The following is a 57671-nucleotide window of genomic DNA, read 5'->3' on the forward strand; positions in this document are numbered from 1 at the left end:
CACAAGGTTGCACTGAGCGAGAGCAAGGAATCGGCGGCGTGGCGCCTGAAATATCCTTCTGCCCCGGCCAATCAGCCGCCCGTCGTCACCCGCTGCGACACGCTGGCGGGCAACACCTGGTTCTCCGGTACGCGGTTGAGCGAGCGCGCCGAGGTCTGGACCAAGTTGCTCACCGACGACAAAGGTGAATACTGCACCACCCAACAGGAAGACAACTCGACCTACGAAGCGCTGTTACGCGCCAGCCGCGAAGGCCTGGTCGATGTGCAGCGCCTCGCCGTGGTGCGTGCCGGTTCCGACTTCGACCGCCCTGAGCCGGGCGGCAGCGAAGTGGACAATCTGCTCAGGTACGCCGATCAGGGTGGCTTCGTCCCGGCGCTGGAGAATCTCTATCGTGCAGGCAATCCATTGGTGCAGGACATCCTGAAAAACTGGTCAGCCTGGGAAAACGGCGTCCCTGCTTCTTAAGACCAACATAGATTCCTGTGGGAGCTGGCTTGCCAGCGATGACGGCGGAACAGGGGAGGAAGAAGTAACCTGAACTGACGCTATCGCTGGCAAGCCAGCTCCCACAGGTTGCTGGGTGTCAATGAGATTCAAGGTGTATCAGGGAATGAGAATGACCTTGTCACCGCTGCCCTGGTTTACATCGGCGTAGCGCGCAAGTCCCTCGGCCAACGGTGCCTCGACCAAACCTTGCGGCAACGGCAACAAACCCTCATCGAAGAAGCGCCCGAACTGCTCGAGCATCGCCGCGCAGGCTGCCACGCCGTACAACAACGAGTTGATCCCGACCACCGAGCCGCCCTTGCGATACAACGCCAGCGCCGGCAATTGCACATGGCCGTCGACCGGCGCGGCAATAATCGCGATGCGGCCGAACGTGGCCAGCGCCGCCACCGAGGCCGGCAGCCAGAAACCGGTGGTGTCGAAGATCACGTCGGCGCCGCCGCGATACACCGCATCAACCTGCGCGCCGAGGTCTTCGGGTTTATCCAGCTGAATGGTCTGGTAACCCTGCGCCTGCAAGTCCTTGACCTGCTCCGGACGCCGCGCCGCCGCCAGGATTTGCGCGCCGCGCACTTTGGCCAATGCCAGTGCCGCCGTGGCCACCGCTCCGCCGCCGATCACCAGCAGACGGGTGTCAGCCGTCACCAGACTGCGCTCCAGCGCATCCCACGCCGTGGTGTACGGCACGCCGAGGCTGGCAGCCTGGGTAAAACTCAGGTGCGACGGTTTGTGCGCGACGCCGTTGGCCGGCAATTTAACGAACTGTGCGTGGGAGCCATCGGCAAAAAAGCCCAACTCACGGCCAGTGCCCCAGACTTCCTGGCCGATCAGCGCTTGCGGCCCCTCGACCACCACACCCGCGAAATCGCGCCCGGGAATCCGTGGCAGCGTGGTGTAAGGGAATCGGCCGAGGACGTTTTTCACGTCGCTGGGGTTCAGGCCTGCAGCCTTGATCTGCACCAGCACTTCTTCCGCGCCGGGCACCGGGGTCGGAACATCGACGAAATGCAGAGAGGATAGGTCGCCGGTTTTATCGAATTGCAGTGCTTTCATGGATTGATTCACCGAAGAAGAAAAGGAAATTCAGGACATCCAACCGGCGACCAGTTGCCGGCCCATCGGCCACAACTGTTCACCGGCGAGCATGCCGAGCAAACCGACCAGCGCGATGGCCGGCGGTGCGGGGGAACGGAAATCCAGCGCGCCGTACAACAGGCCGACGCCCAGACCGATGGCCAGCGAAATCAGGTAGTTCATGGAGAGAACTCTGCCGTTTGAAGGGAATGGGCAGAGTCTAGGGAATCGGCGGGGATGGCATCGGCCAAGGACTTCTGAATTTCGGACAAGTATCGGATGCACACCACAGAACCCTGTGGGAGCTGGCTTGCCAGCGATGAGGCCTGTACATCCGACATTTGTCATCGACTGACACATCGCTATCGCTGGCAAGCCAGCTCCCACAAAGTTCTGTGCAGGTTCAGGATAAAGTGTCGTTACAGAGTGAACTGTGACGGAGCGACACCCAACTCCCGGCGGAACATGTCGCTGAAACTGCTCGGTGAATACCCCAACTCCCGGGCAATCGCACTCACCGCCACCCCCTGAATCAATTCCGCCACCGCCGTTGCCAGCTGCACTTGCCGCCGCCATTCGGCGAAGCCCATGCCGAGGCTGTCCTTGAACAACCGCGCCAACGTGCGCACGCTGGCGCCGGCATTTTCCGCGTGCTGCTCGAACGAAATCTCCAGCGACGGCGCCGCCATGACCGCCTGACACAAATTCATCAAACGTCGATCGGAGTCGTCCGGCAACGGAATCTTCAGCTGCGAACGCCTGGCGCGTTTCAGCTCCAGCAACGCCAGCCCGACCAGCGCCTCGTAGTACTGCGGATCACCACTGTCGCCCTGCTCCACCAACCCGACGATCAATTCGCGCAGCAGACCACCGACTTCGATCACCTGCACTGTCTGATCCAGCGTCGTCGCCAGCGCCGGGCGCAGGTAGATATTGCGCATCTGCAAATCCGACACCACGCGAATCCCGTGCGGTACACCGGGCGGCAACCACACCGCGCGCTGCGGCGGCACCACCAGCGCTTCATGGGGAGTTTCGACCCACATCACCCCGCTCATCGCATACAACAACTGGCCCCAGACATGCTCATGCGGCTCGATGAACAAGCCACGCGGATAGGTGCGCGCGACACGTTGCACGGGCACATCGGTGTCACTGAGATCAGGGGGCGCGGCGAGGGCCATGTCGAGTATTCATTGGGGTTGGTGGAGGCGCCATGGTAACCAGTGCATCCGCACGTCGCCAACGATAGATACCGTCGGACAATCCGAGTGAATTTTCCCGGTGCGCCGCGATCCTTCTATTACCACAGGGAGGATTACGGGCTTTATGAACAACGCAAAACTCTACGTCATCGAATACACCCTTCACGGCGCACCCAAGTCGTTCATTATCCGCTCGGACAAAATGGACAATGCCGAAGCTTGGCACTGGGCTAGCTGCGATGCCGGTGTCGGTCGGATCCCGCGATTTGGCCGGGAAAAGGTGCAGAAGACCAGTAAACCGATGGCAGAAAAATTCGGCGTGGAAAACGTCGTGTGGCGACCGACCAGCTAAGCTCAGCCTGGCCATCGGTATTATTCGGGGGAATCATCATGAGCAACATCGTCAGCCCGGCGCATCTGGACTACGGCCTCGACACGCTGTTTGGGCGAATCATCAAGAGCGTGGACTGTCGCGTCGGTCTGGAAGCCGTGGAAGATGATCCCTATCGCTTTGCCCTGAAAGTGCCCGCGCCTTTACCGCAAGATCTCGACCAGGCCAAAACCGTGGTTGTTCGGGTTGAGGGCCGGCGGTTACAGGGTACGGTGCGGCATACCGAGCGCATGGATGATGCGAGTTTGAAACTGGAAGTGGAGCCTGATTAGGCTCCACTTTTTTATGCGCGCGGTTATTTCGGATGGGCGCAATGGCAGCCTTTGCTTGAGCATTCTTCGCCACTTTTGTGGTGGTGGGCGCAGGCTTCGCAGCAGTAGTGTTTGCCGTGGACGGCGTAGGCATGATCGCCTTCCTTGATGGTGCATTTGCAGCCGGGGCAGTCGCATTTTCTATCGGGCATGGGACAGACTCCTTTTTGGGTGGTTGTCTGAGGCTTGAGGGCAAGCCTTGATAACCAGTGTAGGAGGTGCCGCGGGTTGCGATCTTTTGATTTTGTTTGGGGTTTGGGATTGGGAGTGGGATTGGGGGCATATACGTTGCTTCGGCTGGCGCTGCTGGCGGTTTCGCTCTTACAGCGAGTCACCTTTTCCAAACGCCGAAAAGGTAACCGAAAAAGCTTGCCCCCGGCGTACGGCACTTCGCTGAGGCTCAGTGTTCCCTCGCTACGGTGTCCATCAGGGGGCATCGCCTACGGTTTGCTTCGCTGCACCTCCTCTCGATGAATGCGGCTGCGCCGCACGGTCGCTGCGCTCCCACCCCCTGATGAACACCTTCGCTCGGCCTGCCGAAGGGGTTGAAGATCAAGGTCAAGATCAAAAGCAACGGCGTTTTTCAAGGTAGTTGTCGCGTCTACCGTTTCGCTACGCGACTTTTACCACTACGGTTAGCTCCCTTTCAGGGTTCAGATACACCGTGCCGATCGGATTCCAGTTACGTGTTTGACCCGACCTGCAGTGGTCAACTAATTCCGGACACCTCGATAGGTGGTTTTGACGCCATCGCCCGCTCATAGACGGTCGGTGGCAGATATCCCAGTTTCGAGTGAAGCCGTTCGTTGTTGTAATACCCAACGATGTACTCGGTGATGTCGCGGATCGCTTCGGTATGATTGGCATAGTCACGTCGCCATACCCGCTCCATTTTCAAGCTCAGGAAGAAGCGTTCCATCACCGCATTGTCCCAGCAATTACCTTTACGGCTCATGCTCTGCTGCATGTCGTTTCTTGCCAGTAAATCTCTGTAAGTTGCACTCGCGTATTGGCTGCCACGATCCGAGTGGGCAATCAGGCCTGGCGGCGGTTGGCGCTGTGCGATGGCCAGTTGCATCGCAGTGCACACCAGCTCTGCCGGCATGTTCGGAGCCATCGACCAGCCCACGATCTTGCGTGAAAACAAGTCCAACACCACGGCCAGATACAGCCAGCCACTGCGGGTGCGGATGTAGGTGATGTCTGCCACCCAAGCCTTGTTTGGCGCCGCCGGATCAAATTTTCGGCTCAGTACATTTTCGGCAATCGGCAGATCATGATTGCTATCGGTCGTGTGCACAAACTTGCGCTTCCAAGCCGAACGTAGCCCATTGGCACGCATCAAACGGCGGATTTTATACAGTCCAACAGACAGGCCTTTGCCGCGCAAAGCGTCGCGCAAGGGCCGGCTGCCGTAGCAGCCACCACTCTCGGCAAAAGACGCCTTGAGTTGCACAACGACAGGACAACTCTGCCGGACGGGCGCATCAGCACGCTTTTGCGACTCATAGAAGCCCGAGCGACTGATGCTCAGTAACCGACAGACATGTGTCACTGAATAGGCCTTCTGTTGCAGCTGCCGAACCAGTCGATACCTTACTTCAGCTCGCGGGCAAAGAAGGCCGTAGCCTTTTTTAAGATGTCGTTATCCATCTTGAGCTGGCGATTTTCCTGTTCCAATTGCCGGATGCGCTGTTGCTCTGCCGTCAATGGCTTGCCGATTCCGGCCTGCCCCAGTTGCTCTGCCTCGTACTGTTGAACCCAGCGTCGAACGGCTGTCTCACCAATGTTCAGATCTTGGCAAACCTGCATAACGGTTAGCCCCTGATCCTTGATCATCTTCACGACTTGCAGCTTGAAGCTGTCGTCGAATGCTCTGCGTTTTTTGGTCATGAATAACTCCTCGATAGATGTATTTTCCACCTATCGGGGTGTCCGGGGAAATTAGACCACTGCAACCATCGCTCCGGCTTTCTTTCACGTGCAAGCCCATAAACCCTGTCTCGACGTGCCAGGATTTCCTTATCTTTTCCGTCATGGCGTTGAGCCGGTGTCACGAAGCGGATCCGGCTATGACGGTGCACGGTGTTGTACCAGGTCATAAAATTCCTCACCCAGATACGCGCGTCATCCAGACTGGCAAACCCATCTTGCGGCCACTGCGGGCAGTATTTCAGCGTCCTGAACAGAGATTCCGAGTACGGGTTATCGTTGCTGACTCGTGGTCTACCGCGAGACGGCGTGATGCCCAAGTCGTACATCTTGGTCAGTAGAGTCACCGATTTCATCGGCGCGCCGTTGTCCGAGTGAAGCACCAGCGGCTGGCGCCAGCACTTCTCCTGAGTCACGCTTCGTTGCAGCAACGCTGCTGCCTTCTCACCGCTCTCTGCTTCATAAACTTCCCAGCCCACAGCCTTGCGGCTATAGATATCCTCGATCAAATAGAGGTAGTAAAACTTCCCCCGAACCGGCGATGGCAGGTAGGTGATGTCCCATGACCACACCTGATTGGCCGATGTTGCTGCGTAAGTGGTTGGCGCCTCATGGCGATGCGGCCGCTTGGCTCGGGAGCGGTGATGCTGCTGACCTGCGGCATGCAAGACACGGTAAAAAGTTGCCTCCGAGGCCACATAACGCCCTTCGTCGGCCAACTGCGGCACGATCTGGCACGGCGGCAGATGCGCATAGATTTTGCTGTTGCACAGCGTAACGATGGCTTGTCGCTCAAGCTCACTGAGCGCGTTGCTTGGTATCGGCCTCAGCGTCGTTGTACGCCCATCTGCCAGGATTTCTTCCGGCAAGTTCCATCGCTGCAGCGTTCTCAGTGAAATGCCTACCTCCTGACAAGCAGGCGCCCTGCGGGCGCCCGCCAAGATGGCTTCATTGAGCCACCCAACGAGTAAATACCGTTCTGGCAACAAGGTCAGTTGTCCTCGTCGTCGCTCCCCCAGTAGGCATTGAGCTTTTTTCGCAGTACCAACAAAGCCGCGGTTTCAGCCAAAGCGGCATCCTTGCGGCGCAGCTCACGCTCCAGTTCTCGGATGCGATTTTTATCGTCTCGAGACTGACCGGCGTTTACATTTTTAACAGCCGATTGCTTGGAGCTGTTGGCGATAAACGCGTTACGCCAATCAGTAATCTGCTCAGGAAAAATGCCTTTTCGCCGGCAATATTCTCCGATTTCCAGCTCCGATAAAGCTGAGGTTTCTATGATGATCGACAGCTTCGATTCGGCGGACCAACTCTCTGCTGGTTGCTTGGCGTCGGACAATTGAGTGCCTCTGGCAGCAGCTTGCTTGCGCCAATAAAAGAGAGACATGTCGCTGCAGCCTTCACGACGTGCGACCTCCGCCGCTGAGAGATTCAGGGGCGGAAGCATCATTTTAAGCAGTGCAGCTTTACGTTCAGGTGAATAGAAAGGCATGACCATACTCTTGCCGCCCCCGGAACGCTTTTTAAAAAACCGGAGACACGACAACTACCCTGACACCGGGGGGGCAGAGCAAAAGTTCGCAGACTTCGGCAGCGCCTACAGAAGATTGTGCAAGACGGCAGAATTGGTCGGCTGTCAGGCCGCTATCGCCAGCAGGGCTAGCTCCCACAATTAGACCGAGTGCAATCAGTTGGAGAATGGTCGGCTGGAAGGCCGCCATCGCCAGCAGGGCTAGCTCCCACAGGTTGATTGGATGCATTCAGTGAGAGATTGGTCGGCTGTCAGGCCGCCATCGCTGGCAAGCCAGCTCCCACAAGTATTGAATTCAAATTCAGATACTCGTATCGCTTCGGCTTCTCACCACTCAAAACAATGAGCGTTAGCTCGAGTACCGCTTTTGATCTGTAAGGCGACGTCGGAAGGCTGAGTGGAGGGATTGATCCGGGGGTGGGAGCGCAGCGACCGTTTGGCGCAGCCAAACACAGCGAGAGGAGGTGCAGCGAAGCAAACCGGAGGCGCTGCCCCCGGATCGATCCCGCAGCGAAGGAACCCCGAGCCCCAGCGAGCGGGCCGAACGTAGGAGCAAGCCTTTTTGGGTACTTTTTTCTGGGCCGGCATTCCGGGCGTCTGGAAAAAGTGCCTCGCCGTAAGGGCGAAACCCTAAGCCGCCGTTACCGCAGCAACGGATATGTACTCAAAATCAAATCAAATCAAATCAAATCACCCTGCCTGACGCGAACTCCGATACATAAACACCAAAGCCAACGCCAAACAAACCATCGCCAGAATCCGCGACCCAGAAAGCTCAATCGCCGGGTTGCCGAGCCAACCGAAATTATCGATCAACATCCCCATCCCCAACTGCCCGACAATCACCGCCACCGTCGCCACCGCCGTACCAACCCGCGGCACCGCGCCGACCATGACAATCATGTACACCACCCCAAACAGCGCCCCGCTCAGCTGCCACTTCGGCACATCAAGCAACCCCACCGAATGCGCCGGCTCGAAAAACAAAATCAACAACCCGGTCACCACCGCCCCAACGGCAAACGTCAGCAGACTGCTGCGCAACACCCCAACGGATTCACCCAAACGCCCATTGATCGCCGCTTGAACACTCAAAACCGCACCTGCCGCGACGACCACGGCCAACAAAATAATCAGACTCATCATCAACCCCGAGCAATCAGAACAAGTGCCGCCACAATCAACCCCAACGCCAGCCAGCGCTCAGCGTTGACCTTCTTGCGCGCCGCGCCGAACCAGCCGAAATGGTCGATCAGCACACTCTTGCCGACCTGCCCGGAGAGGATCGCGATCATCGTCATGGCAATGCCGATGTGCGGCGTGGCCAGCGTCAGTACCACCACGTAGATCGGCCCGAGAAGGCCGCCGATCAACTGCCAGCGCGGCAACGTATTCAGCGCCGGGCCTTTCTGCGGGCCGGCGAATAGAAGCAGCAAAAACAGAATCGCCGAGCCCACGCCAAAAATGCTCAGGGTCGCCCACAGGTGCCCGACCTGCACACCCAACGGCCCGAGCAACCCCGCCTCCACCGACAAGCCCATGCCCGCCAGGATCACCAGCGGCAGCAGCAACAAGCGCAACCATGACCTCGCCACCGGCGCTTCAACAGCCACTTCATCCAACGTTTGCATAACCAACTTCCACAGATTAACGATGGCGTGGATTATCGGCTGGTGTCGCTGTGCGATAAATGAGAGGATCCGGACAACACCTTTGCGCAACACGCACAGCAGGACAAACCATGCACGGGCTCAACGAACTCGGATTCAAGGCACTACGACTGTTTGTCGCCGTACTCGACCACGGCAGTTTTTCCGAAGTCGCACGCCGCGAAGGCGTGGCGCCCTCGTCGATCTCGCGGCAGATTCAGTTGATGGAACAGGCGCTCAATCAGCAATTGCTCTACCGCCACACCCGCGCCGTCACGCCGACCGAGGCTGGGCGCATGCTCGGCCATCATGCGCGGCTGGTGCTGGTGCAATTGGAGGAAGCCGAACAGGCGTTGCAGGAACAGCAAAGCGAACCCACAGGCCTGGTGCGCATCAACGCCCCCGTGGTATTCGGCCAACGCCACCTGACCCCATGGCTTGGCCAGTTGTGCGCGCGCTATCCGAAACTGCAACTGGATATCCAGCAGACTGATCACTACGTCGACCCGTTGCAGGAAGGCGCGGACTTGCTGTTTCGCATCGGCGCGCTGCACGACTCAAGCATGCAGGCGCGGATTCTGGCGCCGCACCGCTTTCAGGTCGCCGCCAGCCCGGCGTATCTCAAGCGCCACGGCACACCGCAACATCCCGACGACCTCGCCCAGCACCAGTGCCTGGCCTACAAAGGCGCGGCCGGTCTGCAGCGCTGGTTTTTCCGTCGCGAAGGCGAGGACTGGACGCCGTATTCGGTGAAAGGCCCGATCACCGGCAACCACGCCGACACCCTCACCCAGGCCGCCGAACAGGGTTTGGGGCTGGTGATGTTTCCATCGTGGTTGATTGGTGAAGCGGTGCGTGAAGGCACGCTGGTGCCGGTGCTGGGGGACTATCAGGTGTCGAACAGTCTGGAGCCGCAGCAGATTGCAGTGCTGTGGCCGGGGAGTCGCAGGCTGTCCGTGAAGGTGCGAACGGTGATTGATTTCTTCATCGAATGCTTCGGCGAAGTGCCCTATTGGGACAGACCGAAGTAGATCAAACACCACATTCCCTGTGGGAGCTGGCTTGCCAGCGATGAGGCCGGAACGTCCGACATTGATGTCGACTGACCGGACGCCATCGCTGGCAAGCCAGCTCCCACAAAGATTTATGTGGATTTGAACAGCGCCTCAGATGCGGAACTGGCCCACAAGTTTGCCCAAGCGCTGACCTAGCTCAGCCAGACTCCGCGAGGTCTGCGCGCCCAACTGCGTTTCATCGGCGACGTTATCCACCGCCACCGCAATCTGATGCACGCTGCGGTTGATCTCTTCGGCCACCGCCGTCTGCTCTTCCGCCGCGCTGGCGATCTGCGCGTTCATCGAGTTGATCGTCGCAATCAACGAGGCCATCGCATCCAGCGAAGCGCCGGCCTGATTGGCCTGCTGCGAAGTGCCGTCACCGGCCTCGCTGGAGCGGCGCATCGCCTCGACCGCTTGCTGCGTGCCCGCCTGCAACCGATCGATCATGCCTTGAATTTCCTGGGTGCTGATCTGTGTGCGACTGGCCAACGCCCGCACCTCGTCCGCGACCACCGCAAATCCACGCCCGGCTTCTCCGGCGCGCGCTGCTTCGATTGCGGCGTTCAGCGCCAGCAGGTTGGTCTGCTCGGCAATCGAACGAATCACCGCGAGCACGCCGACAATCGAACTCACGTCCTGCTGCAGACTGTCGAGCGATACACCACTGCTGCGGATGTCATCGACCAGCGCATGAATCTGTTTGATGCTGCCGGCCACCACACGCTTGGCGCTCTGGCCTTCTTCATCGGTCTGCTGGGCGGCGACGGCGGCGTTCTGTGCGCTCTTGGCGACTTCCTGCGCGGCGGCGGACATTTCATTGATCGCCGTGGCGACCTGATCGGTCTCGTGGCGCTGACGCTCCATCGCTTGATCCGAGCGCTGCGCCTGATCTGAAACCTGCGTCACCAGCCCGGTGAGTTGCGTGGTCATCTCGGTGATCTGCCGCACCAGGCCGTGGATCTTGTCGACGAAACGGTTAAACGAGCCGGCCAGTTCGCCGAGTTCGTCCTGGCTGGTGATGTTCAGGCGGCGGGTCAGATCGCCCTCACCTGCGGCGATGTCGTCGAGGTTGGCTTTCATCAGGGTCAGCGGACGCAGAATGGTATTGGCCAGCAGCATCCCCGCCGCCGCGATCACCAACAGCACCACCACCGCCACGCCGACGATGCTCAGCACCACACCTTGCATGCGCTCCTGCACCTGCGCTTCGACCAACGCCACTTGCGCTTCGATGCCGTCGAGGTTGACCGAGGTGCCGACCGCCATGTCCCACTTCGCCAGGTATTCGGTGTAACCGAGTTTCGGCACCAGCACCTGCGCGTTACCCGGCAGCGGCGAGCTGTATTGCAGATAGTGGGTGCCGTCCTTCGCGACTTTCACCAGCCCCTGGTTGACGTAGACGCCGTTGGGGTCGCGGTTGTCCTTGAAACTTTTGCCCACGCCGTCCGGATCGTTGGCCTTGAACAGGCGCACGGTCTCAGAGTCGTAGCCGAAGAAGTAGCCGTCCTTGCCGTAGCGAATGCCGGAGAGCAATTTGATCGCCTGCGCGCGTGCCTCGTTGTCACCCGGGGCGGCAGCGTCGTACAGCGGTTTGATCGTGGTCATGGCCACCGCGACGTAACTTTGCAGGGTGGCTTTGGCGTCGCTGAGCAGGCGCTCGCGGGTCTGTTCGACCTCTTTGTGCGCTTGTTCCTGGAGGATGAACAGCGTGGTCAGACTGATGACCAGCGCAAAGAGCAACACCGGAAGAACGGCGAGGGACAGGACTTTAGCCTTGAGGCTCAGGCGCATTGTAGGGGCTCACTCTTTTGATTTTATTGGCGTGGTTAAAGGCTTTAACGGCACGCAAAAGCAAAAGTTGAGGCTCGGGTTCACCCCCATTCCCCTGTGGGAGCCAGCCCTGCTGGCGATGGCGGTGTTTCAGTCACCCGATGGGCTGACTGGACTGACGCTATCGCTAGCAGGGCTAGCGCCCACAGAGGATCGATGGGGTTCAGAGAACCATCGCGGCCACCCAGCCGAATGCCAGCAGCGGCAGGTTGTAGTGAAGGAAGGTCGGCACCACGGTGTCCCAGATGTGGTGATGCTGGCCGTCGATGTTCAGGCCGGAGGTCGGGCCGAGGGTCGAATCCGAGGCCGGCGAACCGGCGTCGCCTAAAGCGCCAGCGGTGCCAACGATGCACACGATGGCAATCGGGCTGAACCCCAGTTGCACGCACAGCGGCACAAAAATCGCCGCCAGAATCGGCACGGTGGAGAACGACGAACCGATGCCCATGGTCACCAGCAAACCGACCAGCAACATCAACAGTGCGCCAACGGCCTTGCTGTGATTGATCCACGACGCCGACGATTCGACGAGGGTCTGCACTTCACCGGTGGCCTTCATCACTTCAGCGAAACCGGAGGCGGCGATCATGATGAAGCCGATCATCGCCATCATTTTCATGCCTTCGGTGAACAGGTCATCGGTCTCGCGCCACTTGACGATGCCGGATACCGAGAAGATCAGGAAACCCACCAACGCCCCGATAATCATCGAATCCAGCAGCAGTTGCACGATGAATGCTGCGGCAATCGCCACGAGGGCAATCATCAGGCTCAACGGGTTGTACTGCACCGCCACTTGCTCGACCTGCTCGATTTTCGCCAAGTCGTACACGCGCTTCTTGCGGTAGCTGACAAATGCCATTGCCAGTCCGAAGACCATGCCCAGCGCCGGAATGCCCATGGCGTGGGTGACATTGATGCCGCTGATGTCGACGCCACTGCGCGCCACATTCGCCAACAGAATTTCGTTGAGAAAAATGTTACCGAAGCCTACCGGGAGGAACATGTACGGCGTGATCAGGCCGAACGTCATCACGCAGGCGATCAGGCGGCGGTCGAGTTGCAGCTTGGTCAGTACATAGAGAAGCGGCGGCACCAGCAGCGGAATGAACGCAATGTGGATCGGCAGGATGTTCTGCGAGGCAATCGCCACGACCCACAGCAGGCCGATCAGCAGCCATTTGACGCTGTTGCCGCCGGTCGCGTGTTGACGGTCGACCATCGCCAGCGCCTTGTCGGCCAGGGCATGGGCCAGGCCGGACTTGGCAATTGCCACGGCGAACGCGCCGAGCAACGCGTAGGACAACGCCACCGTCGCGCCACCGCCCAAGCCACTGTTGAAGGCCTTGAGCGTGGCGTCGATGCCCAGACCACCGGTCAGACCGCCGACCAGCGCGCCGACGATCAAAGCGATCACGACGTGCACGCGGGACAGGCTGAGCACCAGCATGACGCCAACCGCCGCTATGACTGCATTCATTTCACTACCTCGAAAAACACTGCGGTGGAAACCGACCGCCAGACAGAATGAGTCCGCCAAAGCTTAACCGGCGGATTTGCAAAGAGGGTCTTATTAGAAGGGCGCGCACTGTGCCGCAGAGTGGCCGCAGTGTCAAAGCTACGGTGTGATTGATCGTCCCCACGCTCTGCGTGGGAATGCCTCAATGGACGCTCTGCGTCCGCTTTGTGACGCGGAGCGTCCATTGAGGCATTCCCACGCAGAGCGTGGGAACGATCACGAGCTTTTGCGTTTTTTCGCTTGCAGCTTGCGGCTCGAAGCTCAAGAAAGCTGCTCTTGGGCCGTTACAGTGCAAAGTCTCAGATATTTATCGAATAAGGACGTCTCCATGTCGCTCAGACAACTTTCCATCCAATGGAAAATCACCTTGCTCGCCGGGCTCTGCCTGGCCGGTATCGTGACCCTGTTGGTCGGTCTATCGCTGTACCGCATGGAGCACAGTTCTGAACTGGTGAAAGCGTCCAGTATGGAAATGCTCACCGAATCCGCTCAGGCGCGCATCGAATCCCAGGGTGAAGTGCAAGCCGCCGGCATTCGCCAGCAGTTCATGGACGCCTATCAGTACGGCCACGGTTTCTCGCGGCAGGTGCTGTTCCTGCGCGAACAGGCCGAGAAGCGTTTCCTCGATGCATTCGACCTGCGCGAAGACATGACCCGCCAAGTCAAATCGGCGCTGCAAGCCAACCCGGATCTGCTCGGCCTGTCGCTGGTGTTCGAAGCCAACGCGCTGGACGGCAAGGACGAACTGTTTGCCGGCCAAGCGGAGCTCGGCAGCAACGACAAGGGCCGTTTCGCCCTGTACTGGTCGCAACCGACACCGGGCAAAGTCACCTCGATGGCCCTGCCGGAAAGCGACATGGCCGACACCAGCACCGGCCCCAGCGGTCAGGCGGCCAACGCTTGGTTCACCTGCCCGCGCGCCACGCGCAAGCCGTGCGTGATCGAACCGTACTTCTATGTCATCGACGGCCACAACGTGCTGATGACCAGCATCGTCTTCCCGCTGATGGTTGACGGCAAAGTCATCGCTTCGCTGTCGGTGGATATCAACCTCAACAGCCTGCAAGCGATCAGCCAGGGCGCGAGCAAAAAGCTCTATGAAGGCCAGACCGCCGTGAGCATCATCAGCCCCGCCGGCCTGCTTGCCGGTTACAGCCCGGACGCCGGCAAACTCAGTCAGCGTCTGGATACCGTGGATAAAACCAGCGGCGCCGAACTGCTGAGCAAACTCGCCTCCAGCACCAGCGTCAGCAGCCTGCACAGCAACGGCCAGTTGAAAGTGCTGTCGCCGTTCCCGCCGATTCCGGGCGGCCCGTCATGGGGCGTGTTGCTCGATGTACCGGAAAAAGTTCTGGTCAGCCGTGCCGAAGCGCTCAAGCAACAACTGGACGCCAGCAATAACTCAGGCACGTTGATCGAGTTGAGCCTCGGCGTACTGGCTGCGCTAATCGGCCTGTTGCTGGTGTGGCTGATGGCACGCAGCGTGACCAAACCGATCCTCGGCGTGGCCCATATGCTTGAAGACATCGCCAGCGGCGAAGGCGATCTGACTCGCCGTCTGGCTTACGACAAGAAGGACGAACTCGGGCAACTGGCCGGCTGGTTCAACCGTTTCCTCGACAAGTTGCAGCCAATCATCGCCGAGGTGAAACGCTCGGTGCAGGACGCGCGCAACACCGCCGACCAGTCTTCGGCCATCGCCACCCAGACCAGCGCCGGCATGGAGCAGCAATACCGTCAGGTCGATCAGGTCGCCACCGCCTCCCACGAAATGAGCGCCACCGCGCAAGACGTCGCGCGCAGCGCCGCCCAGGCTGCCGAAGCCGCCAAGGATGCCGATCGCGCTACCCGCCAAGGCCTGACCGTGATCGACCGCACCACCTCCAGCATCGACACCCTCGCCGCCGACATGAGCGCGGCGATGGTGCAAGTCGAAGGTCTTGCGGCCAACAGCGAGAAGATCGGCGCCGTGCTGGAAACCATCCGCGCCATCGCCGAGCAGACCAACCTGTTGGCGCTCAACGCCGCGATCGAAGCAGCGCGTGCCGGCGAGGCTGGCCGTGGTTTTGCCGTAGTCGCCGATGAAGTACGCAACCTCGCCCGCCGCACCCAGGAGTCGGTGGAAGAAACGCGCCAAGTCATCGAACAATTGCAGAGCGGTACTCAGGATGTGGTCGGCTCGATGGGCAACAGCCATCGTCAGGCGCAAGGCAGCGTTGAACAGGTGGGCCAGGCTGTGACCGCACTGCGGCAGATCGGCGATGCGGTAACGGTGATCAGCGACATGAACCTGCAGATCGCCAGCGCAGCAGAAGAACAGAGTGCGGTAGCCGAGGAGATCAATAACAACGTGGCGACGATCCGTGATGTCACCGAATCGTTGTCCGGGCAGGCGAATGAGTCAGCGCGGGTGAGTCAGTCGCTCAATAGCCTGGCCAATCAACAGCAGAGTTTGATGGATCAGTTCCGCGTCTAAAGCCCACCGTCCCCCCTGTGGGACCTAGCCCTGCTAGCGATGACGGCGTCACATTCAACCTCCGTGTGACTGAACGACCGCTATCGCTAGCAGGGCTAGCTCCCACAAGGGAGGGTGGCGTATTCAAGATCAGCGTTTGGGCAGGCGAATCAACAGCAAAGCCTTATGGATCAGTTCCGCGTCTACAGCCCACCGCAACCCCCCTGTGGGAGCTAGCCCTGCTAGCGATGACGGCGTCACATTCAACCTCCGTGTGACTGAATGACCGCTATCGCTAGCAGGGCTAGCTCCCACAAGGGAGGGTGGCGTATTCAAGATCAGCGTTTAGGCAGGCGAATCAGCAGCAAAGCCTTATGGATCAGTTCCGCGTCTAAAGCCCACCGCAAACCCCCTTGTGGGAGATAGCCCTGCTAGCGATGTGCAGTGGTCAACTAATTCCGGACACCTCGATAGGTGGTTTTGACGCCATCGCCCGCTCATAGACGGTCGGTGGCAGATATCCCAGTTTCGAGTGAAGCCGTTCGTTGTTGTAATACCCAACGATGTACTCGGTGATGTCGCGGATCGCTTCGGTATGATTGGCATAGTCACGTCGCCATACCCGCTCCATTTTCAAGCTCAGGAAGAAGCGTTCCATCACCGCATTGTCCCAGCAATTACCTTTACGGCTCATGCTCTGCTGCATGTCGTTTCTTGCCAGTAAATCTCTGTAAGTTGCACTCGCGTATTGGCTGCCACGATCCGAGTGGGCAATCAGGCCTGGCGGCGGTTGGCGCTGTGCGATGGCCAGTTGCATCGCAGTGCACACCAGCTCTGCCGGCATGTTCGGAGCCATCGACCAGCCCACGATCTTGCGTGAAAACAAGTCCAACACCACGGCCAGATACAGCCAGCCACTGCGGGTGCGGATGTAGGTGATGTCTGCCACCCAAGCCTTGTTTGGCGCCGCCGGATCAAATTTTCGGCTCAGTACATTTTCGGCAATCGGCAGATCATGATTGCTATCGGTCGTGTGCACAAACTTGCGCTTCCAAGCCGAACGTAGCCCATTGGCACGCATCAAACGGCGGATTTTATACAGTCCAACAGACAGGCCTTTGCCGCGCAAAGCGTCGCGCAAGGGCCGGCTGCCGTAGCAGCCACCACTCTCGGCAAAAGACGCCTTGAGTTGCACAACGACAGGACAACTCTGCCGGACGGGCGCATCAGCACGCTTTTGCGACTCATAGAAGCCCGAGCGACTGATGCTCAGTAACCGACAGACATGTGTCACTGAATAGGCCTTCTGTTGCAGCTGCCGAACCAGTCGATACCTTACTTCAGCTCGCGGGCAAAGAAGGCCGTAGCCTTTTTTAAGATGTCGTTATCCATCTTGAGCTGGCGATTTTCCTGTTCCAATTGCCGGATGCGCTGTTGCTCTGCCGTCAATGGCTTGCCGATTCCGGCCTGCCCCAGTTGCTCTGCCTCGTACTGTTGAACCCAGCGTCGAACGGCTGTCTCACCAATGTTCAGATCTTGGCAAACCTGCATAACGGTTAGCCCCTGATCCTTGATCATCTTCACGACTTGCAGCTTGAAGCTGTCGTCGAATGCTCTGCGTTTTTTGGTCATGAATAACTCCTCGATAGATGTATTTTCCACCTATCGGGGTGTCCGGGGAAATTAGACCACTGCAATGACGGCGTCACATTCAACCTCCGTGTGACTGAATGACCGCTATCGCTAGCAGGGCTAGCTCCCACAAGGGAGGGTGGCGTATTCAAGATCAGCGTCTAGGCAGGCGAATCAACAGCAAAGCCTTATGGATCAGTTCCGCGTCTAAAGCCCACCGCAAATCCCCTGTGGGAGCTAGCCCTGCTAGCGATGACGGCGTCACATTCAACCTCCGTGTGACTGAATGACCGCTATCGCTAGCAGGGCTAGCTCCCACAAGGGAGGGTGGCGTATTCAAGATCAGCGTTTGGGCAGGCGAATCAGCAGCAAAGCCTTATGGATCAGTTCCGCGTCTAAAGCCCACCGCCCCTGTGGGAGCTAGCCCTGCTAGCGATGACGGCGTCACATTCAACCTCCGTGTGACTGAATGACCGCTATCGCTAGCAGGGCTAGCTCCCACTAGGGAGGGTGGCGTATTCAAGATCAGCGTTTGGGCAACTCGATTACCACCTTCAACCCGCCCCACTCGCTCTCGCCCAACACCAGCAACCCGCCCCAGGTGTCGACGATGTCGCGGACAATCCCCAGCCCCAGGCCATGCCCGTGGGTCTGCTCGTCCAACCGCGTCCCGCGGCTAAACACCTGGGCGCGCTGCTCTTGAGGAATCCCCGGGCCATCATCTTCCACGCTCAGGGCAAAGCCATCCGTACGCTCGACCACGCTCAAGCGCACTTCGGCATCCGCCCACTTGCACGCGTTATCCAACAGATTGCCGAGCAATTCGAGCAAATCCTCACGATCCCACGGCAGTTGCAATCCCGCCGGTGCGACGTAACTCAACGCCAGATGCTCGCCATGAATCATGTTCAACGTCGCCAGCAATCCCGGTAGTTCCGCATCGCAATCGAACAACGCCCCCGGCAGCGCATCCCCGGATAACCGCGCTCGATTGAGCTCACGGTTTAGCCGTTGCTGCACCTGTTCCAGTTGTTCGGTGAGAACCTTGCGCAACTCGGGATGGGCATCCAGCTTCTCGCTCGATGCCAGGCTCAACAGCACCGCCAACGGCGTTTTCAAGGCATGGCCGAGATTGCCCAAGGCATTGCGCGAACGCTTGAGGCTGTCTTCGGTGTGCGCAAGCAAATGGTTGATCTGCGCCACCAGCGGCTCCAGTTCCACCGGCACCTGATCATCGAGTTGCGAGCGCTGGCCCTGCTGCAATTGCGCGATCTGCTCGCGCGCCCTTTCCAAAGGCTTCAAGGCGCGGCGCACGGTCAGCCGCTGCAAGAACAGAATCAGCAACAATGCCGCCAGGCCCAAGCCGAGGCCGATCTGGCGCATGCGTTGAAAGCTCTCGCGCACCGGCGTGTAATCCTGCGCAACGCTGATCGAAATCGACTGGCCCAAGCGCCGGTAGTCCGAGCGCAGCACCAGCAGTTGCTGCCCGTCCGGGCCCAATTGCAGATTGCTGTGCAGACCGACGTGTTCGAGCAGCGGCAGGTCCTGATCCCACAACGAGCGCGAGCGCCAATGACTGTCGGCAAAATCGATGCGGAAATAGTGCCCGGAAAACGGCCGCTGGTAGGCCGGTGAAAGATGACGTTCGTCCAGTTGCAAACCTTGCGGGCCGCGCACCAGCGCCACCAGCAGGCTTTCACTGTCGTTGCGCAGGCCGGCTTCGAGGTAGCGCTGCAAACCCACTTCGAACAACCACAGACTGGTTTGCGCCAGCACCACGCCGACGATGACCATCACGCTGATCAAACCCAGGCTCAAGCGGCGCTGGATTGACCTCACGAAGCTTGCCCGCCGAACAGGTAGCCCTGGCCGCGACGGGTTTCGATGACGCTTTTGCCGAGCTTGCGGCGCAGGTGATTGACGTGCACTTCGAGGACGTTGGAGTCACGCTCGGTTTCACCGTCGTACAGGTGTTCGGCGAGGTGACTCTTGGAGAGGATCTGTTCGGGGTGGAGCATGAAATAGCGCAGTAGGCGGAATTCGGCAGCGGTCAGTTGAATATCGGCGCCGTCACGCACCACGCACTGGCGCCCCTCGTCCAGATGCAGGCCGGCAGCCTTGAGCGTCGGCTGATTGGCCTGGCCTTTGGAGCGACGCAGCAGCGACTGAATGCGCAAGTACAACTCTTCGGGATGGAACGGTTTGGTCAGGTAATCGTCGGCGCCGGCCTTCAATCCCTCAATGCGTTCAGCCCAGGAATCGCGCGCGGTCAGGATCAACACTGGAATCGCCAGACCGCCAGCGCGCCACTGCGTCAACACCTCGAGCCCCGGAACGCCGGGCAGGCCGAGGTCGAGAATGATCAGGTCATACGGCTCACTGCTGCCCTGATACAGCGCATCGCGACCGTCCGCCAACCAATCCACCGCATAGCCTTGGCGCTGCAGACCGGCGAGCAATTCGTCGGCCAGCGGTACGTGGTCTTCCACCAATAGCAAACGCATCGATCAATCTTCCTTGTCTTTCACAAGTTCGCCGGTAGCGGCTTTCAGGTGCAGCTCGCGAGCCACGCCTTCGGCGGTCAGCAACTCGACTTCATAAATATAGATGTCATGTTTTTCTTCCAGCTCGACTTCCAGCAGTTTCGCGCCGGGATAGCGATCCATCGCCTGCTGCAGCACTTGCTCCAGCGGCAGGATCACCCCCTGCTTGCGCAGATTGAGGGCTTCGTCCGGACCGAGGTCGCGGGCCATCGCCGTCGAGCAAAACAACACCAGCACCCACGCCGTGCGGCGGGTGGCGCGAACATTAACCTTCATTACGTATCCTGATGATCCTTGAGAACCTGCCCGGTCACCGCGTCTAATTCCAGATCCCATTCCAGCCCCTCTGGGTCACGCATTTCGATCTGGTAAATGTACTTGCCGTACTGCTCTTCCAGCTCGGTATCGGTGATCGTCGAGCCCGGATGTTTGCTCAGCGCGGTGGCATTGAGCTTCTCGAAGGAGACGATAGTACCAGCGTCACGCAGACGCAGGGCTTCATCGGGGCCCAGATCGCGGGCGTGGGCGAGGCTGGCAGTGAAACCGAGGATCGAGGCAATGGACAGGGCAGTCAGGGTTTTCATGGTGTCTCCGTATTTTTTATGTGCAGCTTTACGGTGGGCACCTTAGCGATTTGAACTTAACTGAAACTGAATTGCCATCATTGCTCCTCCCCAGAATATTTCCCGTAGGAGCTGCCGAAGGCTGCGATCTGTTGATCTTGTTTTTAAAAGACAGGATCAAAAGATCGCAGCCTTCGGCAGCTCCTACAGGATTCTGTAACATGTGCTTATAATTGTTCGCTTGCTAACGATCGAGACCGGTATGACCGCCATCCACATCAAATTCCCCGCCCTCACCCTCAAGGCCGGCCCGCGTGCTATGGCGCGGATTCGCGCGCAGGGCTTGAACGCTGCCGATGTCGGCACCCTGCCCGGCGCCGCCGGTGGGCCAAAGGCGTTGGGGATTCAAGGACTGGATCTGGCGCTGTTCGGCGAATGGTTGCCCAGCGCGCCGCGTGAGCGCTCGCTGATCGGCGCCTCGGTGGGTTCCTGGCGCTTCGCCAGCGCTTGCCTGCCGGACGCCGCCGAAGGCATTCGCCGTCTCGGTCATCTGTACGCCGAGCAGAACTTCAACAAAGGCGTGACCATGGCCGAGATCAGTCAGAGCTCGCAGCGCATGCTCAATGACCTGCTCGACGGCCGCGACGCGAGCATCCTCGACAATGCCCACTACCGCTTGAACATCATGGTGGTGAAAAGTCAGGGGCGGCTGGCCGATGATCATCGCGGTCGCCTCGGGCTGGCGCTGGGCTCGGTGATTGCCGACAACCTGCGCGGTCGCGCACGGCTGTCGCGGCACTTCGAACGGCTGATCATCCACGATCCGCGCCTGGCGCCACCGGTCAATGCGCTTAGCGATTTCCCCTCGCGCTTCGTCGCGCTGAACGCCGGCAATCTGCGCCAAGCCTTGTTGGCCTCGGGTTCGATCCCGATGGTCATGGAAGGCGTGCGTGATCTGCCGGGCGCCGGTGCCGGAACCTTCCGCGATGGTGGCTTGCTCGACTACCACCTCGACTTGCCCTACAGCGGCGACGGCATCGTGCTCTATCCGCACTTCACCGACCGGGTGATTCCCGGTTGGTTTGACAAGACCTTACCGTGGCGCAAGGCCTCGGTGGAGCGCTTGCAGGACGTGCTGTTGCTCGCGCCGTCGAAGGAATATCTGGCGCGCCTGCCCTACGGTAAACTGCCCGACCGTAACGACTTCAAACGCTTCATGGGCGATGCGCCGAGCCGGCAAAAATACTGGCACGCGGCGATGGACGAGAGCCGCCGCCTGGGCGATGAGTTCCTCGAACTGACTGCCAATGGTCGCCTCGCCGAGCGCTTGCTGACCCTTTAGTCAGCACGGCCAAACACAAGCTGGTAAACTCGCCGCCTGCCCGAATCGCTGCGGCGAACGTCATCTGAACAGAGCTGAAAATACCGTGGAAATCTTCAAAGAGTTTACCTTCGAATCCGCCCACCGCCTGCCGCACGTCCCGGACGGCCACAAGTGCGGACGTCTGCACGGTCACTCGTTCAAAGTGGCGCTTCACCTGAGTGGCGACCTCGATCCGCACACCGGCTGGATTCGCGATTTCTCCGAAATCAAGGCGATCTTCAAGCCGCTGTACGAGCGTCTGGATCACAACTACCTGAACGACATTCCTGGCCTGGAAAACCCGACCAGCGAAGTGCTGGCGAAATTCATCTGGAATGAAATGAAGCCATTGCTGCCGGAACTGAGCGCGATCCGTATTCACGAAACGTGCACCAGCGGTTGCATCTATCGCGGCGAGTAATCCCAGACACCCCAATCTCACTGTGGGAGCCAGCCCTGCTAGCGATGGCGGACGGTCAGTCGATCCTTTTATTGACTGAACCACCGCAATCGCCAGCAGAGCTGGCTCCCACAGGGGATGGGTGTTTAGTCCGGGAAATAGAGAACAGCCTTCACGGCTGTTTTTTTACGCCTATGCTTTTTGGCTTCCCACCCGCCAAGAGGACAGGCCGATGACAGCCATCGTCGCCGCCCTGATTCGCTTTCTCTGACAAGCCCCAAATGCCCCTCACACTGATCGTTCCCACGCTCTGCGTTCGGCTTTGGAGTGGGACGCGCAGCGTCCCGGGCTGCATTCCCACCCGGAGCGTGGGAACGAGCAAAAGATCGTCCGAACGCGGCCCAAGCCTTCGGCAGCCCCTACATTGGGCTTCGGGGTGTTGGGGTGCACTGTTTTCGCGCCGTCCGACGCGCCTCGTCTATACATAACCCGCGCCACCCGGCATTTGGCACGACCACTGCAACCCTTCCCCGCGTCTCTCCCTTTCCAGCAAGGACCGCCCCATGACGCAGCACGCTCCCGGCAACGATTACCCCCTCAGCGAAGTCCCCATGCACGCGCGCAAAGGCCTGGCCTCGACGGCGATGGTGTTACTGGGCTTCACGTTTTTCACCGCGACCATGTTCGCCGGCGGCAAGCTTGGCGTAGCGTTCGGTTTCGCCGAGATGATGGCGGTGATCATCGTCGGCAACTTGCTGCTCGGCCTCTACGCGGCGGGCCTGGGCTACATCGCTTTCAAAAGCGGCCTCAATTCTGTGTTGATGGGCCGCTTCTGCTTCGGTGAAGTGGGCAGCAAGCTCAGCGACCTGATCCTCGGTTTCACCCAGATCGGCTGGTACGCCTGGGGCACGGCGACCGCTGCGGTGGTGATCGGCAAATACTTTGATTTGAACGAAGGCACGGTGCTTGGCCTGATGGTGTTGTTCGGTCTGATGTTCTGCGCCACCGCTTACGTCGGTTATCGCGGGCTGGAGATTCTCTCGTACATCGCGGTGCCGGCGATGATGTTGCTGCTGTTGCTGTCGATGTGGGTGGCCACGGTGAAAGTCGGCGGCTTCGAAGGCTTGCTCAGCGTCGTCCCGAGCGGTTCGCTGGACTGGTCGACGGCGATCACGCTGGTCTTTGGCACCTTCGTCAGTGGCGCCACGCAGGCAACCAACTGGACACGTTTTTCGCGCTCGGCAAAAGTCGCGGTGCTGGCCAGCCTGATCGGTTTCTTCATCGGCAACGGCCTGATGGTGCTGATCGGCGCGTACGGCGCCATCGTTTATCAACAGCCGGACGTGGTTGAAGTGCTGCTGTTGCAAGGTTTCGCCATGGCCGCGATGGCCATGCTGTTGCTGAACATCTGGAGCACCCAGGACAACACCATCTACAACTTCGCCGTCGCCGGTTGCAACCTGCTGCGCACCGGTCGGCGCAAGACCGTGACCCTCGCCGGCGCAGTGATCGGCACCCTGCTCGCCCTGCTCGGTATGTACGACATGCTGGTGCCGTATCTGATTCTGCTCGGCACGGTGATTCCGCCGATTGGCGGGGTGATCATGGCTGACTTTTTCTACCGCTGGCGCGGGCACTATCCGCGCTTGGCCGACGCACGGTTACCGGCGTTCAACTGGCCGGGGCTCGGGGCCTACGCCGTTGGCACCGTCGCCGCGTTCAGCTCGCCATGGGTCGCGCCGCTGGTAGGGATCGCCGCTGCCGCGCTAACGTATGTCATCGTCACCGGTCTGCTCGGCGCCCGCAGCGCCAGCGCGCCACTACAAGACTTATAAAAAAGGATTCGCCTGATGCACATCATCAACGCCCGACTGCGCAACCAGGAAGGTTTGCACGAACTGCACCTTGAAGACGGGCTGATCCGCAGCATCGCCCGCCAGACCGAAGCGCCGACGCTGGGCCCGGAAGACCTCGACGCCGGCGGCAATCTGGTGGTGCCGCCCTTCGTCGAGCCGCACATTCACCTCGACGCCACCCTCACCGCCGGCGAGCCGCGCTGGAACATGAGCGGCACGCTGTTCGAAGGCATCGAATGCTGGGGCGAGCGCAAGGTCACCATCACCGAAGAAGACACCAAGACCCGCGCCAGGAAAACCATTCAGGCGCTGGCGGCTCACGGCATTCAGCATGTGCGCACCCACGTCGACGTCACCGACCCGCAACTCACCGCGCTCAAAGCCATGCTCGAAGTGCGCGAGGAAAGCCGTCACCTCATCGACCTGCAGATCGTCGCGTTCCCGCAGGAAGGCATCGAGTCGTTCCGCAACGGCCGCGAGCTGATGGAGGAGTCGATCCGCATGGGCGCCGATGTGGTCGGTGGCATTCCGCATTTCGAGTACACCCGTGATCAGGGCGTCAGTTCGGTGAAATTCCTGATGGACCTGGCCGAGCGCACCGGTTGCCTGGTCGATGTGCATTGCGACGAAACCGACGACCCGCATTCACGCTTCCTTGAAGTGCTCGCCGAAGAAGCACGCAGCCGCGACATGGGCGCCCTCGTCACCGCCAGCCACACCACGGCGATGGGTTCTTACGACAACGCCTACTGCGCGAAACTGTTCCGCTTGCTCGGGCATTCCGGGATCAGTTTTGTCTCCTGCCCGACCGAAAGCATTCACCTGCAGGGGCGCTTCGACAATTTCCCGAAACGCCGTGGCGTCACCCGTGTGAACGAGTTGCTCGAAGCCGGGATGAACGTGTGTTTCGGCCAGGATTCCATCGTCGATCCGTGGTATCCGCTGGGCAACGGCAACATCCTGCGCGTGCTCGAAGCCGGGCTGCACATCTGCCACATGCTCGGCTATCGCAACCTGCAAAGTGCCCTGGATCTAGTCACCGACAACAGCGCCAAAGCCATGCACTTGGGTGAGCGTTATGGCCTGGAACAGGGGCGCCCGGCGAACCTGCTGATCCTCTCGGCGGACAACGATTACGAGGTGATCCGCAGTCAGGGCTTGCCGCTGTATTCGATTCGCGGCGGCAAGGTGTTGATGAAGCGGACGATGCCGACGGTCGAGTTCAGTACCGCGCTGAGCTGAAATCCTGCTTGGGGCTGAATGCCCCATCGCTGGCAAGCCAGGCTCCCACAGGGTTTTTTGTTGAACACCTCATTTGTGTGCGCCACTGCCCCCCTGTAGGAGTGAGCCTGCTCGCGATCGCGGTAGATCAGGCAACATCTGTATTGAATGCCAGTCTGCTATCGCGAGCAGGCTCACTCCTACATTGGACAGTGGCTGTATTCAGTAACTGCGCTCCGCACAGAACCCTGTGGGAGCCTGGCTTGCCAGCGATGGCGGCATTGAATTCAGTCCATCAACCGCGCCGTGCCGAACAGTCTGACCCGCATCAATTCCCCGTCCACTTCTTCGAGCAAAATCGGAGCGGTTCCGCCGGGCATGACCACTTGCACTTCCCCGGCTGTCACCCAACCCACCCGCCATGCCGCAGACGCCACCGCACTGGCACTGGTGCCGGATGAGGCTGTCGGTCCTTCTCCACGTTCGAAGACCCGGGCGACGATTCGCTGCGCAGATTCACGTGCCGCCCATTGCAGATTGACGCCCGCCGGGCAGGGTTCTCCCGCACCGGTCGGTACGGCGTAGGCGATTCGGGTCAGGCCTTCATTCAGTGGCGATTCGCGCATCTGTTCGTTGCTTGGCAATGCGGCCTTGTCGCTGAGTAACGTCACGCAATGCGGATTGCCAATTCGCACAAACTGGCTGTGTGACCATGCCGGATCGAGTGTCGCCAGCGGCTTCACCTGACTCACGCCACGCCCGTTGAAATCGACGTTGTCCACGTTCTGCGCAGCCACCGCACGAGGCCCGAAACCGGGTTGGCCGAGATCGAGCCAGAAGCCTTGAGCGCCTTCGACTTCCGCCGGTTTCACCGAGGTTTCCACCGCCTCACCCTTATCGTGATGCACGCGCAACATCGCACCATCGCGCGGCATCAAGCCTTGCCCAGTGAGCGCCTGAGAGAAAATCGTCAAGCCGTTGCCACTGCGTTCAGCAAGGGAGCCGTCGGTGTTGACGATCAGCACATCGAACGGTGGCGATGTCTGGAACGGGCCGATCAGCAGGCCGTCGCTGCGGTGGGATTTGCTGTTCGGTGGACGCTGGCCTGCGGGCCAGTCGCAGCAGAGGCTGATCGCCGCCTCGCTCCAAGACTGGCGGGAGGACGCACATTCGGCAGCGCTGGCAGGCAAATCAATGCCCGCCTCGCGCAAGGCTTGCGGCGAAACCACACCATAAACATTGCCCCGCGCGTCATAAAACTGCGTCATCACTCATAATCCCTGCAACCGAAAAAACCAACTGTAAACCGCAATCCACTGTAGGAGCTGCGGCACGCTGCGATCTTTTGATTCTGATCCTGAAAAAACAGATCAAAAGATCGCAGCGTGCCGCAGCTCCTACAGGAGAAGGTACGATGTTGTCTGTACTTCCTCGAATGACTGGCGATCGAACCTCATCGCTGAATCACTGTCCTTCGGGGACGCGAAGTTTTTTGCCAAGGATCGATATGACCAGCCTCAACGCCCAAGCCACCTTCGTCCCCGGACGCCTGCAACAGATGTCCACGCGCATCGCCTTTTTCATCGCCGGGCTCGGCATTGCCGCGTGGGCGCCGCTGGTGCCGTACGCCAAGGCGCGCGCCGGGCTTGATGAGGGCACGTTGGGCCTGTTGCTGTTGTGCCTCGGAGTCGGTTCGATTCTGGCGATGCCGCTGGCGGGGATTCTGGCCACGCGCTTCGGTTGCCGGCGCGTTGCAACGGGCGGCACGCTGCTGATCTGCGCGGCATTACCGTTGCTGGCGACGGTGTCGTCGATACCCGCATTGATCGCCACGCTGTTCATGTTCGGAGCGGGACTGGGCACCGTGGATTCGACGGTAAACCTGCAAGCGGTGATCGTCGAACGCGCCAGCGGCAAGAACATGATGTCGGGCTTTCACGGCTTGTTCAGCCTCGGCGGGATCGTCGGCGCGGCGGGCGTCAGCGCCCTGCTCGGCCTCGGGTTGACGCCGCTGGCCGCGATGCTGGTGGTGGTCGTGGTGCTAATCGCGGCGCTGTTCAAATGCGTACCGCACATGTTGCCTTACGGCAGTGAAAGCTCGGGCCCGGCGTTCGCCATCCCCCACGGTATCGTGCTGTTTATCGGCGGGATGTGCTTCATCGTCTTTCTCACCGAAGGCGCGGCGCTGGACTGGAGTGCGGTATTTCTGGCGCAGGAACGCGGGATCGACACAGCGTATGCAGGGCTGGGCTACGCGGCGTTTGCGTTGACCATGACCGCCGGGCGTTTGATGGGTGACCGGATTGTGCGGATCGTCGGTGCGACACGGATCATTCTGTTTGGCGGGCTGTTGGCCGCGGCCGGTTTGTTCCTGGCGACGTTCGCGCCGAGCTGGGAAGCGGCGCTGGTCGGTTATGCGCTGGTTGGCGCTGGCTGTTCGAACATTGTCCCGGTGCTGTACACGGCGGTGGGCAAGCAAACGGTGATGCCGGAAAGCATTGCGGTGCCGGCGATTACCACGCTGGGTTATGCAGGGATTCTGGCGGGCCCGGCGGTGATCGGCTTTGTCGCGCACGCCAGCAGTTTGAGTTTTGCCTTTGGCCTGATGGCGCTGCTGCTGGTGGCAGTGGCCATTGGCGGGAAAGTGTTGAAGGTCTGAAGCAAAAGATCGTCCGATCGCGGCCCGAGCCTGCGGCAGCTCCTACATGAGATCGTTCCCACGCTCTGCGTGGGAATGCCTCAATGGACGCTCCGCGTCCGCTTTTGGACGCAGAGCGTCCCGGGCTGCATTCCCACGCGGAGCGTGGGAACGATCAGTTACCTTACGTTTTAAAAACCCACGCTGGCCTGCACAAAGAACGTGCGCGGCGCCCCCACATACATCCCCGAGTTGTTGTCGCTGGAGCGGGTGAAATACTGCTTGTCGAAGATGTTCTTCACCCCGGCGCCGAGCTTCAGGTTCGACACCTGCGGCCCGAAATCATACCCGCCACGCACGTTCCAGGTGACGTAACCCGGAATGTCGCCGTACTGCCCGTCCGCCGTGCCGTCGGTGATGTAGTTGCCGTTGAAGCTGCCATCGGCATTCACACCGGTGCCCGGCGAGCGCTGCTTGGACTGAGCGAAACCATCAATGTTGTAGGTCCAGCGGTCGATGTCGTAACGCAAACCGACGGTTGCCACCTGGCGCGAATAGAACGGCAGATCACGGCCCTTGAAGCCCGGAATCTCGCCTTCATAAGTCGCGCGGGTGTAAGTCAGACCGGCATTGGCAGTCAGACCGTCAAGACGCGGATCGAGCGCAGCCATGTCGTAATGCACCGAGGCTTCGATGCCTTGGTGCTTGGTCGCGCCAAGGTTGGTCCAGCCGACGTCATTGCTGATGTATTGCAGTTCGTCATCGAAGTCGATGTAGAACAGCGTCACTTCCCCGCCCCACACGTCATCGTTGTAGCGCGTACCGATTTCATAAGTCTTGGCTTTCTCCGGTTCCAGACCGTTGGCCGTCTGATCACCCGAACCGCCTTGGCCGAGCTGGAAATACTGCAGGCTGCCAAACGAAGTTTCGTAGTTGGCGAACAGCTTCCAGGCGTCCGACAGGTGATACATCACGCTCAGCGCCGGCAGCGGTTCGTTGCTTTCGATGCTGCGGTTTTTCTCCGGCACGCGTCTGCCAGCGGTGTCGAGCACGGCGCGATCGTGCCAGTCGGTGCTGATGTGTTCGAAGCGAATGCCAGGGGTGATTGTCCAGTTGCCGACGTCGATTTTGTTGTCGACGTAAACCGAGTTGGCCTCGGTGCCGCCGGTGCGATCCTGGAATACGTGACCGTCGGACGTCGGCGTCACCACCGGTTGGTTGTTGACCAGCGCCAGACGACTCGACTGCTCGTGCATCGCCTCTTTCAGGTAGCGATAACCGACGCTGACTTCTTGCGTGGTCGGGCCGACATCGAAGACGCGCGACACCCTTGGCTCGATGCCCAGCGTGTAGTACGAACGCGGATAGGAACTGAGGGTTTTCTGGTCACGCGCAGCGATGGTACTGCCGCGAAAGCTGTCGGTGTAATAGGTGAGAATTTCCGCCTGGGTGCGCTCGTCGATCTGACGAATCCATTTGAACGACACGTCTTTGCGGCGGCCACTGAACTGGTCGTAGTCACGCACCGAATCGTACGGTTTGTCGTCGTACTGCTTTTGCGTCAGGCCGCCGGGCATGTCGGCGCTGGCGTCGTAGTAGTGGAAATTGAGGCTGAAATCGTCCTGATCGGTCGGCGCCCAGTGCGTCTTGAGCAATACGTCGTCGATGTCGTTGCCATTGTTGCGCTCGCGGTAACCGTTGCCGTTGACGCCCGAGTACAACAATGCCACGCCCATGCCGTTGTCGGCGGTGCCGCCGAGGAACGCGGTGTCGATGTGTTTCCAGCCGCCGTACTGGGTGGTTTCCAGGGTGGTGCCGATTTCACCAGTGGCTTTTTCCGGGATCGCACGGGTGACGAAGTTGATCACGCCACCGACGTTTTGCGGCCCATAACGCACGGAACCGGCGCCGCGCACGACGTCGATACCGTCGAGGTTGCCCGAGGAAATCGGCGCCATCGACAATTGCGGTTGGCCGTACGGCGCGAACGCGGCAGGCACGCCATCGATCAACACCGTGGAGCGCGGCGACAGACGCGAGGTCAGACCGCGCACGCCGACGTTGAGGGAAATATCACTGCCGCCGGTGCCGTTGTTGTCCTGCACCTGCACGCCGGGCACACGCTTGAGCACGTCGCTGACGTTCATTGCGCCCTGCTCGACCATGGCTTCGCGGCGGATCACCGTGCGTGCGCCGGGGTGGTTCTGCACCACGGCGGCGTTGGCATCGCCGAGCCAGTCGCCGACCACCTTGATGTCGGTCACGCCCAGTTCCAGCGGGCCATTGCTGGCGGCAGAAGTCGCAGCGGGCGACAGGGTCACCGAGCCTTCGTTGATCTGATAATCCAGACCGCTGCCTTGCAGCAACTGACGCAGTGCCTGCTCCGGGGAGATGTCGCCATCGACGGCCGGGGCCTGTTTGCCGGCGACCAGATCGGGGCTGAAAAACACCTGAAGAGAAGTCTGCTGGCCCAGCTCGCTCAGGGCCTGACCCAACGGTTGCGCACGGATATGAATCGCTTCACCGGCAAACGCCAGCGGCATCGCGGCGTTGACCGCCAGCGCGAGGGCCAGCGGTAACCAAGGGGATTTTTTGTTGTTGGCAGGGGTGGTTTTCACGTCGAACGTAGTCCTGTGGATCGCAAGAGTGTGCGGCTGTTAATGCAAACCAGTTGCAGTTGAACAGGAAGACGATGAACGCGAAAAAAACCTGAATTTTATTTTGAAATAATTTCCTGACTGCCATCCGCATGGGTGCGAACGGCTACCGGCAAGATGCTCGGCAAGGCTTTGAGCAAGGCTTCGGTGTTGTCGGATTTGAACACGCTGGTCAGGCGAAGACTGGCGACGGTCGGGTTGCTGACCGTCAGCGGTTTCTCGCGATAACGCGACACTTCTGCCGCGACTTCGCTGAGGCTGGCGTTGTTGAACACCAGTTTGCCGCTACGCCAAGCGGTCAGTTCCGCCGGGTTGACCGCATAGGCGGCAGCAACTTTGCCTTGGGCATCGACATAGGTACCGAGGCCGGCGGTCAGGCTGATGAATTGGTTGTCCGGCGCATCACGCCCCTGCACTTTCACCGTGCCCTGCTCCACCGCCACGCGGGTTTGCGTGACGTCGCGGCGCACATCGAAACGGGTTCCGGTGACGGTGACTTTGCCGCTGCCGGCCTCGACCACGAACGGTCGCGAGGTGTCGTGTTCGACGCTGAACATCGCCTCGCCTTCGCTCAACTCGATGAGCCGACGATCCTTCTCATACCGCACCTGCAAACGGCTGCGACTGTTCAGATCGATCACCGAGCCGTCCGGCAGCGCTACATGTTTGCGTTCGCCCAACGCCGTGGTGAATTCGGCGCTATAGCCGCCGGGATGATTCAAACCGCTGAACAGACCGAGGCCTAGCGCCACCACCAGCACACTGGCAGCCACGGCATAACGCACAAATGGTCGACGCTCGCGGCGGCTTGGCAATGTTTCAACAAGGGCTTTAAGGCGTGGCGCCGGGAGCAGATCCGCCGCCGACCACAAGCCTTGCAGCAACTGGAATTCGTCGCGGTGCTGCGGATGTTCGTTCAGCCAGGCGTCGAAGCGCTGCTGCTCGTCGGCACTGATCGCCGGCTCCTGCAAACGCACAAACCAGCGAGCCGCGTCATCGCGCACCGTTGTTTGCCCGCACGCACAATCACGAGTATCCATCATGGAATGTCCTGTTGGGCTGGGATGGAAAGCTGCGGTCGCTCATGACTGCAACCCGTCAAGGCGATCACGCAGATGCCGCAGGGTGCGGATCATATACTTTTCGACCATGTTCTTGGACAGCCCCAGGCGTTCGGCGATTTCCGCTTGAGTCAGGCCTTCGATCTTCTGCCAGACGAAGATCTTCCGGCAGTTAATCGGCAGCTCAGCGAGCGCCCGTTCGATGGAATCAGCCAGCTGGATCGCATGCATGTAATGCTCCGGGTCGCCGGACGACGACTCAGCGTGATCGATTGCCTCCGACTCCATGGCGCCCCGCCGATCCTCCCGCCGATACCCATCGACCGCGATATTGCGCGCGGTCTGATGCAAATACGCCCGTGGCTGCTGCACCGCTGCCGAATCCGACTCAAGCACTCGCACAAAGGTGTCGTGCGCCAGATCCTCGGCCTGCGCACGATTGCGCAGGCGCCGAGTCCAGGTGCCGATCAACTCTTCGTAATGCTCGAAAAAGCCGGGTCTGCGGGGACGCATGGGGGTATGGGTGGTGTGCTGAGGAAAGGGGCGTGAATAGTAATGCTTCCTATTAATGGGAGGCAACGGATTCCTCGGCACTGGCGCCCGCCCCCAGCAAATCTGACAACCGGCGGTAAAAATGAATTGCCACGAAATATTACTCGCGTCATATTACGACCGTAATAACAATCCATTTCCGCAGGAATGACGCGATGACCAGCATGCCCGCCCTCGAACCCGACCTCACCGCTCCGGTCAAGACCAGGCCACCCCTGCTCAAACGCCTGCTGATCCTCGGCGCCGGCCTGCTCGCGCTGGTCTTCGCTGCTCTTTACGCCGTGCATTGGTGGGGAACCGGGCGTTTTCTCGAAGAGACCGACGATGCCTATATTGGTGGCGACGTGACGGTGATCGGGCCGAAAGTCGCCGGTTACATCGATGAAGTTCTGGTCAGCGACAACCAGCATGTGAAGGCCGGCGAGGTGTTGATCCGCCTCGACGCCCGCGACTACCGCGCCAATCTAGCCAAGGCCGAAGGCGCGGTCGCCGCTGAAGAGGCGTTGCTGGCCAACCTCGACGCGACCGAACAACTGCAGCAAGCGGTGATCGGTCAGGCCCGCGCCGGCATCGATGCGGCCGGTGCGGAAACCGCACGTTCGCGGGATGACAACGCACGCTATAAACGTCTGGTGACCACCAACGCCGTGTCGGTGGAAAGTGCGCAACGTGCCGATGCCACTTTCAAAACCGCGCAAGCGCTAAGCGCCCGCGCCCAGGCCGAACTGCTCGCCGCGCAGCGCCAACTGGCGGTGATCGAAACGCAGAAACAACAGGCCCGCGCCGCCCTCCAGCAAGCCCGCGCCGAACGCGATTTGGCGCAACTGAACCTCGGCTACACCGAACTGCGCGCACCGGTCGACGGGGTGATCGGCAACCGCCGCGCGCGGGTTGGCGCCTATGCCCAGGCCGGCTCGCAACAGTTATCAGTGGTGCCGGCCAGCGGCCTGTGGGTCGATGCCAATTTCAAGGAAGATCAACTGGCGGGGATGAAGCCCGGGCAACGGGTGAGCATCCGCGCCGACGTGCTGTCCGGGCAAGAATTCCACGGTCGCCTCGACAGCCTTGCCCCCGCCACCGGCTCGCAGTTCAGCGTGTTGCCGCCGGAAAACGCCACCGGCAACTTCACCAAAATCGTTCAGCGCGTGCCGGTGCGCATCCTCCTCGATCCGGCTGACGGCGTGCTCGGTCATTTGCGCCCGGGTCTGTCGGTCACCGCAGAAGTCGACACCCGCGCCCAGCCTGAATCCGCCGCCGTGGCCCTCGCACCATGAGCGCCACCCTCGCCGCCCCTGCGCAGCCGTTCAACGCGGCGGACATGGCCACCGCGACCAAGGTATTCGCCTTCGCGACCATGTGCATCGGCATGTTTATCGCGCTGCTGGATATCCAGATCGTCTCGGCGTCGTTGCGCGATATCGGCGGCGGGCTCTCCGCCGGCACCGACGAAACGGCGTGGGTGCAGACTAGTTATCTGATCGCCGAGATCATCGTGATTCCGCTGTCCGGCTGGCTGTCGCGGGTGTTCTCGACGCGTTGGTTGTTCTGCGCTTCGGCGGTCGGTTTCACCTTGGCGAGTTTGCTCTGCGGCATCGCTTGGAACATCCAGAGCATGATCGCTTTCCGCGCGCTGCAAGGCTTCCTTGGCGGCTCGATGATTCCTCTGGTGTTCACCACGGCGTTCTTTTTCTTCACTGGCAAACAACGGGTGATCGCCGCCGCGACCATCGGCGCGGTTGCGTCACTGGCACCGACGATGGGGCCAGTGATTGGTGGTTGGATCACCGATATTTCCTCGTGGCACTGGTTGTTCTACATCAATCTCGTGCCAGGGATTTTTGTTGCCGTGGCAGTGCCGATGCTGGTGAAGATCGACCAGCCGGAACTGTCGCTGCTCAAAGGCGCGGACTATCTGAGCATGGTGTTCCTTGCGCTGTTTCTCGGCTGTCTGGAATACACCCTTGAAGAAGGCCCGCGCTGGAACTGGTTCAGCGACCAGACCATTCTCACCACCGCGTGGATCAGCGGTCTGGCCGGATTGGCGTTCATTGGCCGCACGTTGCACGTGGCCAATCCGATCGTCGATTTGCGTGCGCTGAAGGATCGCAATTTCGCCCTCGGTTGCTTCTTTTCCTTTGTCACCGGCATCGGCCTGTTCGCGACGATTTACCTGACACCACTGTTTCTCGGACGGGTGCGTGGCTATAGCGCACTGGACATTGGTCTGGCGGTTTTTTCCACCGGCGTTTTCCAGATCATGGCAATTCCGCTGTACGCCTTTTTGGCCAATCGCGTGGATCTGCGCTGGATCATGATGATAGGGCTGGGGTTGTTTGCGGTGTCGATGTGGGAGTTCAGTCCGATCACCCACGACTGGGGCGCCGGGCAATTGATGTTGCCGCAAGCGTTGCGCGGGATTGCCCAGCAACTGGCGGTGCCACCGGCGGTGACGTTGACCTTGGGCGGCTTGGCGCCGGCACGCTTGAAGCATGCCTCGGGCCTGTTCAACTTGATGCGCAATCTCGGTGGCGCGATTGGCATTGCCGCGTGCGCGACCATTCTCAATGACCGCACCAACCTGCACTTCACACGGTTGGCCGAGCATTTGAACAGCAGTAACGAGGCGATGAATCAGTGGTTGTCTCAGGTCGGCGGCAACCTGGCGAATCTGGGTCAGAGCGGTGACGTCGGCGTCACCGCCAGCCTGCGCCAGTTGTGGCTGTTGACCTACCGCGAAGCGCAAACCCAGACCTATGGCGATACCTTTTTGATGATCGGCGCTTGCTTCGTCATCGCCACGGCGATGGTGCCCTTGATGCGCAAGGTGCAACCACCGGCCGCGCCGAGTGCGGATGGGCATTGATCCCGATCCCGACATCACCACATTCCCCTGTAGGAGCTGCCGAAGGCTGCGATCTGTTGATTTTGTTTTTAAAAGACAAGAGCAAAAGATCGCAGCCTTCGGCAGCTCCTACAGGGGGTTATGTGTAGGGAGGGCTTAGGCCTGCGGGGTTTTGCGGAAGCCTACAGCCAGGCGATTCCAGCTGTTGATGGTGCTGATCGCCACGGTCAGATCGACCATTTCCTTGGGCGAGAACTGCGCCGCGACGACGTCGTAATCTTCATCCGGGGCGTGGGTCAGGCTCAGTTGGGTCAGCGATTCAGTCCACAGCAACGCGGCACGTTCCCGGTCGCTGAAGAACGGCGCTTCACGCCAAGCTGTCACGGCAAACAGACGACGTGGGGTTTCGCCACCCTTGATCGCATCGGCGGTGTGCATGTCGATGCAGAAAGCGCAGCCGTTGATTTGCGAGGCGCGCAGCTTGACCAGTTCGATCAGGGTCTTTTCCAGCGGCAGTTTCGACACCGCGGTTTCCAGGGCGATCATCGCTTTCAGTGCGTCAGGGGAGGCGGTGTAGAAATCGGTACGAGGTTTCATGGTGGCTCCGGGCAGCAAGTGAATGTGTGGCTACGTTAGTCCCCGAACCCGATTCGACAAATAGCCAATATTCCAGAAGATCAGGAGGCCACTGGCGCAGAGAAAAGTTGCGCAGGACGATTGCAAGCGCTAGAGAAGGGCCACTAGAATGCGATCAATTCTTAATTGCAGGCAACGGATGCCCGAATCGAGTATCTGCCCGTCATGTCTTCCATCCATTCGCCCTTGAACGCGCCCGGCCGCAGCCTTGCCAGTGCGCGTAAAAAAGAAGGTCTCAGCCGTCGACAAACCATTGCCTGTATCGGCTTGCTGTTAATGGCCGGTCCCTTGGGCATCGCCGCGCAGCATGTGGAGTGGCGACAGTGGATAGCCGATCAGCGCATGGTTATCGATGCGCAAAAGCACGCGGCTCCAGCGCCGGCCTGCTTCTGCTCAACGCTACCGTGCCGCTGACCGCTCGTCAGCCGACCGGCACCAACGGTTCTGCGCGTCAGACCAATATCAGGTAGATCCCCTTCCTGGAGACTGACCATGATGACGCGCAAACTCACCTCATTATTGCTGGCCGGCCTGCTCGCCACGGCCTCCGCTGCAAGCTTCGCTGCCAATGACGGCGCCGACGCGACCGGCACCAAGTCCGGTGGCCCGACCAGCACGACCATGCCACCTAACAACACGCCAGGCGCACCTTCGGGTGGTAGCACGTCGGGCGGCACAGGCTCAGGCACAGGCTCAGGCACTAACTCGGGCACTAACATGGGCACCGGCACTAACGGTGGCGCCAGCGGTTCGGGCTCGGGTGCGGGCGGTGGCACCGGATCGGCCGGCGGCGGAACTGGCGGTGCGGGCGGTGGCACAGGCGGCTGAACGAACAAGAGCCACCCCCGGTGAACACCCCCTCAGATTTGAGTGTTCACTTTGTTGCCCATAGAGCAACCCTGTGGGAGCTGGCTTGCCAGCGATAGCGGTCTGACAGTCCAAAAAGATGTTGCCTGTGCTGACGCTATCGCTGGCAAGCCAGCTCCCACAAGGTCTGCGGCATCCACACACTTGAATGAAACCCAAAAGTTTTGGGGCTGGTTGGCGATCAGCGATCAGAACGCATCAACTCGGCCAGACCACTCTCCAGCGACAACACCGCAGCCCGATTACGCCCGGCATTTTTCGCCTGATACAACGCCGCATCGGCACGCTGGATAAACACTTCAGGGTCATCATTGCCGCTCGGAATGAACGAATAGCAACCCAGGCTCACGGTGAGATATTCCGTCGGCGAACCGCTGTGGATGATGTGTTTGTCGATCACACTGCGGCGGATCTGCCCGGCGATCGCCAGTGCGCCGTTGATGTCGGTGTCCGGCAACAACACCGCGAACTCCTCTCCCCCATAACGCACCGCCAGATCAGACTTGCGCTGACAGCAGGCCTTCAACACCTGCGCAACTTGTGCCAGACATTGGTCGCCGGCCACATGCCCGTAGGCATCGTTGTAGCGTTTGAAAAAGTCGATATCGAGCATGATCAAACTCACCGGGCTGACTTGCCGTGCGCCACGGGCAAACTCGATCTCCAGCGAACGTTCGAACAAGCGCCGATTGGCCAGCCCGGTCAGGCTGTCATGGGTGGCAATCTGCTCCAGCGTGCGCTGCGCCTTGCGCAGATTCTTTTCGATGCGCTCGCCGTCGCGCACCTGATGAATGAACACCCAGCCAAACAAACCGACGCCGAGGATCAGCAACGCCACAATCACGCTGGACTGAAACGCACGCTCATGCCAACCCTTGAGAATCGTATCGCGCGACGTCGCGGCGGAAACCACCAGTGGATACGACGCCAACTGCCGGTAGCCATACAAACGCGTGACGCCGTCGACAAATGAATCGAGCATGGCGGTACCGGCAGCGGCGTTTGGCAGTAACGTCTGATAAATCTCACCTTTAGCCAGCGAGCTGCCAATCAGCGATTCATCGAACGGTCGGCGGGCGAGCAAGGTGCCGTCGGTGAGACCGAGAAACATGATGCCGTTGTCATCGAGGCTGAAGCTTTTGAAGAACTGATCGAAGTACGACATCTTGATCCCGGCCAGCAACACGCCCTGGAAATTGCCCGCCTGGTCGTTCACGCGCTTGGAGATCGGGATGATCCACTCGCCATTCTCGCGGCTGCGAATCGCCGGGCCGATATGGGCCACGGTCGAAACGTTCTGCTGATGGAATTTGAAATATTCACGGTCGGCCACGCCGTTACCACGGGGCAGATCGGGAAACGAAGTAATCACCCATTGCCCGTCACGGTCGAAGAAAAACATGCCGTGCAATTGGTCGAGTTGCTGCACCCGGCGCGCGAAGGTTTTCTGTAAGCGCGTCTTCTGCCCGGCGCCGTAGCCGTCCTCCTGAATCCAGTCGACGAGGCTGTTCATCACCAGGTCCGCCGCCAGAAAAGTGTCCTCGGCCTGCTGCGCCATCGCCCGGGTCAGGTTGCTCGAAGCCATCTGCGCCACCGTCAGATCCTGACGCCGCGACTGCTCCAGTTGCAGGTACAACAAACCGCACAGACACAGACACACCGCAACGGTAAACAACACCGCCGCTTTGCGAAGTGGCAGACGCTTGAGCGTGCCGGGGGTCTGTTGCGGATCGTGAATGGGGATAGGCAAAAGCATGTCCTGGGCAGGTACGACAAGGGCGCCAGCGGGTAAACCCTTATGTTTTGTGAGCGTAGCCCACCGGGATGCACGGAGCAAACCGCGCCCTCCCGCCCAGGTATATCGGCGCGCAACGAGATTGGATGATCACCGTTCGCCGGTTTATTTTCGACTTGCTCTTTGCGGTTAGTCAGTTGTGAGGGGTTTGTTGATTTCCCAGGCAAAAAAAAAGGCGCCTCCTCAGGCGCCCGTTTTTTCCGTACAAGCCGCTCAAATCAACGCGACGGCGGCACCCGAATATCCCCCGCCCGGCACTGGGTTTTCACACCTTTGCCGCACGCGCCGAACTGCAGATCCTTGCCCATGCACACGCGCACTTCCGACAGCTCAGGGCCGCTGCAGATCACTGCGATGCCGTCGGCCGGAATGCCCGGGTTGGCCTTGCGGAACAGGTCGGCGATTTCCTGAGCTTCGAAATAATACGAGGAACTGAACGGTTGCAGTTGCTCCGGGATCTTCACGGCAGCGACGGCCTTATCGGCTTCATCCAGATAGCCCATCGCGCCGAGGCCGCTGCAGGTGCCGTGTTTCGACCATTCGTGATCGAGCAGTTTTTTGGTCGGGAACAGCGTCAGGCCTTTGCTGGTTTCCGCGGCGTTCAGCGTGGTCAACGGCGGGCACGACTCCGGCCAGCCGCCGTTAGCGTATTGCGGCCACAGGCCATGCAGCACGAAGCCGTAACCCTTGCCGGAACACTGCGCGTCATCCTTGTGGGTCAAACAGAACGTCGGCGACCACGACAGCGTCAGCAGGTAGTAATCGAACACCCCCGCCACCGATTCCGCTTTGCTCGACTGCGATTGACGCGCCGAACTCAAGCCGATGCTACCGACCGTCAGCGCGATCACTGCCAAAATTGTAAACAGCTTTTTCATCTACCCGCTCCTTGGGACGCCTGCGTCCGTGGTTTTCGATCCTGGCCAGACTTGGCCAGCGCTGATTTCGCCACGCTTGTGTTGCAAGCGCATGACGCAAGGCAAGGCCGCACGCCGTTGAACGGTCTACGATTAACAGGCAGACATCAAACAACAGGGATCCGAAATGAGTAAAGCAGACGAACTCGCCGCCAAACTCAAACAAACCCGGCACACCCACGCGGACGCGGCGCTGGAGATCGATTGCTGGCCGGCGCAGGTCTACGACCTGTATCACCGCATCGAGGCATGGCTGCAACCGGTCACCGAAGTCGGCCTGAAAATTCGCCGCAACCCGACCCACGTTTGCGAAACCTCGCCCGATGGCGAAAGCCATGATTACGCGATCGATCAACTGGTAATCGAAGCCAATCATCAAAGCCTGACATTTGATCCCATCGCACGGTTTACCGAGGACGGCGCCGGACGCGTGCAAATCTATCCTTCAGCCACCGACACTTATTTGCTGCGCACCGTGGATGAACACGGGGAGAGCCATTGGTGGATGCAGTCGATTGAAACCGGGCAGCAGTTGGATGCCATTGCGCTGACGGAAAATAATCTGTTGTTGGCGGTGCAGGAAGGTCTCGGCTTGTAGCTCCCACGATCACCGTCGCGCCGCACAAAAATCGAAGATCGCCTGAGAAACCGCTTCGATCATCTGCGGGTCGGCGTGAGCCGCAGTGAACAAGCGGAACTGCGCATCCGGCAACGCCGGCAAGCCGTGTTCCGCACCCAGTGCCACCAGCCCCTGGCCCAGTTGACTCAACGGCATCGGTGCGACGGCAAATCCCGACAGCGCCGCTGCGCGCAACCCTGCGGTGCTGGAACAAAGCATAGCCGTACGCGGCGTGATACCGGACTGGGCCAAGCGAGTCAGCGCCGCTTCGCGATACGGGCACGGCTCAGGGAACAGCGCCAAAAGCAACGGCGTCGGCAGCTGCGTGAACGATTGTGCCGCCCACGCCCACACCAGCGGCTCCTGCCAGAGCAACCGCCCCGAATCAGCGGTTTCACACAGAGAGCCGATGACCATTTCGAGGTTGCCCTGCTGCATCTGGCTGAGCAATGTTCCGGGAATATTCACCTGCACATCGATTTCCATACCGGGATGCTGCGCCGCGCAATCCTGCAGTGCGCGCAACAGACGCGCCTCGACAAAATCCTCGGAAATACCCATCCGCACTCGCCCCTGAAACGGCGTGCGTGTCAGTTGTGCCCAGGCATCGCGGTTCAGCGCCAGAATCGTTCGCGCATAGCCGATCAAGCGTTCGCCGTCGGCGGTAAGTTGCTGAGAGCGAGTGGTGCGCTTGAGCAGTGGTTTGCCGACCTGTTCCTCCAGCCGTCGCAGATGCCCGCTGACAGCCGATTGCGTCAGGTGCAGTTTTTCGGCGGCACGACTGAAGCCTTCTTCATCGACGACAGCCACGAAAGTCTTGAGCAACAAAGCGTCGAACATAGTTGGTTACGTGATCAATTGGCGGGTTATTTACGATTTATAGTTTGAAGCGCGCTATGTTGCAATGCCTCGCAATCTCTCCCCGAAATGCCGAGGCTCAACGTGACCACCCTTCTGCACATCGAATGCTCGCCGCGCAAACAACGCTCCGCGTCACTGCAAGTGGCCAATAACTTCATTGATCGCTACGTCCAGCATCATCCGCAGATACACGTCGAAACCCTGGATCTGTGGAGTTTGCCGCTACCGGAGTTCGGTGAAGACGCCATGAGCGCCAAGTACGCCGGCCTCGCCGGGATACCGCGCACACCGGCCCAACAATCGGTCTGGGAAGACCTCGAAGCACTGGCCGCCCACCTGCACCGTGCCGACATTCTGGTGATGTCGGTGCCGCTGTGGAATTACGGCATTCCGTACAAACTCAAGCATTACATCGACCTGGTGTCGCAGAAAGACATCCTCTTCAGCTTCGACCCAGAGCGTGGCCCGCAAGGCATGCTGCAAGGCAAAACCGCTGTACTCGCCTATGCCCGAGGCCTGGATTTTTCCGCGCAATCGACCACGCCAGCGGAGCGTTTCGACTTTCAGAAACCTTATATGGAAGCCTGGCTCGAATTTATCGGGATCACCGATGTGCACGCGCTGATCGTTGAAAAAACCATTCTTGGCGAAGACATCGACCGCAACGCGCGATCGCTCGCTTCACAACAGGCTCGGGATCTGGCCGATCGCCTTGTGCGGGCTGGATGACACTCACGAAAGTCTTTCACTACACTGGGCGACCTTCCGTCTCAGAAGCCCGATCACAATGACAACGCTAAAGAGCACGATGATCCTCTGCGGTGCGCTCACATTGGCCACCGCCGTTCAGGCGCAAGAAACCCCTTCACACCTCGACACCATCCAGCAACAAGGCGAGCTGCGCGTCTGCACCACCGGCGACTACAAGCCCTACACCTTCAAACGCCCCGACGGCGATTTCGAAGGCATCGACATCGCCATGGCGCGCTCGCTGGCCGACAGCCTCGGGGTCAAAGTGCAATGGGTGCAGACCACTTGGAAAACCCTGATGCCGGACATGCAGGCCGGCAAGTGCGACATCGGCATGGGCGGTATTTCGGTGACGCTGGAGCGGCAGAAAAAAGCCTACTTCAGCAACACCCTCGACACCGACGGCAAGATCCCGCTGGTACGCTGCGCCGATGTCAGCAAGTACCAGACCGTCGAGCAAATCAACCAGGCCAACGTGCGCTTGGTCGAACCCGCCGGCGGCACCAACGAAGCCTTCGTCCACGCGTTCCTGCCCAAGGCGCAACTGGCCCTGCACGACAACGTGACAATCTTCCAGCAACTGCTCGACAACAAGGCCGACGTGATGATCACCGACGCCTCGGAAGCGCTTTACCAGCAGAAACTCAAACCGGGTTTGTGCGCGGTCAATCCGCATCAGTACATGCAGTACGGCGAGAAGGCTTACTTGCTGCCGCGCGATGACATCAGCTGGAAACTGTACGTCGATCAGTGGCTGCACCTGAGCAAAGTCACCGGCAAATATCAGCAAACGCTAAGCGAATGGATTGCCGTACCCGCCGCGCAGTAATCATCAATCGTCATGCAACATGCCGGAACTGTACTGATTGAGACTGCTGCCGATACTGTTGCCACCAAACTTCAAGGTATTGGCGTTGCGCCCCTCCGGCGACTGACAGTCGCTGGAGAAACAACTGGTGGTGGTCAACCCACCGGCGCCCGAACAAGCGCTCAACACCGATACCGCTGCAGCAATCAACAGCACTTTGACGACACTAAGGCGCATGGCACGATTCCCCTCGGAGTGAACAGCGACGAACTTGTGCCAACATCCTAGGCCTGCGCGGTATGCGCCAACATGAAACTTGGTTGAATGACAGCGCCGGTTCAGCATCGCTAACCCGCCCGACAAGGACATCACATGCAATTCCTGCCCCTCACCGAAGCCAGCCCTGCTGTCCAGGTCCACGTCCGCACCCTGCGCAATCAGCCGGACGTGCGCAAATTCATGTACACGTCGCATGAAATCAGTGAGCAGGAACATGCGAACTGGCTGAACTCGTTAAAGGGCAATCCACGCCAGCAAGTGTTTGTGGTGATCAAGGATGAGCAGGCGGTGGGGGTTGTTTCGTTGAATGCGATCAATGTTTTGCACAGGAGCGCGGATTGGGCGTTTTATCTGGACGTGGGGTTGCAGGGTAAGGGCCTGGGCAGTGTCGTTGAATTCTGGATGCTGGATTATGCGTTTGGTGTGGCGGGGCTGGAGAAGCTGAATTGTGAAGTGCTGGCGCTGAATTCGGCGGTGGTGAAGATGCACCAGAAGTTCGGGTTTGAGGTTGAGGGGGTTAGGCGGCAGAACGTGGTGAAGGATGGGGTTCGGGTGGATGTGGTTTTGTTGGGGATTACCAAAGAGGAATGGCTGAACAGGCGCCCGGCGTTGGAAAGTCTTATTGCGCGACTTCAGAGCAGCACTGTCCGCAACTCTTGAATTGCAACGGTGAAGCACACGACAGGACGTCAGAATATGGAAGAATCAGCCCCGCTAATACCCGAACCAGCCAAACGCAACTGGGCCTCAGCGACCGAACAGGAACGACTCGGTGTCCATTGGGCACTGTCCGATGCGTTTGTCGACAATGAGGTCAACTACGCATTTATCGCGCGGGAGACCGAAGATTATGACCCTCAGGAGATAAAGCGAATTCTCTGCGAAGAGGTCGCACCTGTCTGCCACTCGAACCTGGAAACCGTGATTCCAATGATCTGGTCTGCGTTCAACTCGGAGCAGTTGAAGTCCGACATAGCAGAGACCTTGCGAGCCCGGGAAAACAGCCGCTTTCGACGCGAGATAGACAAACTGCTGATACGTTGGCTGACGTTTCGATACAAGTACATTTGGAAAGAAATATCCAAGCACTACCGCAAATGAGCCAATCCAATCCAAGCTATGCGCAATGCGATCGACTGACTTGACGCTCAGCGGCAACGGCTGACCCGTTCGCCGCTGAGAAATTTGATTTACGCCTTCACCTCAACGTTATCCAACGCCTGATTCACCGCCAACTCCCCCAACATCACCACCTGCGCAATGCCCAGCGCGGTTTTGCGATGCGAGAGATCGAGCGTAGCGGCGAAGTTGATGAGCATTTCCGAGGCTGAACCCAAGGTTTCGCTGGCGTTGGCGAGCAGGGATTCGGTGTCGTACTTTGGATTGGCGAAGTACATGCGCTCGGGCTCGTTGACGCTGGCCATGATGTGGCCGGGCGGGAGGAGATAGTGATCGAGTGCGCGCTCGGCGGCTTCGTGGAGTTTTTTGGGGTCGAGGGAATCGTAGGGGGATGCGGGATCGGTTTCTGGTGGGTTGGGCGTTACTTTGAACATAGATGGACCTCTAGCGCGATTACTAAAAGGAGCCATCACCCACGCTACCAAACGATGGGTGGCGGCCATACGCGGGTTGGTAGACCGGTCGCACTAGAACCCGGCGCCCACGAATGGGCCCCACGCATGACCACCATGAAATCCGAGTCCTGGGGAAGCGACTGAAATTGGTGATGCGATGCATCTAGACACGAAGCGGGCTACCAAACCCGATCACTGGTTTTCAGTGACGTGAGGACGATAGAACCTGCGGGCTAGACGCACAAGCCGGGGGATTCTGTCTTAGGTGTAGGGGGAGGCGCAAGATGGTGTAAGGCATTATGACTAAACGTAAACTGATTTAAACAGATGAAGAAAACCTACCTCCATGTCACTTTCGAAATCGGAAATATGAGTTTTAATAGGCATCTAAGAAAAATCATCGACAAATAAAAATGGCGGGATAACCAACCATAAACTCATGAAGTTCTCCACCAGAAAACCCAGGTACATTTGCCTTAAAAACAGCTAACGACATTCCCTCAGGCGCCCGTGCCCAAATCTGATAGGCCATAGTTAATCCGCTTATTTTTTTCTGAAGCACAGCCCTATGCAGAAACTCAAACCCTTGCACCTTCACAAAAAATTGCAACATCTCATTACTCAGCGAGTAAAACTCTTCATGACTCAAGTTTTGAGATTCTGCAGACTCAAGTAACTTCTGGTAGTAAAAGGCAATCTCATCTTGATCATCTCCCCCTTGGGCACCAATCGGCAAACTCATATCGGGGCGTCCGTTAAATCCATCATGCGCTAGCCTGTGGCACTCTAGACAAAGCGAGATTCCGTTTCCCAACTCAAATCTTGCCTGCGGCAATAGTGTACGCCTGAAAAGATGATGGGCCTGAACTTTAATAGAGGAGTTGCAAACAACGCAGCTATACGCATCTCTTGCACGGATAAAGCGACTCCACAACGTCAGACACCAGCGCTCAGAGCGCTTTTTATCCAACGCCGCATATAGCCTGTTTCTGACATCGATCAATCGATCAATATTTATAGGTTCCACAGTTTCCTCACGAAATATTTTGCAGCGACGTGCTAGTTTGGCGTATCGGCTACATCGGTGAACGTGATGTCTATGCCGCATGTATTTAGTCTACGAAAAACGATAGGCTGTTCGCCATTGGCACGTTGATCCAGAGCGGTCCGCTTGAACCAGAGAATGGATGATGCGAATGATGGCCTAGATCGTGATCAACCTGAAATCGAAGTGATTCTAATAGTTGACGAGATGGCCCTTTGATTGAAATGACTTACAGCCAATGGCAAAAGACAGGTTTCAGTTATGGCTGCAAGCACTTTCGAAGCGTTACAAATTAAGAGCGCAGCATCAGAAGAGCGCATAACACGAATGGACAGAAACCTCCGATAGCAGGGGGGGCTAGCATTCCCCCCTAACGGAAAATTAAGAAGTACCTCGGGCGGCTAACCACATCTTAACCTTTCCGTGATCATCACGCGCCCAGTTTATGTAAGAGGGCACATCATACCTAGCAGATCTCATAAGGCTAGTCGATGACTGCAGCATTTCTTCAAAAACCTCATCATTTGCCATATCCACATCAACATTAATAAATTTTGATACAGACTCAATGATAGCTAACCTGGCTTTACCAACAGCAGCAGTAACATCTTCCGCGTTTAAATTAACTCCAGCTCCAGCCAATCCAAATGCGTCTTTTGCCTTATTGGGGATGTGCCTACACCAAAACCCGAAAGACATCATGTCGCAAGAGTCATTATCGCGCTGAAGCACATTATAGCCAAACAACTGCAACATCTTGGACTTATGCGCTGGGGGCTGCCCTGCCAAAGCAGCTAACACCCACTTACCAATACCTGCACTCAACAAATTATTATAAGAAGGAGCATCAATCTTATCAACATCAATACGCCGTTCAACAAGCGTATCTTTACCAAAAATCTCTAACTCACAACATCTATTATAGACAGCATCATCAACATCAAAAATCTGCTCTAAACCTTCCACGAACTTTCGAAATGCACCTTCATGAACCATATCTTGATTGGTGCGAGTGGTAACAAAGAAGAGCCAATCTTCAGTACGATTATCCGCTTGATGCCTCAGGAGTTTAAACAATGCATCATAATAATTACTTTGTTTATCTTGCGGAGGAGATTCGAGCATACTCCTACATAAATCTATATTTATCACGTCATAGCTTGACGCCCGCTTAATAATATTTTCTTGCGCGATAGATTTGTTAACACAAAGACTCTCTAGCTGATCCTCGTATACATCAGACGACGGATCGATATATTTAAGCCCATGTAGCTCATTAATTGAAATCAACTGATCCATGGTCGTTTCTTTATCGCCCACAGTAATTTCATTCAACCCAATAAATTTTAGCCGCACCTCTTTCGCAGCACAGACAGTATAAAGTGAGCGTACATCGAGCAGATCCGATCCTGGAAGGCTTAAATACTGTAACGATCTATCTTTTTCCTTCAACTGGAGATGTTCAATTAAATTAGAGACAGCAACATTCCACTGCCTATTACGAATATATTGCTTTCTAGGTTTATGCCAAGGTGCGAATTTGGTTTTAAGCGAAACTGCCCCATGAGTAACATCATCATAACCAAGACCAACCTCCAATTCGTCTCCGCTATCCATGCTTATCATTTCTTAATATCCATAAGGAAAATTTTACCAATAGCACCTATAAGCCGTGCTATCTCCGCATCACTTAGGCTTGATAGCAACCCATATGATTCGAGGATATCCGCGACTGCCACAAGCTTATCCTCGTGCAGTCCCATGCGGGCTTTTTCAATGGAAGTGGCATTTCGAGATTTTGTAACAACGGATTCTCTGTTGATCGAAATTGTACCAGGCTCGTCCAAAAGCGAAGGCTGGTCACCTTTAGCTGAAGAATAGAATCGAACTGATCGACTTTCGGTAAAATCAACAACTATGGCATTAATATCTGACTTAACCTGATCAATTTTTACCTTATTTTGCAGAGCAGCCGTATCCTTACTTAATGCCTTGTGTTTACTCATAAACTGACGAAGAGCGTTATGCATCCACCGTTTAAGATACTGAAAATGAGGATGAGCAATATTGAATGACTCTCGATCTATATTCAGAGCGGAGTCCAGTCCCTTGATTGCGAAAATCTCACCAGACAATTGTCTCAACCGAGTCTGTTCTGAAATTTGGTAATCCAAAAAAGACGAATCAAATAACGTCCCGTTAGCACCATTGATTCGGATTAAACATCCATTATGTTCTAGAGGAACAACCTTACTATTCCAAAGCATATAATATTCAAATTCAAGCTCTCCACCCCGGTATGTTTCAGGCACACTACTCAGAGAGGGATTCGCTCTACCGACGAACATCAATTGCCCTTTCGCTTTATCAGCATCACCCGCAATAGATATGGGTCGACGCAGTTCCACCCCGTCGATTATTACAGAGAATGGAATTTCACTTTCTTCTCTTCTCGCCGCCAATCCCAGCCTAGACTCAAGTGTTTCATTATCTTTAAGCTCGATTTTTTCAGCAGCGCTACCCTTACCACCATTGTTAATGAGGTAAACTTCTACATTATCAGACGCACATACTTCATAGGGGTGCTTCTCGATATATTTAATAGGGACAGACAAACTGATAGACCATATCATTCGAAGATATGAGTCAAGGGAACTTAAAAGTTTAACATTCCCCCGCTTTGAATCTGCAGTCAGAGAGCCGACCTGTGCTACCAACTTCCGAAACTTTTCCACTGGCTCATCTGATGGAAGCCAAGGTAATTTTGAGGTTGTAATCAATACTTCCGGATTTCTTGGATCAATTTCACCGATATGAAAATCTGGTTCCCGAGGCAGATCCTTAAGCTCGTCCTCTAAATCAAATTCAACTTCTTCGACATCAACGCCAACAGCCTCACGCTCAAACTGTATAGCATTCCACAAAAGTTTTGATTGCAGACTTTCTTGGACAAAAGGTCGTACATTTAATAATGTAATTTCTGTACCGGATGAGCCCAAATCCTCCGCGGGAACATATGTAATTTCAGCCTTACCTGTTACGTAGTTATCTTCGTCCGTTTCTGCTTCCACCTCAGACTGAGGACGCAAAAGAATATCGCAAACAAGACGTTTATTATCGCCCTTAACCTTAGAGACAATAACAATATGATGAGTAATCTGAGAGACCGAAAACAGACCAATACCAAGCTTTCCGATCAATCGGCGCTTCTTCGGACTGAGGTTCTTATCCAACCCACTTGTCACATCGTGATACTTACCATCCTTGCTACGTTTTAGACTGCCGCCAATATTGCAAATAATGTGCGCCAAAGTATTTTCGTCTAATCCATGACCATTATCTCGAACTACAATTTTTGAGAATCGAGGTGCGTCAGTGAAAATTCGTACTTCTGTGGCATCAGCGTCATAGGAATTCGCTATCAACTCACGCAGTGCTGAGGCTGGTTCTCTATATATCCCGTCTGTAATTCGAGCAAAGACGCGTTGATTCGTTTTAAGTGTGGCTTGAACAGGAGCATCGTAAAACGAGGACGCTGCTAATTTTCGACGCAATACGATTTCTTCATCAGAAAGTCCAGTTTCGCTACTAATGTTATCCATAACTTAGATACCTTATAAAACTTGTTCCATTATTGACTCTGCAATTCTCTCTGCGACCGGGGGCGGCACTGCATTAGAAACCTGTTTGACCTGCTGACTCATATTGCCTTCAAGAACGTATGCAAACGGAAACCCTTGTAACTGCAGCGCCTCATAGATACTTAAACGTCTTTTACCATTTGGATGCACGTGTATCTCACGATTACCATATGCCACAGTCCTACTTGGCTTCGTCCAGTCAAGCTGAATAAAAGAGCGACCTCCCACAGGCATTACTCCGGTTTCGAACCGTTTTGACTTCGGCCGGGATGTCCAATGATTTTGGTGGTACGGAATTGAGTTTGCTGCCAACTTGTTAGATAAAAAAACTGGCTCAGGCAAATCACTAATAACATCCTTAACGACTTTCATCTCTAAAGTTGATGGCGCAGGAAAATCGAATTTTTTAATTCCTGCCGCTTTACAAACACCAACGATAAATAGACGCCTGCGCGCTTGCGCCACTTGATAATTACTAGCGTTTAGCTCCTGCTCATAAATATCAAAATTTTTCGACAGTTCCTCGCGCAACCCTTTCAAGAAACTCTCATTTTTTCGCGCACGTATCTCTGGAACGTTCTCAAAAACGAAAAATTTAAGCCCAAACTTATGATAAAAAGAATTTACTATCGCCGCATATTTTAAAGCCAATTGATTTCGCGGGTCTTCAGCGTGTCGTCCGACATTCCCACGAGAGAAACCCTGACATGGGGGGCCTCCAATTATTCCGCTGATTTGCTGACCTTCACCACAACTATTAATTACGGACTGACATAGTTGCTCTACCGAAGTATCTAATAGATCAACAACTCGACCTAACTCGCCAGAATGGTTCCGGTTATACGTTTTGATTGCCGCTGCATCATAATCTGCCGCAAAGCAAACTTCAAAACCTGCATTGATAAAGCCTAAATCAAGGCCTCCGGCACCACAAAACAAACTAACGACTTTGTGACTTTTAGATGAGAGGCTGTTGCCTTCAGTCTTAAATTCTTCTATAGCCATCGAGGAGACTGAAGCCTTCATTAAAAAAACCTGCTAAAAAATTACAGCCTTATACCATGAGATGATGCTTTCGCTCAAATGGGAGCAACAAATGCCCCTACGATAATAGTCAAATAATTGCATTCGACCATTTCCAGCGTCTGCAAACGCCATCCCCTCAAAAACCCGCATATCTATGTAGAGCATTTCACTCAATGGGGCCCGGACCACAATCTCCAGCTGATCCGTTCCAACCTCATCAATTATCAGGAGCACGGAATAACGACGGTAAATCTGTGCACCACCCCATTCCTGATAAACTCTCGAACCTTAGCCCCTTTGATCCAGATCGCAGACCAATGTCTCTACAACCCGCCCCACTCTCCCGCCGCTTCTCCGTCGCCCCAATGATGGATTGGACCGACCGCCATTGCCGTTTCTTCCTACGCCTCCTATCGAAGAACGCCCTGCTCTACACCGAAATGGTCACCACCGGCGCGCTCCTAAACGGCGATCACGAACGTTTCCTCCGTCACAACGAAGCCGAGCACCCGCTGGCGTTGCAGTTGGGCGGTAGCGTTCCGTTGGATCTGGCCGCCTGCGCCCGCATGGCCCAGACTCACGGTTACGACGAGGTGAACCTTAACGTCGGCTGCCCAAGTGATCGTGTCCAAAACAACATGATCGGCGCGTGCCTGATGGGTCATCCGCAACTGGTGGCGGATTGTGTGAAGGCGATGCGTGACGCGGTGTCGATTCCGGTGACGGTGAAGCATCGCATCGGCATCAACGGTCGGGACAGTTACGCGGAGCTGTGTGATTTCGTCGGCACAGTGCGCGATGCGGGGTGTACGAGTTTCACCGTTCACGCACGGATTGCGATTCTGGAGGGGTTGTCGCCGAAGGAGAATCGTGACATTCCGCCGTTGCGTTATGACGTGGCGGCGCAGCTGAAGGCGGATTTTCCGGAGTTGGAGATTGTGCTGAATGGCGGGATCAAGACGATGGAGGCTTGCCATAAGCATTTGCAGACGTTCGACGGTGTGATGTTGGGGCGTGAGGCTTATCACAATCCGTATTTGCTGGCGGAGGTGGATCAGCAGTTGTTTGGCAGTTCGGCGCCGGTGATCAGTCGGGCTGAGGCGTTGGCGCAGTTGCGTCCTTATATAGCCGAGCATTTGCTGGCGGGTGGGGCGATGCATCACATCACGCGGCATGTGCTGGGTTTGGGCACCGGGTTCCCGGGGGCGCGTAAATTCCGTCAGTTGTTGTCGGTGGATATTCACAAGGCCAAGGAACCGCTGGCGTTGCTGGATCAGGCTGCCGAGTTGCTTGAAGGCCGTTAACCCCCTCCTCTTACACTGCGCCAGGCGGATTGCTCCGCCTGGCGTCAGCATTCAGGCTGCCGCGGCCGCCGTCCAGTTGACCCAGCCAAACGCCCACGTCGCCAGAATCAACAAACCAAACGCGATCCGATACCACGCGAACGCGGCGTAGCTGTGGTTGGCAATAAATTTGAGCAAGCCGCGCACGGCGATCATCGCGAAGATGAATGCGGTGACGAAGCCGAGGGCGAAGACTGGCAGGTCGTTGGGTTGGAACAGGTCGCGGTATTTGTAACCGGAGTAGACGGCGGCGCCGACCATGGTTGGCATGGCGAGGAAGAATGAGAATTCGGTGGCGGCTTTGCGCGACAGGCCGAAGAGCAGGCCGCCGATGATGGTCGAGCCGGAGCGCGAGGTGCCGGGAATCATCGCCAGGCATTGTACGAAACCGATCTTCAGTGCGTCAGACCAGCGCATGTCGTCAACGTGATCGACGCTGATCACATGGCTGCGCTGTTCGGCCCACAACATGATGATGCCGCCGACAACTAATGCCACCGCGACGGTGATCGGGTTGAACAGGTATTCGTGGATGGCGTCGGCGAACAGCACGCCCAAGACCACGGCGGGCAGGAAGGCGATCAGCAAGTTGAGGGTGAAGCGTTGCGCATTGCGTTCGGTGGGCAGGCCTCTGACGATGTCGAAGATCTTCGGACGAAACTCCCAGACCACGGCGAGGATGGCGCCGAGTTGAATAATGATGTTGAACGCCATGGCGCGTTCGCCGCCAAATTCCAGCAAGTCAGCTACGATGATTTGGTGGCCGGTACTTGAGATCGGCAGGAATTCGGTCAAGCCTTCTACCGCACCTAATATCAACACCTGAAAAAGCGTCCAGAAATCCATTAATCCTCCGTCAGTGCGCTCTTTGGGCGAGCGACCGGGTAATAACACTCAGGGGTTGAGTATCTGCAGTGAGACCATTGACATACATAAATGCAAAAGTTCATCAGCCACAAAGATTACGTCTTATTAAAAGACACACTCAAGGCATGTTAGTAATCGTCGGCTGACGAACTACGCAGAAAATATTTAGGGCTCGCTACAGAAAAAAGTTGCTCTGCCGACAAAGTGTGATCAGTATCACATTAATCAGGGATGGCCATACAATGGCAAAAGGACATAGACAAAGCCATCGCAATAGACTCAAAATAGTGGCACCATTGCATATCGCCACCATCTATTCAGTAGTTCACAGCTCCGAGAAAAGCAACTAAAAGCCTGAAAAGCTTAATTATTGTTAGAAAACTCGCGAGACACGTCTAAATTCCGCGCAAATGTTACCAATTGTCAGTCACAGATGAGAACCGGTGCTTTAACATCCCGATGTCAGCACTAATTCGAGTCAATGCATGATGCTCTCAGGGAACTTAGCGCCTAGAAGCCCGCGCCCGACAAATGACGAACCTGGAGTTCTTACTCTGGGTCGCACCCGTGGCGTGGCTGAACATTTTAGAGCGCTGGTCGCCAGGCACGTGCGAACTGATATGGCACTAGAAGCCAACTCGTACACACATTCATATCAGTTCAATGAACAATCTGCTCCGTATCGGGCGATCTTCCTGGTCATCGACAGCCCACAAGCGCTCGAGGACAATCTCGCGCTGGTGGAAAACCTGCGCAACGACAACTTGAAACCGATCATTTGCGCAGTCATCACTGGGCGCGGCGCCTTCAACAAGATCAAGTACTATCTTGCCGGTGCGGACTTTTGTATCAAGCTCAATACCCTTTCCGAGGAGGGCGCCGAGTTGCTTGGCGAGTTCTTCAACAGTGAAGAATGGCAAAGGGATATCAATCTCACACTCGACCCGACGCGTATCTGCCTGATGGATACAAGCAAGAAACTCGACATCTCGTTTGCCGAGATGAAGATCCTCGAAGCCTTTGCGCAAACCAGTAATCACATTCTGAGCCATGATGAAATTGCCAGCATCATGGGCCTCAATACCAATTTCTACGACCCTCGAGCGCTGGAAAAATCAATCAGTCGCTTGCGTGGAAAAATCAAGGACATGTATGGTACAAACGCGATTCAGAGCATCCGCGGCTACGGCTATCGCCTGATGCGGGGCCTGATATCGACTGCCTGATCAAGGCAGCCATCCCTTTTGCATACGAACGAAGGATCGTCTGATGCAACCATATAGCTCCTGTTCTGCTTTACCCCTGCTGAAAATCAAGCAATTGAATGAGCGCGGCAACACGACCCATAACAATAAAACTCCATAACATAGCAGCAGTTCGAGTGGAATTCATCGAGGGCCAACTTTGGGCCCAGACCCTGCCTATCGATTACTTCCGAGGAAGTCATTGCTCGCCTGCCGATTTATCTTTTAGCCAATTTTGGTGTGTATTTAGGAGAGAGACATGGAAACTAGTACAACCCTCCCAAGGAAATATTTTGTTGTCGTGACTCATAGCACAACGTCGCAACGTGAACTGGAGAGCATCCTGTCCAGCGAACGCTTCAATTCGTTTGAAGGCGTTGACTCGCCCTCTTCCGCTCCAATGGTGATGGAGTTCACATATCCGAACATTAGTCGAAAAAATGCGCCACGCAGTATTGAACACGATACTCAGCGAATACTGGCCACGCTTGAGTCCGAATGGCTGGCAGCGCAATCGGCTAATCCTTTCCAGAATGCCCCGGTAATAAACGCGGAAGGCAGCAACATGCCATCTGCCATCGAAGGCCATATGCCGGCCAGCGAAACCTGGCATCTGGATAATGATCAGGGCGCGCTGAGTAAAGACGATATCGAAATCAGTCTCACCGGTCTTGAAACAGCACTGGTACGCAAAATGCTCACTCATGAAGAGCGCGTTGTCAGTCGGGACGAGCTGATTCTGAGCATCGGTCGAGAACCGGAGCAATATCGCGGTCTGGAAATGTGCCTGAGTCGCCTGCAAGATAAATTCAAGCATGCCAGCAACGGCGAGCGACTGTTCCGTGCGGTGCGCAATCGCGGTTATTGCCTCATCCAGGACGTGGTCGCGTAAGCACAGCTGACCTTCCTTATAAAACAAACAGATAAAGTGCGATTACAACAACAAGAAGAGCACTCTGTTTGGTTTCACCTCCCTTCTCCTGTTTCTTCAGACATCCCTGCCTCCACCCCTCCAACAGTAACAAATACAACACGATTAATTCACCCCTCGCTCTACGACCTTTTCTAACACTGCGCTATTTAATTATTAGAAAGTTGGCACTGTGCCATCTTGTTAGAACTCGTCAGACACCATTCCAGCCAATAACTTAGTCTATTGACTGACGACAGTTCGGCATATCGATGTTGTTACCTCAGGACACTCGTTACAACAAAAACAATAAGTCTGCATAACAACTCGGATTTCAACTGTTGAAACCTGAATGGACGTCTTTTGGGGATACCGTATGGATCTTTCTCTAAGTATCAATCGAAGCACAGGCCTCAAGGGACTGACCTTTTGGGGCCAATGGGCGCTGGCGCAGGGCTTTGTGGTGACGCTGCTGTTCATCCTCGCCGAGCATCACACCGGGACGGTCGCGTTCTACTACCGAATGTGCGCCACTCTGGCGGTATTGGCCTCGGTGCCGGCGTATACGTTCAGCGGTGTTTATCGCAAACGCGATAACTACCTGACCGGTCTGGGTCGGCTGTTCATGGGGTGGTCGATGACCATGGCCGCGCTGGCTTGCATTGCGTTTGTTTGCCAGGCCGATGAGTTGTTTTCGCGGCAGGTGATTCTGAGCTGGGCGGTGTATGGCTTCCTCGGCCAGGCGTTTCTCTATGCGCCGTTGCACGCGTTTTCCAAGTACTACCAGCGCTCGCGCAAGAGTGAACACAAGACGCTGATCGTTGGCACGGGCGACTTGGCGCTGGGCTTGGCGAAGAAGCTCAGCCAACTGGAAAACCTGCCATTGGTAGGTTTGGTCAGCAACGGTGATGTGTCGGCGCTGGGTAAAGATGCACCGCGTGTGGTCGGTGCTCAGGAAGACTTGCTGAAGCTGATCGAAGCCCATGACATCCGTCGTTTGTACATCACTCTGCCGCTGTGCGAAGCCGCGAAAATCGAGGCGATTTATGGCGATTTGCTCGGCGCTAACGTTGATGTTGTCTGGGTGCCGGACCTCAACAGCCTGACCCTGCTCAATCACTCGGTGAAAGTCGTGGACGGTCTGCCGGCGATCTATCTCAACGAGAGTCCGCTGACCAGCCGCCCTACTGCTGCTTTGAGCAAGAGTCTGGTCGAGAAAACCGTGGCGTTTCTGGCGATCATCGCGCTGAGTCCGATCCTGCTGATCATCGCGCTGGCGGTGAAGATCAACTCGCCGGGGCCGGTGTTCTTCAAGCAGGATCGCCACGGCTGGAACGGCAAGGTGATCAAGGTGTGGAAATTCCGCTCGATGCGTGTTCACGATGACCGCGAAGTGAAACAGGCCAGCCGCAATGACTCGCGCATTACCGCAGTCGGTCGTTTTATTCGCCGGACTTCGCTGGATGAATTGCCGCAACTGTTCAACGTCTTGCAGGGGCACATGGCACTGGTTGGGCCGCGCCCGCACGCTGTTGCGCACAACCACTTCTACTCGGGGAAAATCCTCGCCTACATGGCCCGCCACCGGATTAAACCGGGGATCACCGGGCTGGCTCAGATCAGCGGCTGCCGCGGTGAAACCGACACCCTCGACAAGATGCAGAAACGTGTGGAGATTGACCTGCAGTACATCAACAGCTGGTCGTTGTGGCTGGATCTGAAGATCTTGGTGAAGACGCCGTTTACGTTGCTGTCGAAGGATATTTACTGAGGTTTGAAGCTGCACATCGCAAGGGGACGAAAGTCCCCTTTTTTGTGCCTGGGATTTGGGAGCGACTTATAAATTAGTGGGAGCCAGCCCTGCTGGCGATGGCGGTGGGTCAGGCAATGAAGATATCGGCTGATCTGACGCCATCGCTAGCAGGGCTAGCTCCCACAGGGGATTTGGGGCTGGCTTACGAAGTGGGGGATTGACACAAAACATTGTGGGAGCTGGCATGCCAGCTTTGGTGGTGGGTCAGGCAATGAAGATAACGACTGATCTGACGCCATCGCTAGCAGGGCTAGCTCCCACAGGGGATTTGGGGCTGGCTCACGAAGTGGGGGGATTGACACAAAACATTGTGGGAGCTGGCTTGCCAGCGATGGCGGTGGGTCAGGCAATGAAGATATCGGCTGATCTGACGCCATCGCTAGCAGGGCTAGCTCCCACAGGGGATTTGGGGCTGGCTCACGAGTGGGGGATTGACACAAAACATTGTGGGAGCTGGCTTGCCAGCGATGGCGGTGGGTCAGGCAATATCAATATTGAATGTGCCGGCCTCATCGCTGGTAAGCCAGCTCCCACAGGGATTTGTGGTGTGACAAATATCCAATGTGGGAGCCAGCCCTGCCAGCGATGGCGGTGGGTCAGGCAATGAAGATATCGGCTGATCTGACGCCTTCGCTAGCAGGGCTAGCTCCCACAGGGATTTAAGCTTGGGTCGGGATTTGTGGTGCGACAAATATCCAATGTGGGAGCTAGCCCTGCTAGCGATGGCGGTGGGTCAGCAACAAAGGTGTCGGCTGACCGAAAGCAATCGCTAGCAGGGCTAGCTCCCACAGGGGATTTGGGGCTGGCTCACAAAGTGGGGGGATTGACACAAAACATTGTGAGAGCTGGCTTGACAGCGATGGCGGTGGGTCAGTCAATGAAGTTATCGGCTGATCTGACGCCATCGCTAGCAGGGCTAGCTCCCACAGGGGATTTGGGGCTGGCTTACGAAGTGGGGGATTGACACAAAACATTGTGGGAGCCAGCCCTGTCAGCGATGGCGGTGGGTCGGGCAATATCAATATTGAATGTGCCGGCCTCATCGCTGGCAAGCCAGCTCCCACAGGGATTTGTGGTGTGACAAATATCCAATGTGGGAGCCAGCCCTGCTGGCGATGGCGGTGGGTCAGGCAATGAAGATATCGGCTGATCTGACGCCTTCGCTAGCAGGGCTAGCTCCCACAGGGATTTAAGCTTGGATCGGGATTTGTTGCTTGGCAAATATCCAATGTGGGAGCTAGCCCTGCTAGCGATGGCGGTGGCTCAGCAACAAAGGTGTCGGCTGACCGAAAGCAATCGCTAGCAGGGCTAGCTCCCACAAGGCATTCCGGATGACCGGGAGACTTTAGGCTACTCCGTAATCTTCTCGAAATTGCGATAAAACATATCCCCTTCCCGGCTATCGGTCATCGAGTGCAGTTGGAAGCTGCGGTTCAGGCGTGCGCCGCCGTCACGGGTCAGTGGGGCCCAGACCAGGTTGGCGCGGCGCATGGTCGACATGCTCATCATTTCGTCGAACGGGATGGACAGGTAGAGGCCTTTGTCGAAACTACCTTCGCCATATTCCGCGCTGCTCGCCGTGGTGATCGTTGCCCAGGCACCGAAGCGCACACCGTTGGAAAACTCGCGGGAGATGTCCAGCGTGCCACCCCAATCCCCAGCCAGATATCGCCCGACGCTCACCGCCGCCAGCGTATCGAACGGCAGATCCGTATAACCAGTGATGTGCCCGGTCACCACCGAGTAATCGCGCAACGCAAAGCCCTGATCGAAATCCCGCTGACGCACCCAGTTGATATCCGCCCCCACCGACCAGCGCTCACCGGTCGGACGGAACAGCACCTCACCGCCCACACCGGCAAACATCGACTCCAGATAACCGC

Annotated in this window: 52 protein-coding genes and 4 pseudogenes (2 of these 56 only partly in view); 24 read left to right on the plus strand and 32 right to left on the minus strand. The window is 57.4% G+C overall.

Features of this window, described 5'->3' with window-relative positions:
• A protein-coding gene (locus AC3Y64_RS18670) for a purine-nucleoside phosphorylase (RefSeq protein ID WP_489984821.1) crosses the window boundary here: on the plus strand, positions 1-468 show its 3' end. It extends 555 nt beyond the left edge of the window; 468 of the gene's 1023 nt are visible here — the last part of the coding sequence; its start codon lies off the left edge, out of view; the stop codon is at positions 466-468.
• 138 nt (positions 469-606) lie between these two features.
• On the opposite strand, the gene AC3Y64_RS18675 is transcribed toward AC3Y64_RS18670, so the two are convergent.
• From AC3Y64_RS18675 to AC3Y64_RS18685, 3 genes are all read right to left on the minus strand, one after another.
• Positions 607-1563, minus strand: coding sequence for a quinone oxidoreductase family protein (locus tag AC3Y64_RS18675; RefSeq protein ID WP_489984822.1), 957 nt, complete (start codon positions 1561-1563; stop codon positions 607-609).
• A 30-nt stretch (positions 1564-1593) separates the two neighbouring features.
• Entirely contained in the window at positions 1594-1767 is a 174-nt protein-coding gene (locus tag AC3Y64_RS18680; RefSeq protein WP_489984823.1) for a DUF1427 family protein, read from the minus strand.
• Positions 1768-2003: 236 nt separating this feature from the next.
• Positions 2004-2768 carry an AraC family transcriptional regulator gene (locus tag AC3Y64_RS18685; RefSeq protein ID WP_489984824.1) on the minus strand — a complete coding sequence of 255 codons (765 nt, stop codon included), beginning with the start codon at positions 2766-2768 and terminating at the stop codon, positions 2004-2006.
• 145 nt (positions 2769-2913) lie between these two features.
• Between AC3Y64_RS18685 and AC3Y64_RS18690 the strand changes: the two genes are divergently transcribed.
• Both AC3Y64_RS18690 and AC3Y64_RS18695 read left to right on the plus strand, forming a co-directional pair.
• Positions 2914-3141 (plus strand): DUF6555 family protein, encoded by a 228-nt coding sequence (locus AC3Y64_RS18690; protein ID WP_158953342.1) that lies wholly within the window; start codon positions 2914-2916, stop codon positions 3139-3141.
• A 38-nt stretch (positions 3142-3179) separates the two neighbouring features.
• Positions 3180-3452 carry a hypothetical protein gene (locus AC3Y64_RS18695; protein WP_489984825.1) on the plus strand — a complete coding sequence of 91 codons (273 nt, stop codon included), beginning with the start codon at positions 3180-3182 and terminating at the stop codon, positions 3450-3452.
• A 23-nt stretch (positions 3453-3475) separates the two neighbouring features.
• Here the strand turns inward: AC3Y64_RS18695 and AC3Y64_RS18700 are convergent, their stop codons facing one another.
• From AC3Y64_RS18700 to AC3Y64_RS18720, 5 genes and pseudogenes are all read right to left on the minus strand, one after another.
• Positions 3476-3643: a metallothionein gene (locus AC3Y64_RS18700; protein WP_082355407.1), complete on the minus strand. Its 168-nt coding sequence runs from the start codon at positions 3641-3643 to the stop codon at positions 3476-3478.
• 557 nt (positions 3644-4200) lie between these two features.
• Positions 4201-5384, minus strand: a protein-coding gene (locus AC3Y64_RS18705) for an IS3 family transposase (protein ID WP_489984471.1) whose coding sequence is annotated in 2 segments (ribosomal slippage) — positions 4201-5120 and positions 5120-5384 — 1185 coding nt in all. Because the reading frame shifts where the segments join, the coding sequence is not laid out codon by codon here.
• Positions 5385-5449: 65 nt separating this feature from the next.
• Positions 5450-6915 (minus strand): annotated as a pseudogene (locus tag AC3Y64_RS18710) (IS3 family transposase); the annotation flags it as partial.
• Positions 6916-7644: 729 nt separating this feature from the next.
• The gene (locus AC3Y64_RS18715; protein ID WP_489984826.1) at positions 7645-8100 is read right to left on the minus strand and encodes a DMT family transporter; all 456 of its coding nucleotides are present in this window, start codon (positions 8098-8100) and stop codon (positions 7645-7647) included.
• Entirely contained in the window at positions 8100-8585 is a 486-nt protein-coding gene (locus AC3Y64_RS18720) for a DMT family transporter (RefSeq protein WP_489984827.1), read from the minus strand. Before AC3Y64_RS18720 ends, AC3Y64_RS18715 begins: the two co-directional genes overlap by 1 nt.
• A 110-nt stretch (positions 8586-8695) precedes the next feature.
• On the opposite strand from AC3Y64_RS18720, the gene AC3Y64_RS18725 reads away from it, so the two are divergent.
• Entirely contained in the window at positions 8696-9634 is a 939-nt protein-coding gene (locus AC3Y64_RS18725) for a LysR family transcriptional regulator (RefSeq protein ID WP_489984828.1), read from the plus strand.
• A gap of 135 nt (positions 9635-9769) precedes the next feature.
• On the opposite strand, the gene AC3Y64_RS18730 is transcribed toward AC3Y64_RS18725, so the two are convergent.
• From AC3Y64_RS18730 to AC3Y64_RS18740, 3 genes and pseudogenes are all read right to left on the minus strand, one after another.
• Complete coding sequence (locus AC3Y64_RS18730) at positions 9770-10591, minus strand: methyl-accepting chemotaxis protein (RefSeq protein WP_489987998.1); 822 nt, start codon at positions 10589-10591, stop codon at positions 9770-9772.
• 84 nt (positions 10592-10675) lie between these two features.
• A pseudogene (locus AC3Y64_RS18735) lies at positions 10676-11452 on the minus strand (cache domain-containing protein); the annotation flags it as partial.
• A 202-nt stretch (positions 11453-11654) separates the two neighbouring features.
• A complete protein-coding gene (locus AC3Y64_RS18740; RefSeq protein WP_489984829.1) occupies positions 11655-12971 on the minus strand; it encodes a Na+/H+ antiporter family protein in 1317 nt (438 codons plus the stop codon).
• 688 nt (positions 12972-13659) lie between these two features.
• On the opposite strand from AC3Y64_RS18740, the pseudogene AC3Y64_RS18745 reads away from it, so the two are divergent.
• Both AC3Y64_RS18745 and AC3Y64_RS18750 read left to right on the plus strand, forming a co-directional pair.
• Positions 13660-14628: pseudogene (locus AC3Y64_RS18745) on the plus strand (PDC sensor domain-containing protein); the annotation flags it as partial.
• 264 nt (positions 14629-14892) lie between these two features.
• Positions 14893-15486 (plus strand): annotated as a pseudogene (locus tag AC3Y64_RS18750) (methyl-accepting chemotaxis protein); the annotation flags it as partial.
• 427 nt (positions 15487-15913) lie between these two features.
• Here the strand turns inward: AC3Y64_RS18750 and AC3Y64_RS18755 are convergent.
• The 5 genes from AC3Y64_RS18755 to AC3Y64_RS18775 all read right to left on the minus strand — a co-directional run bounded on the left by AC3Y64_RS18755 (position 15914) and on the right by AC3Y64_RS18775 (position 20224).
• Positions 15914-17097 (minus strand): IS3 family transposase gene (locus AC3Y64_RS18755; protein ID WP_489984471.1). Its coding sequence is split into 2 segments (ribosomal slippage): positions 15914-16833 and positions 16833-17097, totalling 1185 coding nucleotides; the frame shifts between segments, so codons are not numbered across the junction.
• Between the two features lie 525 nt (positions 17098-17622).
• Complete coding sequence (locus tag AC3Y64_RS18760; protein ID WP_489984830.1) at positions 17623-18936, minus strand: sensor histidine kinase; 1314 nt, start codon at positions 18934-18936, stop codon at positions 17623-17625.
• On the minus strand, positions 18933-19601 hold the full coding sequence (locus AC3Y64_RS18765) for a response regulator transcription factor (protein ID WP_158955165.1): 669 nt from the start codon (positions 19599-19601) through the stop codon (positions 18933-18935). The genes AC3Y64_RS18760 and AC3Y64_RS18765 overlap by 4 nt, the downstream gene beginning before the upstream one ends.
• A gap of 3 nt (positions 19602-19604) precedes the next feature.
• Positions 19605-19916: a PepSY domain-containing protein gene (locus tag AC3Y64_RS18770; protein WP_064389847.1), complete on the minus strand. Its 312-nt coding sequence runs from the start codon at positions 19914-19916 to the stop codon at positions 19605-19607.
• Positions 19916-20224, minus strand: a complete 309-nt coding sequence (locus AC3Y64_RS18775) for a PepSY domain-containing protein (RefSeq protein ID WP_489984831.1) — start codon at positions 20222-20224, stop codon at positions 19916-19918. Before AC3Y64_RS18775 ends, AC3Y64_RS18770 begins: the two co-directional genes overlap by 1 nt.
• Before the next feature lie 241 nt (positions 20225-20465).
• Between AC3Y64_RS18775 and AC3Y64_RS18780 the strand changes: the two genes are divergently transcribed.
• The 4 genes from AC3Y64_RS18780 to codA all read left to right on the plus strand — a co-directional run bounded on the left by AC3Y64_RS18780 (position 20466) and on the right by codA (position 25064).
• Complete coding sequence (locus AC3Y64_RS18780; protein WP_489984832.1) at positions 20466-21545, plus strand: patatin-like phospholipase family protein; 1080 nt, start codon at positions 20466-20468, stop codon at positions 21543-21545.
• An 85-nt stretch (positions 21546-21630) separates the two neighbouring features.
• Positions 21631-21987, plus strand: coding sequence for a 6-carboxytetrahydropterin synthase QueD (queD, locus tag AC3Y64_RS18785; RefSeq protein WP_007915588.1), 357 nt, complete (start codon positions 21631-21633; stop codon positions 21985-21987).
• Between the two features lie 542 nt (positions 21988-22529).
• The gene (gene codB / locus AC3Y64_RS18790; RefSeq protein WP_489984833.1) at positions 22530-23801 is read left to right on the plus strand and encodes a cytosine permease; all 1272 of its coding nucleotides are present in this window, start codon (positions 22530-22532) and stop codon (positions 23799-23801) included.
• 15 nt (positions 23802-23816) lie between these two features.
• Entirely contained in the window at positions 23817-25064 is a 1248-nt protein-coding gene (gene codA, locus AC3Y64_RS18795) for a cytosine deaminase (protein ID WP_489984834.1), read from the plus strand.
• Between the two features lie 266 nt (positions 25065-25330).
• Here the strand turns inward: codA and AC3Y64_RS18800 are convergent, their stop codons facing one another.
• Positions 25331-26311: a diaminopimelate epimerase gene (locus AC3Y64_RS18800; protein ID WP_489984835.1), complete on the minus strand. Its 981-nt coding sequence runs from the start codon at positions 26309-26311 to the stop codon at positions 25331-25333.
• 239 nt (positions 26312-26550) lie between these two features.
• On the opposite strand from AC3Y64_RS18800, the gene AC3Y64_RS18805 reads away from it, so the two are divergent.
• Positions 26551-27702 carry an MFS transporter gene (locus AC3Y64_RS18805; protein ID WP_463400349.1) on the plus strand — a complete coding sequence of 384 codons (1152 nt, stop codon included), beginning with the start codon at positions 26551-26553 and terminating at the stop codon, positions 27700-27702.
• Positions 27703-27872: 170 nt separating this feature from the next.
• On the opposite strand, the gene AC3Y64_RS18810 is transcribed toward AC3Y64_RS18805, so the two are convergent.
• From AC3Y64_RS18810 to AC3Y64_RS18820, 3 genes are all read right to left on the minus strand, one after another.
• Positions 27873-30299 (minus strand): TonB-dependent siderophore receptor, encoded by a 2427-nt coding sequence (locus AC3Y64_RS18810; protein ID WP_489984836.1) that lies wholly within the window; start codon positions 30297-30299, stop codon positions 27873-27875.
• A gap of 98 nt (positions 30300-30397) precedes the next feature.
• Positions 30398-31381, minus strand: a complete 984-nt coding sequence (locus AC3Y64_RS18815) for a FecR domain-containing protein (RefSeq protein ID WP_489984837.1) — start codon at positions 31379-31381, stop codon at positions 30398-30400.
• A 39-nt stretch (positions 31382-31420) separates the two neighbouring features.
• Entirely contained in the window at positions 31421-31912 is a 492-nt protein-coding gene (locus AC3Y64_RS18820) for a sigma-70 family RNA polymerase sigma factor (protein WP_489984838.1), read from the minus strand.
• Between the two features lie 194 nt (positions 31913-32106).
• Here AC3Y64_RS18820 and AC3Y64_RS18825 point away from each other — a divergent pair, with 194 nt between their 5' ends.
• A complete protein-coding gene (locus AC3Y64_RS18825) occupies positions 32107-33225 on the plus strand; it encodes an HlyD family secretion protein (protein ID WP_489984839.1) in 1119 nt (372 codons plus the stop codon).
• On the plus strand, positions 33222-34814 hold the full coding sequence (locus AC3Y64_RS18830; protein ID WP_489984840.1) for a DHA2 family efflux MFS transporter permease subunit: 1593 nt from the start codon (positions 33222-33224) through the stop codon (positions 34812-34814). Before AC3Y64_RS18825 ends, AC3Y64_RS18830 begins: the two co-directional genes overlap by 4 nt.
• 135 nt (positions 34815-34949) lie before the next feature.
• Here the strand turns inward: AC3Y64_RS18830 and AC3Y64_RS18835 are convergent, their stop codons facing one another.
• Positions 34950-35390: a carboxymuconolactone decarboxylase family protein gene (locus AC3Y64_RS18835; RefSeq protein WP_242208560.1), complete on the minus strand. Its 441-nt coding sequence runs from the start codon at positions 35388-35390 to the stop codon at positions 34950-34952.
• Positions 35391-35594: 204 nt separating this feature from the next.
• On the opposite strand from AC3Y64_RS18835, the gene AC3Y64_RS18840 reads away from it, so the two are divergent.
• Both AC3Y64_RS18840 and AC3Y64_RS18845 read left to right on the plus strand, forming a co-directional pair.
• The gene (locus AC3Y64_RS18840; protein WP_489984841.1) at positions 35595-35843 is read left to right on the plus strand and encodes a hypothetical protein; all 249 of its coding nucleotides are present in this window, start codon (positions 35595-35597) and stop codon (positions 35841-35843) included.
• 78 nt (positions 35844-35921) lie between these two features.
• Positions 35922-36257, plus strand: coding sequence for a hypothetical protein (locus AC3Y64_RS18845; RefSeq protein WP_489984842.1), 336 nt, complete (start codon positions 35922-35924; stop codon positions 36255-36257).
• 220 nt (positions 36258-36477) lie between these two features.
• Here the strand turns inward: AC3Y64_RS18845 and AC3Y64_RS18850 are convergent, their stop codons facing one another.
• Entirely contained in the window at positions 36478-38046 is a 1569-nt protein-coding gene (locus AC3Y64_RS18850; RefSeq protein WP_489984843.1) for a sensor domain-containing diguanylate cyclase, read from the minus strand.
• A gap of 263 nt (positions 38047-38309) precedes the next feature.
• Positions 38310-38969, minus strand: coding sequence for a ribonuclease T2 (locus AC3Y64_RS18855; RefSeq protein ID WP_489984844.1), 660 nt, complete (start codon positions 38967-38969; stop codon positions 38310-38312).
• 166 nt (positions 38970-39135) lie between these two features.
• On the opposite strand from AC3Y64_RS18855, the gene AC3Y64_RS18860 reads away from it, so the two are divergent.
• Positions 39136-39606, plus strand: a complete 471-nt coding sequence (locus AC3Y64_RS18860) for a hypothetical protein (RefSeq protein ID WP_158955806.1) — start codon at positions 39136-39138, stop codon at positions 39604-39606.
• Between the two features lie 9 nt (positions 39607-39615).
• Here the strand turns inward: AC3Y64_RS18860 and AC3Y64_RS18865 are convergent, their stop codons facing one another.
• A complete protein-coding gene (locus AC3Y64_RS18865) occupies positions 39616-40467 on the minus strand; it encodes a LysR family transcriptional regulator (protein ID WP_489984845.1) in 852 nt (283 codons plus the stop codon).
• Between the two features lie 102 nt (positions 40468-40569).
• Between AC3Y64_RS18865 and AC3Y64_RS18870 the strand changes: the two genes are divergently transcribed.
• Complete coding sequence (locus tag AC3Y64_RS18870) at positions 40570-41217, plus strand: FMN-dependent NADH-azoreductase (protein WP_489984846.1); 648 nt, start codon at positions 40570-40572, stop codon at positions 41215-41217.
• 58 nt (positions 41218-41275) lie between these two features.
• The gene (locus AC3Y64_RS18875) at positions 41276-42067 is read left to right on the plus strand and encodes a transporter substrate-binding domain-containing protein (protein WP_489984847.1); all 792 of its coding nucleotides are present in this window, start codon (positions 41276-41278) and stop codon (positions 42065-42067) included.
• A 3-nt stretch (positions 42068-42070) separates the two neighbouring features.
• Here the strand turns inward: AC3Y64_RS18875 and AC3Y64_RS18880 are convergent, their stop codons facing one another.
• Positions 42071-42283 (minus strand): hypothetical protein, encoded by a 213-nt coding sequence (locus AC3Y64_RS18880; RefSeq protein ID WP_489984848.1) that lies wholly within the window; start codon positions 42281-42283, stop codon positions 42071-42073.
• A 135-nt stretch (positions 42284-42418) separates the two neighbouring features.
• Here AC3Y64_RS18880 and pseH point away from each other — a divergent pair, with 135 nt between their 5' ends.
• On the plus strand, positions 42419-42985 hold the full coding sequence (pseH, locus tag AC3Y64_RS18885) for a UDP-4-amino-4,6-dideoxy-N-acetyl-beta-L-altrosamine N-acetyltransferase (RefSeq protein ID WP_489984849.1): 567 nt from the start codon (positions 42419-42421) through the stop codon (positions 42983-42985).
• A gap of 36 nt (positions 42986-43021) precedes the next feature.
• Positions 43022-43426 carry a DUF7079 family protein gene (locus AC3Y64_RS18890; RefSeq protein WP_489984850.1) on the plus strand — a complete coding sequence of 135 codons (405 nt, stop codon included), beginning with the start codon at positions 43022-43024 and terminating at the stop codon, positions 43424-43426.
• An 89-nt stretch (positions 43427-43515) separates the two neighbouring features.
• Here the strand turns inward: AC3Y64_RS18890 and AC3Y64_RS18895 are convergent, their stop codons facing one another.
• The 5 genes from AC3Y64_RS18895 to AC3Y64_RS18915 form a co-directional block, all read right to left on the minus strand.
• Positions 43516-43878 carry a DUF6124 family protein gene (locus AC3Y64_RS18895; protein ID WP_489984851.1) on the minus strand — a complete coding sequence of 121 codons (363 nt, stop codon included), beginning with the start codon at positions 43876-43878 and terminating at the stop codon, positions 43516-43518.
• 418 nt (positions 43879-44296) lie between these two features.
• On the minus strand, positions 44297-44641 hold the full coding sequence (locus AC3Y64_RS18900) for a hypothetical protein (RefSeq protein WP_489984852.1): 345 nt from the start codon (positions 44639-44641) through the stop codon (positions 44297-44299).
• 684 nt (positions 44642-45325) lie between these two features.
• On the minus strand, positions 45326-46561 hold the full coding sequence (locus tag AC3Y64_RS18905) for a PP_RS20740 family protein (protein WP_489984853.1): 1236 nt from the start codon (positions 46559-46561) through the stop codon (positions 45326-45328).
• Positions 46562-46566: 5 nt separating this feature from the next.
• On the minus strand, positions 46567-48546 hold the full coding sequence (locus AC3Y64_RS18910; protein ID WP_489984854.1) for an ATP-binding protein: 1980 nt from the start codon (positions 48544-48546) through the stop codon (positions 46567-46569).
• Positions 48547-48558: 12 nt separating this feature from the next.
• Positions 48559-49611 carry a DNA cytosine methyltransferase gene (locus AC3Y64_RS18915; RefSeq protein ID WP_489984855.1) on the minus strand — a complete coding sequence of 351 codons (1053 nt, stop codon included), beginning with the start codon at positions 49609-49611 and terminating at the stop codon, positions 48559-48561.
• 317 nt (positions 49612-49928) lie between these two features.
• Between AC3Y64_RS18915 and dusA the strand changes: the two genes are divergently transcribed.
• Positions 49929-50915, plus strand: a complete 987-nt coding sequence (gene dusA / locus AC3Y64_RS18920; protein WP_489984856.1) for a tRNA dihydrouridine(20/20a) synthase DusA — start codon at positions 49929-49931, stop codon at positions 50913-50915.
• Between the two features lie 51 nt (positions 50916-50966).
• On the opposite strand, the gene AC3Y64_RS18925 is transcribed toward dusA, so the two are convergent.
• Positions 50967-51800, minus strand: coding sequence for an undecaprenyl-diphosphate phosphatase (locus AC3Y64_RS18925; protein ID WP_489984857.1), 834 nt, complete (start codon positions 51798-51800; stop codon positions 50967-50969).
• Positions 51801-52306: 506 nt separating this feature from the next.
• On the opposite strand from AC3Y64_RS18925, the gene AC3Y64_RS18930 reads away from it, so the two are divergent.
• The 3 genes from AC3Y64_RS18930 (at position 52307) to AC3Y64_RS18940 (ending at position 55746) form a co-directional block, all read left to right on the plus strand.
• Positions 52307-53047, plus strand: a complete 741-nt coding sequence (locus AC3Y64_RS18930) for a winged helix-turn-helix domain-containing protein (RefSeq protein WP_489984858.1) — start codon at positions 52307-52309, stop codon at positions 53045-53047.
• Positions 53048-53324: 277 nt separating this feature from the next.
• Entirely contained in the window at positions 53325-53957 is a 633-nt protein-coding gene (locus tag AC3Y64_RS18935) for a winged helix-turn-helix domain-containing protein (protein WP_489984859.1), read from the plus strand.
• 394 nt (positions 53958-54351) lie between these two features.
• A complete protein-coding gene (locus tag AC3Y64_RS18940) occupies positions 54352-55746 on the plus strand; it encodes an undecaprenyl-phosphate glucose phosphotransferase (protein ID WP_158955780.1) in 1395 nt (464 codons plus the stop codon).
• Positions 55747-57138: 1392 nt separating this feature from the next.
• Here AC3Y64_RS18940 and AC3Y64_RS18945 read toward each other — a convergent pair.
• Positions 57139-57671: the 3' portion of a YjbH domain-containing protein gene (locus AC3Y64_RS18945; protein ID WP_489984860.1), read on the minus strand. 1546 nt of this gene lie beyond the right edge of the window; only the last 533 of its 2079 coding nucleotides appear in the window; its start codon lies off the right edge, out of view; the stop codon is at positions 57139-57141.

It is taken from the genome of Pseudomonas sp. 4CAES_32.4, from assembly GCF_058136335.1.

Coding starts and splice junctions, on each gene's coding strand:
- AC3Y64_RS18675 (WP_489984822.1), bottom strand. CDS start 1,563: ATGAAAGCACTGCAATTCGATAAAACCGGCGACCTATCCTCTCTGCAT.
- AC3Y64_RS18680 (WP_489984823.1), bottom strand. CDS start 1,767: ATGAACTACCTGATTTCGCTGGCCATCGGTCTGGGCGTCGGCCTGTTG.
- AC3Y64_RS18685 (WP_489984824.1), bottom strand. CDS start 2,768: ATGGCCCTCGCCGCGCCCCCTGATCTCAGTGACACCGATGTGCCCGTG.
- AC3Y64_RS18690 (WP_158953342.1), top strand. CDS start 2,914: ATGAACAACGCAAAACTCTACGTCATCGAATACACCCTTCACGGCGCA.
- AC3Y64_RS18695 (WP_489984825.1), top strand. CDS start 3,180: ATGAGCAACATCGTCAGCCCGGCGCATCTGGACTACGGCCTCGACACG.
- AC3Y64_RS18700 (WP_082355407.1), bottom strand. CDS start 3,643: ATGCCCGATAGAAAATGCGACTGCCCCGGCTGCAAATGCACCATCAAG.
- AC3Y64_RS18715 (WP_489984826.1), bottom strand. CDS start 8,100: ATGATGAGTCTGATTATTTTGTTGGCCGTGGTCGTCGCGGCAGGTGCG.
- AC3Y64_RS18720 (WP_489984827.1), bottom strand. CDS start 8,585: ATGCAAACGTTGGATGAAGTGGCTGTTGAAGCGCCGGTGGCGAGGTCA.
- AC3Y64_RS18725 (WP_489984828.1), top strand. CDS start 8,696: ATGCACGGGCTCAACGAACTCGGATTCAAGGCACTACGACTGTTTGTC.
- AC3Y64_RS18730 (WP_489987998.1), bottom strand. CDS start 10,591: ATGACCACGCAACTCACCGGGCTGGTGACGCAGGTTTCAGATCAGGCG.
- AC3Y64_RS18740 (WP_489984829.1), bottom strand. CDS start 12,971: ATGAATGCAGTCATAGCGGCGGTTGGCGTCATGCTGGTGCTCAGCCTG.
- AC3Y64_RS18765 (WP_158955165.1), bottom strand. CDS start 19,601: ATGCGTTTGCTATTGGTGGAAGACCACGTACCGCTGGCCGACGAATTG.
- AC3Y64_RS18770 (WP_064389847.1), bottom strand. CDS start 19,916: ATGAAGGTTAATGTTCGCGCCACCCGCCGCACGGCGTGGGTGCTGGTG.
- AC3Y64_RS18775 (WP_489984831.1), bottom strand. CDS start 20,224: ATGAAAACCCTGACTGCCCTGTCCATTGCCTCGATCCTCGGTTTCACT.
- AC3Y64_RS18780 (WP_489984832.1), top strand. CDS start 20,466: ATGACCGCCATCCACATCAAATTCCCCGCCCTCACCCTCAAGGCCGGC.
- codB (WP_489984833.1), top strand. CDS start 22,530: ATGACGCAGCACGCTCCCGGCAACGATTACCCCCTCAGCGAAGTCCCC.
- codA (WP_489984834.1), top strand. CDS start 23,817: ATGCACATCATCAACGCCCGACTGCGCAACCAGGAAGGTTTGCACGAA.
- AC3Y64_RS18800 (WP_489984835.1), bottom strand. CDS start 26,311: ATGACGCAGTTTTATGACGCGCGGGGCAATGTTTATGGTGTGGTTTCG.
- AC3Y64_RS18805 (WP_463400349.1), top strand. CDS start 26,551: ATGACCAGCCTCAACGCCCAAGCCACCTTCGTCCCCGGACGCCTGCAA.
- AC3Y64_RS18815 (WP_489984837.1), bottom strand. CDS start 31,381: ATGATGGATACTCGTGATTGTGCGTGCGGGCAAACAACGGTGCGCGAT.
- AC3Y64_RS18820 (WP_489984838.1), bottom strand. CDS start 31,912: ATGCGTCCCCGCAGACCCGGCTTTTTCGAGCATTACGAAGAGTTGATC.
- AC3Y64_RS18825 (WP_489984839.1), top strand. CDS start 32,107: ATGACCAGCATGCCCGCCCTCGAACCCGACCTCACCGCTCCGGTCAAG.
- AC3Y64_RS18830 (WP_489984840.1), top strand. CDS start 33,222: ATGAGCGCCACCCTCGCCGCCCCTGCGCAGCCGTTCAACGCGGCGGAC.
- AC3Y64_RS18835 (WP_242208560.1), bottom strand. CDS start 35,390: ATGAAACCTCGTACCGATTTCTACACCGCCTCCCCTGACGCACTGAAA.
- AC3Y64_RS18840 (WP_489984841.1), top strand. CDS start 35,595: ATGTCTTCCATCCATTCGCCCTTGAACGCGCCCGGCCGCAGCCTTGCC.
- AC3Y64_RS18845 (WP_489984842.1), top strand. CDS start 35,922: ATGATGACGCGCAAACTCACCTCATTATTGCTGGCCGGCCTGCTCGCC.
- AC3Y64_RS18855 (WP_489984844.1), bottom strand. CDS start 38,969: ATGAAAAAGCTGTTTACAATTTTGGCAGTGATCGCGCTGACGGTCGGT.
- AC3Y64_RS18860 (WP_158955806.1), top strand. CDS start 39,136: ATGAGTAAAGCAGACGAACTCGCCGCCAAACTCAAACAAACCCGGCAC.
- AC3Y64_RS18865 (WP_489984845.1), bottom strand. CDS start 40,467: ATGTTCGACGCTTTGTTGCTCAAGACTTTCGTGGCTGTCGTCGATGAA.
- AC3Y64_RS18875 (WP_489984847.1), top strand. CDS start 41,276: ATGACAACGCTAAAGAGCACGATGATCCTCTGCGGTGCGCTCACATTG.
- AC3Y64_RS18880 (WP_489984848.1), bottom strand. CDS start 42,283: ATGCGCCTTAGTGTCGTCAAAGTGCTGTTGATTGCTGCAGCGGTATCG.
- pseH (WP_489984849.1), top strand. CDS start 42,419: ATGCAATTCCTGCCCCTCACCGAAGCCAGCCCTGCTGTCCAGGTCCAC.
- AC3Y64_RS18890 (WP_489984850.1), top strand. CDS start 43,022: ATGGAAGAATCAGCCCCGCTAATACCCGAACCAGCCAAACGCAACTGG.
- AC3Y64_RS18895 (WP_489984851.1), bottom strand. CDS start 43,878: ATGTTCAAAGTAACGCCCAACCCACCAGAAACCGATCCCGCATCCCCC.
- AC3Y64_RS18900 (WP_489984852.1), bottom strand. CDS start 44,641: ATGAGTTTGCCGATTGGTGCCCAAGGGGGAGATGATCAAGATGAGATT.
- AC3Y64_RS18905 (WP_489984853.1), bottom strand. CDS start 46,561: ATGGATAGCGGAGACGAATTGGAGGTTGGTCTTGGTTATGATGATGTT.
- AC3Y64_RS18910 (WP_489984854.1), bottom strand. CDS start 48,546: ATGGATAACATTAGTAGCGAAACTGGACTTTCTGATGAAGAAATCGTA.
- AC3Y64_RS18915 (WP_489984855.1), bottom strand. CDS start 49,611: ATGAAGGCTTCAGTCTCCTCGATGGCTATAGAAGAATTTAAGACTGAA.
- dusA (WP_489984856.1), top strand. CDS start 49,929: ATGTCTCTACAACCCGCCCCACTCTCCCGCCGCTTCTCCGTCGCCCCA.
- AC3Y64_RS18925 (WP_489984857.1), bottom strand. CDS start 51,800: ATGGATTTCTGGACGCTTTTTCAGGTGTTGATATTAGGTGCGGTAGAA.
- AC3Y64_RS18930 (WP_489984858.1), top strand. CDS start 52,307: ATGATGCTCTCAGGGAACTTAGCGCCTAGAAGCCCGCGCCCGACAAAT.
- AC3Y64_RS18935 (WP_489984859.1), top strand. CDS start 53,325: ATGGAAACTAGTACAACCCTCCCAAGGAAATATTTTGTTGTCGTGACT.
- AC3Y64_RS18940 (WP_158955780.1), top strand. CDS start 54,352: ATGGATCTTTCTCTAAGTATCAATCGAAGCACAGGCCTCAAGGGACTG.